The sequence below is a fragment of the Pseudonocardia sp. NPDC046786 genome (assembly GCF_040645415.1).
GTDB lineage: Bacteria > Actinomycetota > Actinomycetes > Mycobacteriales > Pseudonocardiaceae > Pseudonocardia > Pseudonocardia kongjuensis.
The window spans coordinates 57,672-115,342 of record NZ_JBEYYF010000011.1; the positions used below are offsets into that span (position 1 = coordinate 57,672).

Genomic DNA, 57,671 nt, shown 5'->3' on the forward strand with positions numbered 1-57,671 from the left:
GCCGGGACGATCGGGACGACGGCGCCGGGCACCGGGAAACCCTCGCCGTCGCGTTCCAGGCGGGCCATCACACCGGAGGCGGCGTCCAGCCCGAAGGCGCTGCCGCCGGACAGCGTGATCGCGTGCACCCGCTGCACGGTCGCGGTCGGCGCCAGCAGGTCGGTCTCCCGGGTGCCGGGCGCCGCACCGCGGACGTCGACACCCGCGACGGCACCGCCCGGCGGGGCGAGCACCACGGTGCTGCCGCTGCGGGTCCCCGGCCCGGTCAGCCCGGCGTGCCCGACCCGCAGGCCGGCGACGTCGGTCAGCCCGTTCGTCGCACCCGCCCGCAGCCGCGCTCCGTGCAGGATCAGCCCTTCTTCTTGCCGCCGCGGGCCCGCCGGACGACCAGGAAGACCAGCGCCAGCAGGCCGATGCCGCCGAGCACCGGCGCGAGCCGCTTGAGCACCGGCGCACCCGCGGAGTCGAGCAGGTCGATGGCCTCGACCGGGCTGCTCTGCGGCTGCCGGGGCGCGGCCGGCTTCGGGGCCGAGGTCGTGGCCGCGGACTCACCCGTGGCCGGCGGCACCGCCGGGATCGGGCTGGTCTCGTCGGCGGCGTGCTTCGGGCCCGCGCCGTTGGAGGTCGCGGCGCCGCCCGGACCGGTCAGCTTGTCCGCCACGCAGGAGGCGAACTGGCCGATGATCTTGTCGGCGACGTCGGAGATGACCCCCCGGCCGAACTGGGCGGGGCGCCCGGTGACGGTCATGTCGGTGACCATCGTGACCGAGGTCTTGTCCGGGCCGTCGGCGACCATCGTGCCGGTGACGACCGCCTTGGCGGTGCCGTTGCCGCGGGCGTCCCGGCCCGAGGCGTCGATGACGACCTTGTGGTTGGCGTCGTCCCGGTCGATGTAGGTGCCCTTGCCCTTGTAGGTCAGCGAGATCGGGCCCAGTTTGACCTTGACGGTGCCCTGGAACGAGTCGCCCTCGTACTCGGTCAGGGTGGCCCCGGGGAAGCACGGCGCGATGAGCTCCGGGTCGTTGAGCGCCTTCCAGGCGTCCTCGATCGGCGCCGCGATCGTGAACTTGTTCTCCAGCTGCATCTTTCGTCTGCCTCCTCGTGCGAAGGGGCGCCGGCCCGGGAGGTGCTCCCCGGCCCGGCGCCCCTTCGGCGTGCTACTGCGAACGTCAGCGGTGCTCAGCCGGCCGCGGCCAGCACGGCCCGCCCGGTGAGCACCTTCGCCAGGTGTTCACGGTAGTCGGCTGCGGCGTCCGCGTCACTCGGAGCGGAGGTCCCTTCCGTGGCGTGCTCGGCCGCCGCCTTCGCGACGTCCGGGCCTGCCGCCTGCCCCACCAGGGCCTGCTCGACCCCGGTCGCCCGGATCGGCACGTTCCCCATGTTGGTCAGACCCACCCGGGCCTGCGAGATGGTGCCGCCGTCCACCTTGAGCGCCACCGCGACGGCGACCATCGACCAGGCCTGGGCGACCCGGTTGAACTTCTCGTAGTGGGTCTTCCAGCCGGTGTACTTCGGGAACCGGACCATGGTGAGGATCTCGCCCTCGCCGATCGCGGTGGTGAAGTAGTCCTGGAAGAACTCCGCGGCGGGCACCAGGCGGGTGCCACCGGCGCCGAGGATGACGAACTCGGCGTCCAGCGCCAGCGCCGCCGCCCCGAGGTCACCGGCCGGGTCGGCGTGCGCGAGGGCGCCGCCGAGGGTGCCGCGGTGGCGGACCTGCGGGTCGGCGACCGTCTCGGTGGCCTGCGCGATCAGCTCGACGTGCTGCTTGATCAGGTCGTTGCGCATGACCTCGTGGTGGGTGGCCGTCGCGCCGACCATCACGTACTGGTCGTCCTCGCCGATCCGCTTGAGCTCGGGGATCCCACCGAGGTCGATGACGGTGCTGGGTGCGGCGAGCCGCAGCCGCAGCACCGGCAGCAGGCTCTGCCCGCCGGCGAGGATCTTGGCGTCCTCCCCGGCCGACTGCAGCGCCTGCACGGCCTCCTCGACCGAGGAGGGCCGGACGTAGTCGAACTTCGCCGGGATCACTGGGTCTCCCCCTTCGGGTTGTTCGGGTCAGCGCTGTTCGGATTCACTGAGCCCAGTCCTCCTCCGGGGCTGTGGGTGTCGCTGGGCGTCTGCTGCACGGAGTGGCCCTTGGCCACCTGCAACGCCCGCCAGACCCGCTGCGAGGTGGTCGGCATCTCGATCTCGCTGACGCCGAGGTGCCGGATCGCGTCGAGCACGCCGTTCACGATCGCCGGGGTGGAGGCGATGGTGCCCGCCTCGCCGACGCCCTTCACACCGAGCGGGTTCGTCGTCGACGGGGTCGAGACGGTCTCGGTGGTGAAGCTGGGCAGGTCGGCCGCGGACGGCAGCGTGTAGTCGACGAACGTGGCGTTCACCAGGGTGCCCTGGTCGTCGTAGTTCGCCTCCTCGAACAGCGCCTGCGCGATGCCCTGGGCGAGGCCGCCGTGCACCTGCCCCTCGACGATCAGCGGGTTGATCACGTTGCCGATGTCGTCGACACAGACGTAGTTGCGCAGGGTGACCCGGCCGGTCTCGGTGTCGACCTCCATCGCCGCGAGGTGGGTGCCGTGCGGGAAGGAGAAGTTCTCCGGGTCGAACACGGCGTCCGAGTCCAGCGAGGGTTCCATGCCCTCCGGGTAGTCGTGCGCCATGAACGCGGCGAACGCGATCTCCTGGATCGCCTTGCCCTTGTCGGTGCCCTTGACGGTGAACTGCCCGTTCGCGAACTCGAGGTCGTCCTCGGACGCCTCCAGCAGGTGCGCCGCGATCTTGCGCGCCTTCTCCACGACCTTCTCGGCCGCGTTGACGATCGCGATGCCGCCGACCACCAGCGACCGGGAGCCGTAGGTGTCGAGCCCCTTCGGCGCCACCTGGGTGTCGCCGTGCAGGATCTCGACGTCCTCGAAGGGCACGCCGAGCTTGTCCGCGACGATCTGCGAGAACGCCGTCTCGTGGCCCTGCCCGTGCGCCGAGGCTCCGGTGGTGACCTCGACCTTGCCGGTGGCGAGCATCCGGATGCTGGCGGCCTCCCAGCCGCCGGCGCCGTAGTCCAGCGAGCCGAGCACCCGGGACGGGGCGAGCCCGCACATCTCGGTGAAGGTCGAGATGCCGATGCCGAGCTGCACCGGGTCGTTGTTCTTGCGCCGCTCCTCCTGCTCGCGGCGCAGGCCGGCGTAGTCGAACAGCTCCATCGCGCGCTGCGTGGCCTGCTCGTAGTTGCCGGTGTCGTAGGTCAGGCCCACGACGGTGGTGAACGGGAACTCCTCGTGCGCGATCCAGTTCTGCTCGCGCAGCTCCATCGGGTCCCGGCCGAGCTCGACGGCGAGCTCGTCCATGATCCGCTCGATGCCGAAGGTGGCCTCCGGACGCCCCGCTCCCCGGTAGGCGTCGGTGAGCGTCTTGTTGGTGAAGACGTTCGAGCAGGTGAACTTCAGCGCCGGGATCTTGTAGATGGCGTTGAACATGAACGCGCCGAGGATCGGCACACCCGGGCCGACCAGCCCGAGGTAGGCGCCCATGTCCGCGTAGAGGTGCACGTCCAGGCCGGTGATCGTGCCGTCCCGCTTGGCGGTGATCGTGAGGTCCTGGATCTGGTCCCGGGCGTGGTGCGCGGTGAGCATGCACTCGCTGCGGGTCTCGGTCCACTTGACCGGCTTGCGAAGCTTCTGCGCGAGCAGCACGCAGAGCATCTCCTCGGGCAGCACGCCGATCTTGCCGCCGAAGCCGCCGCCGACGTCGGGGGCGATCACCCGCAGCTTGGACTCGGGGACCCCGAGGGTCACCGTGGTCATGGTGCGCAGGATGTGCGGCACCTGGGTGGCGGCCCAGATGGTCAGCTGCTCGCCGGTCGGGTCCACGACGCAGGAACGGGGCTCCATGAACGCCGGGATCAGGCGCTGCTGGCGGAACCGGCGCCTGACCACGATCTGGTCGTCGTCGGCCTCGGCGGTCTTGATCGCCTCGCCGATGTCGCCACCGGTGCCGGCCGCCGCGGAGTCGAAGATCCAGGTGGCGGAGACGTTGCTGCCCAGGTCCGGGTGCACCAGGTCGGCACCGTCCTGCGCGGCGGCCTCCATGTCCAGGACCGGGTCGAGCGGCTCGTAGTCGACCTCGACGAGCTCGGCGGCGTCCCGGGCCGCGGCGGCGGACCGCGCGACGACGACGGCGACGCCCTCACCGGAGAAGTTCACCCGGCCGACGGCGAGCACCGGGCGCTGCGGCGCCTTCTGGTCCGGCGTGATCGGCCACGCACAGGGCAGGCCGACCTCCTCGGCGCCCAGGTCGGCGGCGGTGAACACGCCGAAGACGCCGGGGGCCTTCTCGGCCTCGGACTTGTCGATCGAGGTGATCGTCGCCCGGGCCAGGGTCGAGCGGACGACCGCGATGTGCAGCGTCCCGGGCGGGGTGATCGAGTCGGTGTAGCGGGAACGACCGGTGATGAGGCGCTCGTCCTCCTTGCGGACGCGCGCCTTGCCGATCTCTGCTGTGGTGGGTTCGGCGGTCGTGGTCAACTCAGTTCCCTCCCGCGACCGGGGTGGCCGTCTGGCCGGCGGGGGCCTGGGCGCCCGGCTTCATGTTCTTCGCCGCGGACTGCACCGCCCGCACGATGTTCTGGTAGCCGGTGCAGCGGCACAGGTTGCCCTCGATGCCCTCCCGGACCTCCTGCTCGGTCGGGTCGGGATTGTCGCCGAGCAGGTCGACCGCAGCCATGATCATTCCCGGCGTGCAGTAGCCGCACTGCAGGCCGTGGCACTCCCGGAACGCCTCCTGCACCGGGTGCAGGTTCCCGTCGCGGGCGAGGCCCTCGATGGTGGTCACCTCGCCGCCGTCGGCCTGGACGGCGAGGACCGAACAGGACTTCACGCTCTGCCCGTTCAGACTCACGGTGCACGCACCGCAGTTGCTGGTGTCGCAGCCGATCAACGTCCCCGTCGTGCCCAGCGTCTCCCTCAGGTACTGCGCGAGCAACATGCGGGGCTCGACGTCGTCGGCGTAGTTCACGCCGTCGACGGTGACCCGGACCTCTGTCATGAACTCTCACTCCTCGTACGCGACCACGCACTCGGTCGCGCGGGGTCTACCGGGGACTGGTCGAGGTACACCGAGCGCGGTCGCGACCGCGTCGGCGCGCCTACCATCTGCCGTCACGCGTGTGGCGGCGCCCACATCACACTCCCGATCATGCGGGCAGGCAAGGCGGACGACCGAGGCGCCGTGACCGGTCGGACGGCGTGTCGTGGGCGTGACCGGAGCCACTCGGGTGACCCGGCCGCACCCGCGGAGACGATCTCGCGAAGAGGCCGCAGAATCGGATCCGTGACGAGGCGGGAATCACTCGTTCAGACCAACCCGGACGGAGTGGTCCGGCGGCCGTGTATCAGGTCAGCCTAACCTACCTCAGCGACGCGGTCCAGGGCCGGTCGGACGCAGCGGTGCCGTCGTCCGGTGGCGCCAGGCCCCCCACCAGAGCCCCGCGCCGTAGGCCAGGTCGTCCAGCCGGTGCGCGACGAGATGACCCACCGGGGAGATCCGCACCCGCGGGTCCCGGTCCCGGTGCAGCCACCAGTCCGCCAGCCCCTCGGCGAGCGCCGCCGCCAGCACCGTCGCACGGGCCCGCGCGGAGAACGGCAGCGCGAGCGCGGCCATCGGCCAGAAGTGCCTGGTCAGCCCGGACGCGCACTGCCACAGCGCGCCGGAGAGCCCGAGTGCGGTGAGCCGGGCCGCGCTGCGCCGCGGCCGCTCCAGGCGGGCCAGCTTGCGGGACAGCCGATCCGTCGCCACCACGGTGACGACGGCGGCGACCGCGGTCGCGCCGCGGCGCCGGGCGAGCAGTAGCAGGCAGACCGCCGCCGCCGGACCGGAGAGCACCATCGGCGGCACCGCGCCCGGATGCCGCAACGCCAGCGGGGCCGCACCGGTGCCGTAGAACGCCTTGCGGCGCAACCACTCCGCCGGATCGGTGCGATGGTCGTGGGCGACCCGGGCGGCCGGTTCGAAGCGCATCGCCCAACCGGCGGCGTGCAGCCGCAGGACCAGGTCGACGTCCTCGGCGACGTGCATCGCCGGGTCGAACGCCGCCGCCCCGACGGCCGCCACCCGGACCAGCATCGCCGCGCTGGGCACGTAGGCGACCCGGGAGCGGGGCACGATCAGCGCCGGATCGGGCCCCAGGTCCAGTGAGGACCGGACCGCCTCGTACCGGCCGACCAACCCGCGCAGGCCGGTGCCCGCGGCCGGATCGAGCGCGACGATCCGCGGCGCGACCAGCCCGACCGCCGGATCGGCGAGATGGGCGAGCAGCGGTTCCAGCCAGCCCGGCTCGGGCACCACGTCGGAGTCGAGGAACACCACGAACGGGGTGCGCGCCGCGCCCAGCCCGGCGTTGCGCGCCGCCGCCGGGCCGCGGCTGGCCGCGTGCCGCAGCAGCCGCCCGCCGGCTGCCTCGACGCTGCGGCGCAACGGTTCCGGCTCGGTCGAGCCGTCGTCGACCACGATCAGCCCGCCCAGCTCGCCGATCGGGAGCGCCGCCAGCAGCGCGTCCAGCGGCCGGTCCCGGACCGGCACCACGACGGTCACCTCGGCCGGTCCGTGCGGTCCGGCATGCGGTCGGGCATCCGGTCCGGCCCCCGGTCCGGCATCCGGCCCCGCCGGCCCGGTGTGCGGGCCCGTCGCTCCGGTGTGCGGGCCCGTCCGCGGCACCGGATGCGCCAGCCCGGCGTCGAGCAGGGTCCGGGCCAGCGCCCGGTGTGTCGGCCCCTCGACGATCAGCGTCCCGCCGGGCGGGGGCAGCAGCTCCCGGGCGCGGGCGGAGAGGTGGACCAGCCGCGGCGGGGCGCCGCCGAGCAGCGCCGCGCCGCCGTCGATCGGGCGGGCCCGCCGGTCCAGCCGCACCCGGAACCCGTCCGGCAGCCTGCGGTCGGCCGGGGCCGCCGGCGCGGCGGCGGGACGGTCGGGGCGGGTGTCGGCGGCGGTCACCGGAGGAGCGTTCCATCCGCGGGGGCCGCGGGTCGACTCCCCGGCGGGACGGGCAGCACACTCCTGCGCATGCCCGATCTCCTTCCCCGCTACGGCACCGCGACCCTCGCCGAGGTCGTGCCCGCGCTGCTGCACGCGATCGGCTCCCCGCTCGACGACCGGCCGCCCGCGTTCACACTGCCCGCCGCCAGGGCCGCCGTGCTGCTGCTGGTCGACGGGCTCGGCCACGAGCTGCTCCGCGCGCACGCCGCCGACGCACCGGTGCTGGCCGGGCTGGCCGACGCCGGGCCGCTGACCGTCGGGTTCCCCTCGACCACCCCGATCAGCCTGACCTCCCTGGGCAGCGGCCTGCCGCCGGGCGCGCACGGCACGCTGGGCCTGAGCTTCCGGGTGCAGGGCCGACTGCTCGACGCGCTGAGCTGGGCCGAGGGCCGCCGCGACCTGCGGGAGACACTCCTCCCCGAGCAGGTCCAGCCGCGACCGACGGCACTGGAACGGGCCGCCGCGGCCGGCGTCGACGTCCGGGTGGTGTCGCACCGGCAGTTCCGGACGTCCGGGCTGACCCGGTCCGGGCTGCGCGGCGGCGAGTACCGCGGGGTGGCGGCGCTGGGCGATCTGACCGCCGAGATCCTGTCCGGTGTGGACGACCGCGTGACCGGCCCCCGGCTGGTGTACGCCTACCACGCCGATCTCGACCATCTCGGGCACGTGTACGGCCCCGGCAGCCCGGCCTGGCACTGGCAGCTCCGGCAGATCGACGCCCTGGTCGGGATGCTGCTCGACGCACTGCCCGCCGGCACCCTGTTCGCCGTCACCGGCGATCACGGGATGGTCACCGTGGACCGGATCGTCGACGCCGACGTCTCCCCCGAGCTGCAGGCCGGCGTGGCGCTGCTGGGCGGCGATCCGCGGGCCCGGCACGTCTACACCGATCCCGGCGCGGCCGCCGACGTGCTGGCCGCCTGGCGGGCGTTGCTCGGCGACGACGCCGCGGTCGTCCCGCGCGAGCAGGCCGTCGCCGACGGCTGGTTCGGGCCGGTCGAGGACCGGGTGCTGGACCGGATCGGGGACGTGGTCGTCGCGCTGCGCGGCACGGCCGCGGTGGTGCGCAGCGAGGTCGAGCCGTACCTGGCGTCGTTCCCCGGGCAGCACGGGTCGTTCACCGCCGCCGAGCAGCTCGTGCCGCTGCTGATCCGCTGAACCCCGCCGATGCCCGCCGCAGCCGGCTGGGTCCGCCGATCCCCCGGACCCGGCTGACCCGCTGTGCCCGGCAGGTCGGTGGATCTGCGGACCCCGGCCGGCCGCCGGTGGGCGAGGATCCCGGCATGCGGCAGCGGTGGACGGCGGTGGCGGGTGCGGTACTCCTGGTCGCCGGGCTGGTGGTGGTCACCGCGACGGTGGCCGGCCGGTGCGCAGCCGGCGGGGACCCGGGCAGGATCGCCGGGGCGGGATCCGGTGCCGACGTCACATCGGCCCGGCAGCCCACCGCCGAGGCGGAGTCCACCGCGGTCGCGACGCTGGCCACCGCCGGGATCCCGGCCACCCCGCGCTGGGGGCTGTGGAGCGGGGTGCGCGGCGAGGACGGGACGGCGCTGCCGGAGATCACCGACGTCGCGGTGGCCGGCGACCGGGTCGTGACCGCCCAGCTCGGCAACGACGACCGGCGGCTGCTCGCCGGGTACGCCGTCGCGGACGGGACACCGCTGTGGTCGGCGGCGCTGCCCCGCGGCCGGTACGAACCGGCCCTGCTGCTCACCGCCGGACCGGCACCGGGCAGCAGCGCCGGACCGGCATCGGCGGCCGGTGACGGATCGGTGCTGGTGCTCGGCGGCGGCGCGGTCTCGGCGTTCGATCCGGCGTCGGGCGAGCTGCGGTGGTGCGTGCCGGTGTCCGGGGACGCCCGGGTGAGCATGCTGGACACCCGGCACGGTGCGCTCGTCGCCGAGCAGGACGCCGACCGGTCCCGGCTGCTGCTGCTGGACCCGGGCACCGGTGAGCAGCACTGGTCGCGCGACTACCGGGTGCACGACGGCGGGGTGGCGCCGGTGGTCGCCGCGGACGTCGTCGCGGTGTACGCGGCCGGCGACGACGGGTCCGGGGTGCACGCGTTCCGGCTCGGCACCGGGGAGCCCGCCTGGTCGCTCACCGACGAGCTGCCGCAGCCGTTCGGCGCGGCCGGCGGGGTACTGCTGGTGCGCTCGCGGACCGGTCTGCACGGCGTCGCAGCGGGATCGGGCGCGCCGCGCTGGAGCTCGGACCGGTTCACCCCGCAGCTGGGCCCGGGCGCCGGGTTCCGGGCACCGCAGCGTCCCGGGGATCCGGCGCTGCTGCTGCAGCCGCCGGCGGCCGGTGGGGTGACGGCGTTCGACCCGGCGACCGGGGCGGTCCGCTGGGAGCTGCCCGGTGCGCTGCTGCGCCCGAGCGTGCCGCACGGCGTCGCGCGCGCGGACACCGCCGGTGACCGGCTGCTGCTGCAGGGCACCCGCACCGGCCTCGTCGCCGTCGACCCGGGGACCGGCCGGATCCTCGGCGGGGCCGCCGACACGTCCCCGCTGATCCCGGCGGCGGGGACGGCCGTGGTGACCGGCCCGCTCCGGACGACCGTCCTGTCCCCGGCCGGATGATCACCGATCGGGAACCGGGACGACCGCCGGGCGACCGGTCCGGTGCCCGATCGTGGATCAGCGCGGGACGCGGAGCCTGCCGGTCGCCGGGTCCGGGTCCCAGCCCCGGATCGCCGTCGCGGCCGCCGCGGTGACGGCGGCGAGCAGCGCCCGGCCCTCGTCGGCGCTCGCCCCGGCCGGGTCGCCGAGCACGCCGTTCGGGCTGACCGCGGCCGTCCCACCGGCCCGCAGCGCGTCGATCACCTCGGTGAGCGGGCGGGTCTCGCCGGCGACGGCCCGGTCGGCCCGGACCAGGTCCGGCCGCAGGTGCAGCAGCAGCGACGTCTCGTAGCGGCCGGCGTGCGCGTCCGCCGGTACCCCGGGCACCGCCGTCACGCACGGCAGCCAGCCGGCGTCGCGCCCCTCGTGCCGCAGCAGCCGCACCGCCGACGACAGCGCCGCCACGTTGCCGCCGTGCCCGTTGAGCAGCACCAGCCGCGACGCCCACCGGCAGGCCGAGCGGCCGTACTCGACGAGCAGCGTGTGCAGCGCCTCGGTACCGATCGAGACGGTGCCGGGGAAGCCCTCGTGCTCGCCCGCCGCGCCGTAGGGGATCGCGGGGGCGAGCAGCAGCCCCGGATCGGCGTCGTGCAGCGCGCCGGCGACGGCGGTCGCGACGAGCGTGTCGGTGCCCAGCGGCAGGTGCGGCCCGTGCTGCTCGGTCGAGCCGACCGGGACCAGCACCGTCCGTGGCGGGTCTGCGGGATCGTCGAGATCGGGCCAGGTCAGCTCGTCGAGCAGCACGGGGTACAGCCTGCCCTCACCGGCCGGCGTGCCGCAGCGCGGTCAGCGCCAGCACGACGACACCGGTCAGCAACCCGGACGCGACCAGCCCGACCACGCCGAACCCGGCGGTGAAGGCCGACCGGCCGGCGTCGAGCAGGGCGGTGGCGGGCCCCGGCGGCAGCGAGCCGGCGGCGGTGACCGCACCGGCCATACCCTCCCGGGCCCGGTCGGCGGCCTCGGCGGGCAGCCCCGGCGGGAGCACCAGCCGTCCACCGTAGACGGCGGCGAGCACGCTCCCGGTGACGGCGACGCCGAGCGCCACCCCCAGCTCACCCGCCGTCTCCGAGATCGACGCCGCCGATCCGGCACGCGCCGACGGCACCGAGCCGATCACCAGGTCGGTGGCCAGCACGCCGATCGGGCTCAGCCCGAGCACCGTCCCGGAGACCAGCACCAGCACCGCCACCGTGCCGCCGCCCGCCCCGACCAGCCCGACCAGCAGCGATCCCAGCGCGGCCAGCCCGGCCGACGTCGCGACGACCGTCCGGACGCCGAACCGGCGGGCCAGCACCGGGGTCAGCAGCGACCCGGCGACGGTGCCCCCGGCGACCGGCAGCATCCACAGTCCCGCGGTGAGCGCCGAGGCGCCGCCGACCAGCTGCAGGTACTGCGGCAGCACGAAGAACAGGCCGTTCACCGCGAGCAGCGCGACCAGCAGCACCAGCACCGCGGCGGTGAACACCGGCCGGGTGAACAGCGCGATGTCGAGCAGCGGATCGGCCAGCCGCCGCTGCCGGCGGACGAACAGCACCCCCGACACCACGCCGACGACGGCCGGGACCAGCGTGATCGCCTCCGGGCCGTAGGCCGCGGTGTTCTTCACCGCGTAGACCAGCGGGAGCATCGCGGTGAGCGAGAGCACGACGCTGGTCGGGTCCAGGCGTCCGGCACGGCTGCCGTGCTCCTCGGGGAGCAGCAGCGGGCCGAGCACGAGCAGCAGCAGCATCACCGGCACGCCGAGCAGGAACACCGCCCCCCACCAGAACGCCTCGACCAGCGCCCCGCCGACCAGCGGCCCGATCGCGGCCCCGACCGAGAACGTCGTCATCCACACGGCGACCGCGAACCGGCGCTGGACCGGATCGGGGAACATCGTCGAGATCAGGCCCAGGGTGGACGGCATCAGCGTGGCCCCGGCGATGCCCAGCAACGCGCGGGAGGCGATCAGCAGCTCGGCGGTCGGGGCGAAGGCCGCGAGCACCGAGGCGACGGCGAACGCGCCGGCCCCGATCAGCAGCAGCCGCCTGCGCCCGATCCGGTCGCCGAGGGTGCCCATCGTGATCAGGAAGCCGGCGATCAGGAAGCCGTAGATGTCGAGGATCCACAGCTGCTGGGTGGCCGAGGGCTGGAGGTCCACGGCCAGCGCCGGCGCGGCGAGGTAGAGGACGCTGATGTCGAGTGCGAGCACCAGCAGGGGCAGCGCGAGGACGGCGAGGCCGATCCACTCGCGGGGGCCGGCGCGGTCGTTGCCGGTCAGGGAGGTCTCCGTGGTCATGGTCCCGACGCTAGAAAGTAGAGTTGACTTCAGGTCAAGACTGCGCCGAGGGTGGGCCCCAGGACTGCGCTGCCCTCGCGGATCGCCGCGTCGGCGCGGCGCGGTGTCAGCGCGTCGCCGATCCGGTGCATCGTCGGGCCATCCTCCCCCGGCCCGGTCCACAGCCGTGCGCAGGTCCCCGCGGACGGCACGGCGGGCACCGCCGCGACGACGGCGGCGACGTCCCGGCGCTCGATCCGGCCGGTCGGGTGGTGCAGCAGCTCCACCGCTCTGCTCTGCTCACCTGTGCGCTGCACGCCGAGCACGGCCCGGTCGGCGCTGCACCGGATGCCGGCCGCGTGCGCGCGGCGCCGGAAGCCCTCGCGGTCCAGGGTGAGGCCGAGATCCTGCCCGACGACCAGAGCCGGGGTGACGATCTCGGTGTCGTGCCCGCGGGCCGCCAGCAGCTCGGCGACCGAGGTGGCGTGGTGGAACCCCAGTTCGTCGACGACGAGCACCGGGCCGTCCGGGACCGGCGCCCCGGCCAGCACGTCGTCGACCGGCACGGTCAGCCCGTGCGGGTCCCAGGGCGGGGGCGCCGGACGGGCGCCGGTGGCCAGCACGAGTGCGTCCGGCCGGTACTCCTCGACGAACGCGCGGTCCACCTCCGCCCCGAGCCGGAGCCGCGCGCCGGACTCGTGCACGGCCTGCAGCAGGTCGTCGGTGACATGCCCGAGCTCGGCCCGGCCCGGCGCAGTGGCCGCGAGCGCGAGCCGGCCGCCGGTGCGGGTGGCCCGCTCGACCAGCAGGACGTCGTGCCCGCGCCGGGCCAGCGCGGCCGCGGCGGACAGACCGGCCGGCCCGGCGCCGGCGACCAGCACCCGGAGCACCAGTCCCGCGGGACCGGGCCGGGCCGGTGCAGGCGGCCCCTCGAGACCGGACCAGGCCGGTGCGGGCGGTCGCGCACCGACCGGCAGGACGACGGGGGCGAGCCACTCCCGGCCGGCCGCCGGATCGACCAGGCAGCCCAGCGGCAGGTTCAGCCCGACCCGCCCGATGCAGTCCTGGTTGCAGCCGACGCAGCGGCGGACCGGACGCCCGGCGAGCGCCTTCGCCGCGAACGCCGGATCGGCGATCTGCCCACGGGCGACCCCGACCAGGTCGCACTCGCCGCGGTCCAGCGCCCCGGCGGCCTGGGCGGGTGTGGTGAACCGTCCGACGCCGATCACCGGCACGTCCGCACCGGCCTCCCGGACCGCGTCGCGCAGCCGGGCGGCGAGCCGGCCGGCGTATCCGGACGGGGTGTGCATGGACGGCTCGATGAGGTGCAGCGTCGAGGTCGCGACGCCGATCGAGGTGTTGAGGGCGTCGACTGCGCCGGTCGCGACGAGCCGGCGGGCGAGCGCGGCACCGTCGTCCGGGGTGATGCCGCCGGGGATCCGCTCGTCGACCCCGATCCGCAGGCCGAGCACCGGGTCCGGGCCGATCGCCTCGCGGACCGCGGCGACGACGTCGAGCACGATCTTCGCCCGGTCCCGGCCCCAGGCGTCGGTGCGCCGGTTGGTGGCCGGGGACAGGAACAGGCGCAGCAGCGAGGCGTGCGAGCACTGCAGTTCGACGCCGTCGAACCCGCCGTCGACGCAGCGTGCGGCGACGTCGGCGAACGCGGCGACGATCTCGGCGATCCCGGCGGCGTCCAGCTCGGCCGGGACCTCCCGGTACATCGGGTCGGGCAGCGCGGAGGGCCCGACGACCGGCTCGCGGGAGTACATCCCGGAGCCCTGGGCGCCGTTGTGGTTGAGCTGGGCGAGCACGACGGCGCCGTGCCGGTGCACCGCGTCGGTGAGCGCGCGGTAGCCGGGCAGCACCGCCGGGTCGTGTCCGCGGATCAGCCGCTCGTAGGGCCGGTCGGCCGGATGGACGGCGTGTTCCTCGGTGATCACCAGTCCGGCGCCGCCCGCGGCCCGGGCCGCGTAGTAGCCGACGTGCCGGGGGGTCGGCAGGCCGCCCTCGGCGAAGCCGGTGAGATGGGCGGTGAAGACGATCCGGTTCCGCAGCTGGCGACGGCCGAGCCACAGCGGGTCGCCGAGCCGCGGCGGGTCGCCGAGCCGCGGCGGGACGACCGGCTCGGCACGGCCCGCCCCGGCCGCGCGGCCTGCGGCGCCCGTCGGGGACGCCCGACCCGCAACGCCCTGCCCGGCCGCCCGCGCCGCAGCGCCCGTCGGGGTCGCCGGGCCCACAGCGTCCGGGCCAACCGGCCGCCCGGCGGCGCCCGCCCGTCCGGCGGTGTCGTGCCCGACGGTGGACCGCGCGACGGCTGCCCGCGCGACGTGGTGGCCGTCGACGGCGGGCGCTGCGACGCGACGGGACCCGGCGGGATCCGGTGCGCGGCAGAGCCCCTCGCCGAGGGCCTGCGCGGCGCGGCGACCCTCCCGGACCGCCTCGGCGATCGTGCGCGGTGCCACCCGGTCCCCGATGCTCCGGCGACCGGGCGCGTCCGGCAGGGTCCGGTCCGGCAGCCGGGCCGCGCAGTCCACGACGGCCGCGCAGGGCACCGTGGTCACCGCCCCGGTGTGCACGTCGACCAGCTCCGCGATGCCGTCACGGACGTGACGGACCGCTGTGAACAGAGCCCGGACGACGCCGGCCCGCTCCAGCCGGGCGTTCGCCGGCGCCATGTCCCCGCACCGGCCGAGCTGGTGCCCGGCAACGGCGTCCGGGGTGGACAGCGTGACCCGGTATCCGACACCGGCCAGCAGCTCCGCCACACCCGGCCCGGTCCAGTCGCCGACCGGGTCGCGGACCAGAACCGGCGCCCCGGCGGACACCCCGGCGGCGGCGAGCAGGGTCCGGACCCGTCGCGAGCCGGCGAGGTCCGTACCGGCCGGCCCAGCGGCGGCGGCCAGTTCGGCCGCCGGCACCACCGGCACGTCCGACCCGAAGCCCGGGGCCGTCGGTCGCGATCCGGTCGCGAGGAGCACCGTCGCACCGCGGGCGCTCGCCGCGGCGACGGCGGAGCCGTCCATCTCGGAGCCGAGCTCGACCCGCACCCCGAGCCGCGCGAGCTCCCGCTCCCACCACGGGACCGCCAGGAGCAGCCGGCTGCGACCGGGCAGCGCCGCCGCCGCGTGCAGCATCCCGCCGAGCCGCGACGAGCGTTCGTGCAGCGTCACCGGATGGCCGAGCAGGACGAGCGTCCGGGCGGCCTCGCACCCCGCGGGACCGCCGCCGACCACGAGAACCGGCCGCGGGACCGGCGGCCCGGCGGCGGAGCGCGGGACCGCGGCGGGCTCGGTGCGCTCGTACCCCGACCGGGGTTCCAGCTCGTCACCGACGACCGGGTTGCGCGGGTCCCTCGCGGCGGCGAGCGCGTTGGTCAGCAGACACGGCCGCACCCGCTCCGGCGTCCCGGCCCGGACCAGCGCGACCAGCGACGGATCCGCGATCTGCGCTCTTGTCATCTCGACGATGTCTGCGTCGCCGCAGGTCAGGACGTCCTCGGCGAGCGACGGCGAGGCGACGCTGCCGGCCAGCGCGACGGCCGTCGCACCGTCCACCGCGCGGCGCACCGCGGCGCAGCGCTCCCGGAGGAACGCCTCCGGGGTGTGCAGGTCCGGACGGGTGGCCGCCACCGAGAGTGCACTGCCGGCGACCGGGACCAGCAGATCGACGTCGGCGGCGACCGCCCGGGCCCGCCCGAGGCCGACGGCGGGTGTGATCCCGGCCCACGGCGCGAGCTCGTCGATGCACAGTCGCAGCGTCAGCAGCGGCTCCGGCCCGATCTCCTCGCGGACGGCGGCGAGCACCCGGCGCAGCAGCAGCGAGCGGTCGCGGCCGTAGGCGTCGGTGCGGTGGTTGGTCAGCCCGGAACAGAACTGACGCAGCAGCGAGTGCTGTCCGGCGGAGATCTCCACACCGTCCACACCGTTGTCCACAGCCGAGCGGGCGGCCGCGGCGAAGCCGAGCACGATCTCCTCGATCTGCGCGGCGTCCATCGCGACCGGGACCTCGCGGGAGACGACGTCGGGCACCGCGGACGGCCCCCACAGCGGGTTCCCGGAGTGCGCCGTCGAGCCCTGCCCGCCGGCGTGTGCGAGCCCGGCGAGCACCAGCGTGCCGTGCGGCCGGCACGCCTGGACGACGGCGGCCCAGCCGCGCGCGGCCGGCACGTCACCGAGATGCAGCTCAGCGGGCCCGTCGGCCCGTGGGAGCCCGCTGAGCTGCATCTCGGCGTGCGGATCGGGTGCGACGAGGGCCGCGGCCGGCCCGGGCGCCGCACCGGGGCACGGAGCAGCGCCGGACCGCGGAGCAGCGCCGGGGCGGGGAGCAGCGGCGGGGCGGAACGCGGCCGGCGCGTAGGCGTACGGATGGTCCGACGGGTGCACCGACGCCGGCTCGACCACGATGATCCCGGCGCCGCCCGCGGCCCGCTCCGCGTAGTAGGCGACGTGGTCGTCGGTGATCCCGCGCCCGGCGTCCCCGAGGTTCGTCTCGTGCGGCCCGAACAGCACACGCGACGGGGCCCGCCGACCGCGCAGGTCGACGGGCCCCGTCAGCAGGTCCGTGGTCAGCTCCCGGCGACGGGAGCGGCCGGGGCCTGCGCGGGAGCGGACGCCGGGGTGAACCCGGCGAGCGGGCTCTCGTCGCAGGCCCGGTCCGGCCGGCGCGGCGGCGGGGCGAGCGACAGCATCGTGGGCTGCTTCGGGGTGCGCGAGTTCCGCGGCGCCGATCGCGAGTGGTCCACGTCGGACTTCGGGATCACCGTCCCGGAGTCCCGCGCGGCGAGCATCTGCTCGCCGTAGCCCTGCACGCACTCCGGGTCCGGCCCGTCCAGCGGCAGGCCGGTGAAGAACTTCGCGGCCATGCAGCCACCCTGGCAGGAGTCGTAGTGCTGGCAGGACGCGCACGCCCCACCGGTCTGCGGCTTGCGCAGGTCGGTGAACAGCTCGGAGTTCGTCCACACCTCCTGGAACCCGCCCGCGTCGCGGACGTTGCCGGCCAGGAAGTTCTCGTGGATCGCGAACGGGCAGGCGTAGACGTCGCCGACCGGGTCGATCAGGCAGACCACCCGGCCCGCGCCGCACAGGTTCAGCCCGGGCAGTGCCTCGCCGTAGGCGGACAGGTGGAAGAACGAGTCGCCGGTCAGCACCTGGTCGCCGTGCGCGACCAGCCAGTCGTAGAGCTGCTTCTGCTGTGCCTGGGTGGGGTGCAGCTCGTCCCACACGTCGGCGCCGCGGCCGGACGGGCGCAGCCGGGTGATCCGCAGCTGGGCGCCGTAGGAGTCGGCGATCGCCTTGAACTCGTCGAGCTGGTCGACGTTCTCCCGGGTCATCACCACCGAGATCTTCGGTGCGACGAACCCGGCCTCGGCCAGGTTCTCCAGCGCGGTGATCGCGGTGTCGAACGATCCCGGACCGCGGACGTGGTCGTTGACCTCGGCGTTCGCACCGTCCATCGAGATCTGGATGTCGACGTAGTCGGTCGCGGCCAGCTGGGCGGCGCGCGCCTTGTCCAGCTTCACGCCGTTGGTGGAGAACTTGACGCCGACGTCGTGGGAGATGGCGTAGTCCAGCAGCTCCCAGAAGTCCGGGCGCACGGTCGGCTCACCACCGCCGATGTTGACGTAGAAGACCTGCATCCGCTGCAGCTCGTCGATGACCGCCTTGGCCTCGGCGGTGGTCAGCTCGCGCGGGTCGCGCCGGCCCGACGACGACAGGCAGTGCACGCACGCGAGGTTGCAGGCGTAGGTGAGCTCCCAGGTCAGGCAGATGGGCGAGTTCAGGCCGTACTGGAAGTGGTCGACCAGCTTCACGGGCACCTCACTGTGGTGGTCGGCAGGACTGTGAACGGCGGAGCGGGACTAGCGGGCGACGATCGTTCCGGACCGCAGCAGGCCGGACAGCGCCTTCAGATAGGCCTCGTGCTGCGCGGCGGGCACACCGGCCGCCTCGACCGCGGACCGGGCATCCGGATGACGTTCCAGGCCGGTGACGACCTCGACGAGCTCCGGGGTCTTGAGGAACGACAGCTTGCGGGTCACGAAGTCGTACACCAGTGCGCCGAACGGTTCCGGGCGCAGCGACACGCTCTCGCTCACCCGGTACGGTGCCGCGGGGTCGAACGACCCCGCGGCACCGTCCGGCACCGTGGTGTCGACCGGCTTAGTAGACACCGCACATGCCGTCGATGGAGACCTCCTCGACGAGGGTCTCCTCGACCAGGACGTCCTCGTTCTGGTGCTCGCTCATGGGCAACCTCCGCAGGGATCCACTCTCGGCGAGAGCGGTGACCGACCGCCCCGCCGGCCGGCGCGGGCAGCAGATCGGACGTTATTGGCACCGGGTGCCGGAAAGCAAGAACCTGCGGGGACGCCCGTCCGTTCGGACGGGAGGGCATGCTGGCCGCATGACGGTGGACGACACGCTGCTGCACCTGTGCACCCCCGCCGAGCGGGCCGGCTACGAGCTCGCCGGACAGATCGCGCCGCCCTCGCTGGACGAGGTGGGCTTCGTCCACCTGTCCACCGCGGACCAGGTCGCGCTGCCCGCGCAACGGCTGTTCGCCGGCCGGACCGACCTGTCGCTGCTCGTCGTCGACCCGGCCGCGCTCGCCGTCGCGGGCGTCGAGGTCCGGTGGGAGCCGGGCGTGCCGGGCGATCCGGAGTCGATGCGCTTCCCGCACGCCTACGGCGCCGTGCCCGCCTCGGCGATCCGCGCGGTGCTGCCGTACCCGCCGGGGCCGGCCGGGTTCACCGCACCGGAGCTGCCTGACCTGGACTGACGCCCGCCGCCCCGTCCGGTCGGACGGGGAACCTGACCGGGCCGACGGGCAGGTGGTCAGGTACCCGTCCGTAGCTGTTGCCAGTCATCTGCAACAGCCACCGTTGTGCTCGTCCGAACGCCAACGAGGCCGCGAGGAGAGCCAATGGCCATCGAGCTCAACCAGATCTGGGACTTCCCGATCAAGGAGTTCCACCCGTTCCCGCGGGCGCTTCTGGGGGTCGGCGCGCATGACATCCTGGGCGTCGAGGCGAAGAACCTGGGCATGACGCGGGTCCTGTTCGTCACCTCGGGCCTGCGCGGCTCCGGCATCATCGAGGAGCTCAAGGGCAAGGTCGAGTACCAGGGCGTCGACGTCGTCGTCTACGACCAGGTCGAGTCCAACCCCAAGGACTACAACTGCATGGACGCCGCCGCGCTCTACACGAGCGAGCGCTGCGACGGCATCATCTCGATCGGCGGCGGCTCGTCGCACGACGCCGCGAAGGGCGCCCGCGTCGTCATCGCACACGACGGCCGCAACATCAACGAGTTCGAGGGCTTCTCGAAGTCCACGAACATGGAGAACCCGCCGCACATCGCGGTCTCCACCACGGCGGGCACCGGGTCCGAGACCTCCTGGGCCTACGTCATCACCAACACCTCCGACATGGACAACCCGCAGAAGTGGGTCGGGTTCGACGACGCCGTCGTCACCACCCTGGCGCTGGACGACCCGCTGCTCTACTACAGCTGCCCGCAGCACTTCACCGCCTACTGCGGGTTCGACGTGCTCGCGCACGGTTCCGAGCCGTTCGTGTCCCGATTGGACTTCGAGCCCTCGCTGGGCAACGCGCTGTACTCGATCGAGCTGGTCGGGCAGTACCTGCGCGAGGCCACTTACGAGCCGCGCAACCTCGAGGCCCGCTCCAAGATGATGCACGCGCAGTACATCGCGGCGCAGGCGTTCAACTCGGGCGGTCTGGGCCTGGTCCACTCGACGTCGCACGCGGTGTCGGCGTTCTTCGACACCCATCACGGCCTCAACAACGCGATCGCGCTGCCCCGGGTGTGGGAGTACAACCTGCCCTCGCGCTACCAGCGGTACGCCAAGATCGCGACCGCGCTGGGCGTCGACACCACCAACATGACCACCGTGCAGGCCGCCGACGCCGCGGTCGAGGAGGCCATCCGGCTGTCCAAGGACGTCGGCATCCCGGACAACTTCGGGGTGCTGCGATCCGACAGCTACGACAAGAACCGGATGAACACCGGCAAGTACGAGGGCCGTGGGGACTCGATCCCGACGGACGAGAAGACCGTGCACCGGATCGCCGAGCACATGATGGGCGACTACTGCACCCCGGGCAACCCCCGCGAGTGCACCGTCGAGTCGCTGGTGCCGCTGGTGGAGCACGCCTTCAACAAGTCCTACTGAGGACGTCCGACCAGGGCCACCCGGCCCCGTGCCCGTCGCGCCCGGATCAGCCCCCCGGGCGCGGCGGGCACGCACCCCTGCGTGTGAGGAGAACGGTGTTCGACAGCCCCGAGGCGCTCACCGAGTCACTGGCCGGCGAGGACTACGTCATCGATCCCGAGTTCGCCGTGGTCGTCCACCTGGCGACCGCGCTGGAACGGCCGCTGTTGCTGGAGGGACCGGCCGGCGTCGGCAAGACCGAGCTGGCCTCCTCGCTGGCCGCGGCGAGCGGCCGGCGGCTGGTGCGGCTGCAGTGCTACGAGGGGCTCGACGACGGCCGGGCCCTCTACGAGTGGGACTACGGCAAGCAGCTGATGCACGTCCAGATGCTGCGCGACCGGATCGGCGAGCTGCTGTCCGGGACGACGACGATGGCCGAGGCGTCCGCCCGGCTGCAGACGCAGGACACCGGTCTCTACACCGAGCACTTCCTGTCCACCCGCCCGCTGCTGGAGGCGGTGCTGTCCCCGGACCCGGTGGTGCTGCTGGTCGACGAGGTCGACCGCACCGAGGAGTCGATGGAGGCGCTGCTGCTGGAGGTGCTCGCCGAGCAGCAGGTGACCGTCCCGGAGATCGGCACCTTCACTGCCCGCTCCGTCCCGTGGGTGGTGCTCACCTCCAACGACACCCGCGAGCTGTCCCCGGCGCTGAAGCGCCGCTGCCTGCACTTCCAGGTCGGCTTCCCGACGCCCGAGCGGGAAGCCGAGATCGTGTCCCGGCGCGCGCCGCAGGTGGCAGTCGAGGTCGTCGCCGACGTCGTGGAGCTGGCCCGCACGCTGCGCGGGTTCCCGCTGCGCAAGTCGCCGTCGATCTCCGAGGTGATCGACGCCGCCCGGGCCGCCGCGGTGCTCGGCCTGGGCTCGGCGGGCGAGCTGGAGAAGGTGCGGCCCGCGCTGCTGTCCGCGCTGCTCAAGTACGGCTCGGACCGAGAGCTGGCGATCCGCAGGCTGGACGGCGAGGGCCCCGGTCCGCAGGCCGGCGGGCCGGTCGCCGCGGAGGGCGCGTCGACGACCGCGGGGGCCTTCGGCGCCGGGCGGGCCGCCTCCACCGGGTCCCGCGCGGCCGCCGACCGGAACCGCCGGGGCCGCCGGTGACCGCGCCGGCCCGCGATCCCGGGCCGTGGGTGCTCTCGGTGCTCTCCGCGGCGTTCACCCGGGTGCTGCGGACCCAGCGGGTCGCGGTGTCGCCGGCCGAGGCGATCGAGGTCCGGCGGGTGCTGGCGATGTTCGGCGCGTCCGACCTGGACCGGCTGCGCACCGGGCTGCGCGCCGTCACGGTCGCCTACGCGCACGAGCGTCCCGGCTTCGAGCGCGCCTTCGACGCGTTCTTCGGGCTGCTCCCCGGCACCTGTGACGGCTCCGGCGCGGACGGGCCCGGCCTGCGCGGACCGGCCGCGCAGGGACTGCCGACCGATCTGGAGCTCGCCGACGGCGACGACCCGCTCGGCCGCTACGCCGATCACGACCCGGGCACCGCCGACGTCGGCGACCTGCTCGACGCGCCGGAGCAGGAGAAGGGATTCAACCCGCACCGCGACGACGACGTCTCGCTCGGCGGGTCCGACCGGGATCTCTCGGTCTCCTCGGCCGAGGACCGCGGCCGGCGTGGGACGACCCACACGGTGGACCTGGAACGGGCCGGGGCGGCGGCCGGGAAGGAGCTGACGTCCGGCGGCGCCGACCGGGTGTCGGGGCGGATCGACCTCGACGACCCGGAGGCCGTCCTGGCCATGCTCGCCGCCTACGACCCGCACGCCGTCTACGCCGGCGGCCCGGAGGGCGAGCTGCTCTCGGCGAACCAGCTGGGCCGGCTGGTCGACGCGATCAGCCAGTTCGTCGCGCAGCTCGCCGAGCGGATCGAGACCGGCCCGGGCGCGTCCGCGGCGCCGGACACCGACCGCACCCCGGAACCCGCCGACATGCAGCGCGCCTGCCACGAGCTGCTGCACCGGATGCGCGGTGCGCCGCGCCGGGTCCCGCGCGAGCACGCCCGCGGGCCGCTCGACGTCCGGCACACCGTCCGGCGCAGCATGCGCAGCGACGGCGTGCCGTTCCACCTGCTGGTCCGCCGGAAGGTACCGGACCGGGTGCGGCTGCTCGTCGTCGCCGACGTGTCGCTGTCGGTCCGGTCGATCACCGCGTTCGTGCTGCGGCTGGCCAGGACCCTGCACCGGCAGGCGTTCCGCTGCCGGGTGCTGGCCTTCGTCGACGCCCCGGTCGACGTCACCGGCCTGCTGCTGCGCGCGCACGACGACCGGGCGCTCGCCGCGGTGCTCGCCACACCCGGCCTGGACCTGGATGCCACCAGTGACTACGGCCGCGTGCTGGGCGGGATCAACGAGCGGTTCGCCGACGCGGTGGACAACCGGACCGCGGTGCTGTTCGTCGGCGACGCCCGGTCCAACGGCCGGCCGCCGGGCACCGACGAGCTGCGCCGGCTGGCGCGCCGGGCCTACCGGGTCGGCTGGATCACGCCGGAGCCGCGCCGCTACTGGGACCAGGCGTCGTGCGCGATGGGCGAGTACGCCGGGATCGTCGATCACGTGCTGGTCGCCCGGGACGCCGACGAGCTGCTGGCCGGGGCCGGCGAGCTCGGCCACGCCCTGTCCTGATCCGGCCCCGACCCGGTGCGGGACGCGCCGACCGAACGGGCACCCTGGTGCGGTGGCCCTGACCCGTCGATCGTTCCTGCGCGTCACCGGTGCCGCGGCCGCACTGGCCGGGATCCCGGCGCTCGCCGCCTGCGGTGCCGCGGCCGACACCACCGCGCCGCCGCTCACCGTGGTGTTCGCCGGGGCCGGGCCGCTCCCGCCGCCGGACCCGCACCACGTCTGGCGGCCGGTGGACCGGGCCCGCGCCGCGGCCGTCGCGGACACGCTGCTGGTGTGGTCGCCGGAGATGCGCGTGGTGCCGCACCTGGCCGAGTCGGTGGAGCCGGACCCGACCGGCACCCGGTGGCGGGTCCGGCTGCGGGTCGCCGTCGCGCACGACGGGCGGCCGATCACCGCGGCCGACGCGCTGGCGTCGTTGCGCCGGATCGCCGACCCGGCCACCGGGGCGACCGCCGCCCCGCTGCTCTCCGGCGTCGATCTCACCGCCAGCCGGGCGGTCTCGCCGACCGAGCTGGAGATCGTCCTGGGCGCGCCGGACTTCCTGTTCCCGCTGGTACTGGGTGCGCCCGGGACCGGGATCGTGCGTGACGGCGACGGCGCCGCCCCGGTCGGCACCGGCGCCTTCCGGCCGCACCCGGTGGGCCCGGAGGTGCTGCTGCGCCACGACGGGCACTGGCTGGGCGCTGCGGCGTCGCCGGAGCTGCGGTTCCTGGTCGACGACGACGAGGAGCACCGCTTCCAGGCACTCGTCGAGGGCCGGGTCGACTACGCGCACGACCTGTTCCCGCACAGCGTGCGCCGGATCATGGGCCGGACCGGGACCCGGATCCTGTCCGCGCCCGGCTCGGCGACCCGGTTCCTGGAGGTCGGCAGCGGCCGGGCCGACCGGCTCGGCCGGGCCGATCTGGGCGGCGACGGGACCACCCCGGACGGCGGCCCGGCCGGTGCGCTGTTCGACGATCCGCGGCTGCGCGAGGCGGTGCGGCTGGGCATCGACCGGGAGGCGCTGGTCCGGCGGGTGCTGCTGGACCTCGGCGATCCCGGCGACGACCTGTTCGGTCCGGGCCTGGAGCACCACCCGGCGGACGTCCCGCCGGTCGTCCGCGACGTCGGCCGGGCCGCCGAACTGGTTGCCGCGGCGGGTGCCGCCGGGGTCACGGTCCCGCTGCTGTTCGATCCGTTCGATCCGCTGTCCCGGCCGGCAGCGGCGGTGATCGGCGAGCAGCTGGAGGAGATCGGGCTGTTCGCCGAGCCGCGCGAGCCGGACCCGGTGGGCGCGGAGCCGACTCCGGGGATCGCGTTCCGCCGGGTACCCGCGCAGCCGATCCCGCTGCACCTGCGCGCCGCGGCGCTGGGCAGCTCCCCGGTGCCGGGCCCGGACACCGGCAACGACAACGACGGCGGCGGCGACAGCGACACCGGACCGGACGGCGAGCCGCTCGGCCCGCCACCGGCGGAGCGGCCGTACGCGCCCCGAGCGGACGTCGCCCGGCTGCTGGCGGCCGCCACCGCCACCCCGGACGACACCGTCCGCGGGGACGCGCTGCGCCGGGCCCAGGTGCTGCTGCGCGACGCCGCGACCGTCTGGTCGGACGGCGACGAGCACGTCGGGATCTCCGCCGACCTGGACGGGGTGGAGGCGGCCCGGCCGGACACCGCACGCTGGGCCCGGTTCGACCGCGCCCGGCTGGGGTGAGGGCCCCTGCACCACGACCGCTCTTGAAAGGCCACCGTCGGCTGTGATCATGTTCAGCTGTTCATCCGACGGCAGTGGGGGTCCTGCGTGCTGCGCGCGTTCCGCGAGCTGACGGCGCCGGGCAGGCTGCCGGGGGTCGATCGCTTCGGCCCCGAGCTCAGCCGGCCGCCCACCGCCGCCGGGGACGGGGACACAGAACCGGGCGGCCGCCTCCTGGCCCGGTTCGACCGGGCCAGGACCGGGTGAGTGCACCGGCCGTGGCGCCGGGGCGTCCGGCGGATCGGGGTCGCCGGCGTTGCACTCGGTGTCGCGTCGGTGCTGGTCTTCGCGCTCACCGCGCTGTTGCCCGGCGAGACCGCCGAGATCGTGCTCGGTCCGGAGGCCACCGACGAGCAGGTGCAGCGGCTGCGGGCCGAGCTGGGCACCGACCGGCCTGCCGTCGAGCGGTTCGCCGACTGGGCCGCCGGGCTGGTGCGCGGCGATCTCGGGAACTCGCTGGTCACCGGCCGGCCGGTGCTCGAGGAGCTCACCCACCGGCTTGGTGCGACCGTGCTGCTGGGCGGCACGGCACTGCTGGTGACCGTGCCGCTCGCGGTCGGCATCGGGGTACTCGCCGGGCGCCGGCCCGGCCGGCCGGTGGACCGGGTGTCGACCGGCGTCGCCGCCGCGTTGCAGGCCGCGCCGGAGTTCGCGCTCGGCCTGCTGCTGGTCGGGCTGTTCTCGCTGCAGCTCGGCTGGCTGCCCGCCACCGCGGGCGGCGGATCGCTGCTCACCCCGGCGGTGCTGGTGCTCCCGGTCGCTGTGCTGGTCGTCTCCCAGCTGGGACGGCTGTCCCGGCAGGTGCGACTCGGCGTCGTCCAGGCGGACCGGTCGCCGCACGTCACGCACCTGCGCAGGCTCGGCCTGACCGAACGCGTCGTGCTGACCCGGCACGTGCTGCCCGGCGGGATCGCGCCGGCGCTGCAGCAGCTCGCCCGGGTCAGCGACGGGATGCTCAGCGGCGTCGTCGTGGTGGAGGCGTTGTTCGCGCTGCCCGGCGTCGGGGCCGGGTTCGTCCGGGCCGTCCAGCTCCGGGACGTGCCGCTCGTACAGGGCTACGCGCTGTTGTTCGCGGCGACGACGATCGTGGTCAACCTGATGGTGGACCTGGTGTCCGCACGGCTGACCCCGGTGCGGGAGGAGAACCCGTGACCGCGCTCGCCCTGCTCCTGGTGGGGGTCCCGCTGGTGCTCGCGCTGGCCGGTCCGCTGCTCGCGCCGCTGCTGGCGCCCGACGCCGAGCCGTCGCCGCTGCGGCCGCCGGGGCCCGTGCACCTGCTCGGCACCGATGCGCTCGGCCGCGACGTGCTGCAGCTCGCCCTGACCGGCGGCACGACCGTGGTGCTGCTGACCGCGGGCGCACTGGCACTGACCTACCTCGCCGGGGTGCCGCTCGGGCTCGCGCTGGCCGCGACCTCGCACCGTGGGCTCGCCGCGCTGTCCCAGCGCGCCCTGGACATGCTGCTGATCCTGCCGTCGCTGTTGCTGCTGATGGTGCTGGCCGGGACCGGGCGCCGCGGGATCGGCTGGCTGCTCGCCGCGGCCGCGGTGGTGCAACTCCCGGCGGTGGTCCGGCTGGTGCGCGGCGCGGCGGCCGCCCCGGCCCGGCGGGTGGCGCTGGAGACGATGATGCTGTCCGGCGAACCGTGGTGGCGGATCCACCTGCTGGAGACAGGCCGGTTCGTCTCCGGCGCCGTGCTGGTCGACGCCGGCACCCGCGCCGCGCTCGTGCTGACGCTGCTGGCGAGCGCGAACTTCCTCGGCATCGGGCTGCCGCCGGACGTCGTCGACTGGGCGGTGGTGATCGAGCAGAACACCGCGTCGCTGTTCCTCGCGCCGGCCGCGCTGCTCGTCCCGGCCGGGCTGCTGATCTCCCTCGCCGCCGGGACGAACCTGCTGGTGGACCGGGTGGCCGACCGGACGGGTGCCGTGACATGACAGGGGCTGCGACATGACAGAGCCTGCGCCATGACAGGAGCCTGCGCCATGACAGGAGCCGTGGCATGAACCGGCCCGGCCCGGCCGTCGTGCTCGAGATCCGCGGGCTCACCGCCACGGCGGGCGCGGCGGCCCTGCTCGACGACGTCGGGCTCACCATCGAGGCGGGCCGGGTACTGGCCGTCCTCGGCCCGTCCGGGGCCGGGAAGTCCACCCTCGGGCTGGCGCTGCTCGGCGAGTCGGACACCGGCGTCAGGCTCGGCGGCTCGGTCCGCACCAGCGGCACCGAGCTGCTCGGGCTCGGTCCGGCGGCGCTGCGGCGGGCCCGGGCCGGGCGGGTCGGGCACCTGCCGCAGCACCCGGGCGTCGTGCTCGATCCGGTCCGCCGGATCGGGCCGGTGCTCGACGAGCTGGCCGCGATCGTGCACGGCAGCGGCCGGGCCCGGCGGGCGGCCCGCACCGCCGCCGTCGACGACGCCCTGGAGCGGGCCGGTCTGGGCGCCGAGCCACGGCTGGCGCGCCGGTTCCCGCATCAGCTCTCCGGAGGACAGCAGCAGCGGATGGCGCTGGCCCAGACCCTGGTGACCGCGCCCGACGTCGTCGTGCTCGACGAGCCGACGACCGGACTGGACCCGGTCACCACCGACGCGGTGGTCGGGCGGCTCGCCGCCCTGGCCGCAGGCGGGACAGCACTGGTGCTGCTCACCCACGATCTGGACACCGCCCGCCGGCTGGCCGACGAGGTACTGCTGCTCGACGCCGGCCGGGTCGTCCGACGGGGTGACCCGGCCACCGTGCTCGGGCCGCCGGCACCACGACCGGCCCGGCCCGCTCCGCGCACGGCGGGCGCGCCGCTGCTCGTGGTGACCGGGCTGGGCGTCCGGGCGGCGGACGGCACCCCGCTGCTGTCCGGAGTGGATCTCACCCTGGAGCGGGGTGAGTGCCTCGCCGTCACCGGGTCGTCCGGTGCGGGGAAGACGACGCTCGGCCGGGCCCTCGCCGGACTCGCGCCGCACTCGGGGGACGTCGTCGTCGACGGCGGCAGCTACGGCAGTGGCAGCGGTGGCAGCGGTGGCAGAGGCGAAGGCAGCGGTGGCGGTGGCGGTGGCGGTGGCGGTGGCGGTGGAAGGTGCCGCGGCGGCGGTCGCGGCCGTCGCGCGGTGCAGTACGTGCACCAGGACTGCCGGTCGGCGTTCCTCGACCACCGGCCGGTGCTCGACCAGGTGGCCCGGCCCGCGGTGTTGCTGCGCGGGCTGCCGGTGGCCTACGCCCGGTCCGATGCCCGCGCCCTGCTGGAACGGTTGGGCCTGCCTGCGGAGACCGTTGCCCGGCGACCGGGCGGGCTGTCCGGCGGCCAGCTGCAGCGGGCGTCGGTCGCCAGGGCGCTCCTCGCCCGCCCGGCGGTGCTGATAGCCGACGAGGCGACGTCGGCGCTGGACGGCGCACACCGCAGGCTGCTGCTCGACGAGCTGGCCCGGGCCCGCCGCGACGACGGTCTGGCCGTGCTGCTGATCAGCCACGATCCGGCCACGCTCGCCGTGGCCGACCGGGTGCTGGCGCTGGCCGACGGCCGGATCGCCGGAGACGCGGCGGAGCCGGCGGGCGCCCGCTGAGAGTCGATCGCGGGGGCCGCCGAACCGCTCGGAACCCATGCGTCCGCGTTCCGCGGAACGCGGACGGCAGTGCCGGGGCCGCCCATCTCGACTCCGGGTACCCCCCGGCACAACCGGAGCCCTCCCGCCGCGTTCCGCGGAACGGACCCAGCGACACCCCGCCACCCATCTCCACTCCGGGAAACACGCCCCGGCACGGCCCGCCCCATCGCGGGCGCGATCCGCGGTGCTGCGGAACGCGTTCCGCAGCACCCGGGACAGCACGAACCACGTTCCGCGGAACGCTCGGCGAGCACGATCCGGCCTGGACCGTGCACCTGCCGACCGCGGTGAACGCCGTGAATGCGGGAACGCGGGTTCGGTCGCCGCGGCCCGGCGATTCGACCTTCGTCGGGTACGGCACACATCTGATTGGATGTTCAGGTGAGCGGGTTAAGGTCCGGTTCGTGACTCCAGACATCAGCCGGCGCGGGTTCATCGTGGGCGGCCTCGGGACGGCCGCGCTGACCCTCGCCGGCTGCGGCGGCTCCCCCGGATCCGGGACGGACCGGCTGCGGGTCGCCTTCGCCTCCGGTGGCTCCCAGGAGTCGCTGGATCCGCACGTGCTCCCGCTCTACGTCGACCAGGCACGCGCGAAGGCGTGCTTCGACACCCTCGTCGGCTGGTCCCAGGACATGACCCCGCAGCCGCGGCTCGCGGAATCCTGGGAGAGCGATCCCACGGGCAGCCGCTGGCGGATCGTGCTGCGGGACGCACGCTTCCACGACGGCGGGCCGCTGACCGCCGACGACGTCCTGCACTCGCTGCGGCGGATCGTCGATCCGGACACCACCGCGATCGCCGCCGCCCTGTTCCGCGACCTGGACCTCACCGCGTCCCGCGCGACCTCGGCCACCGAGCTGGAGCTCGTCCTGAACCGGCCGAACTTCCTGTTCCCCCTGGCCTGGGGTGCGCCGGGCACCGAGATCGTGCAGCAGGGCGCGACCGGCTTCGACTCCCCAGTGGGCACCGGGCCGTTCCGGTTCGGCTCGTTCAGCCCCGGCGGCCCCGCGCTCTACACCGCGTTCGACGACCACTGGGGCGGCAGGCCCGCGATCGGCGAGCTGGAGTTCCTGCCGGTCGACGACGAGGAGGCCCGGATCGGCGCGCTGCTGTCCGGCCAGGTCCACTACGCGCACGATCTCACCCCGGCCGGAGCCGCCCGGCTGGACGGCGACAGCCGCGCGAGCACACTGTCCGCACCGGCTGCGGCCAACCAGTTCCTGGTGATGCGGGTGGACCGTCCGCCGTTCGACGACGCCCGGCTGCGCGAGGCGGTCCGGTACGGCATCGACCGCGACGAGCTGGTCGGGGTCGCGCTGCTCGGCCGGGGCCGGCCCGGCAACGACATGTTCGGCCAGGGCCTGCAGTACTACCCGGACGTCGAGCAGGTCGTGCACGACCCGGACCGAGCCCGCGCGCTGATCACCCAGGCCGGCGCCCAGGGCCAGGCGATCGAGCTGCAGACCAGCGGCGCCGATCCGAACTTCGACGCCGCCACCACGATCGTCGCCCGGCAGCTCACAGCGATCGGGCTGCGGGTGAGCGCCCGCACGCTGCCCTCGGAGAACTACTTCAGGACCATCCGGGAGCAGGGCGTCTTCTCCCAGAACAGCACCGGATCGCTGCCGATCCCGGACTACATCGGCCGCCGGATGCTGACCAGCACCCCGACCTACGACTTCACCGGCTACCGCAGCCCGGAGATCGACCGGCTCTACTACGACGCCATCGGGACCGACGACGAGGCGGCCCGGGCCACCGGGTTCGGCCGGATCATGCAGCAGCTCCGTGCCGACTCCGGCGGCCTGGTGTGGGCGGTGCGGGACTGGAACGTCGGCGTCGCCGCGGAGGTGTCCGGTCTGGAGCCGGCCCGGCCCAACACCTTCGCCTGGGCCAACTTCGCCGGCGCCCGGCTCGGCTGAGAGCCCGGCGCCGCTCGGCCCGGCGCCGCTCGACACGGCCCGGCTCAGCGCAGCGCGACCAGCATCCGCCGGTCGAAGGTCTGGGTGAGCGTCGAGACCTCGGCGAACCCGGCCCGGCGCAGCGCGTCCTCCCAGGCCGGGAGCGAGGACCCGCCGGCGACGTGACCGGCGAACCGGCGCTCCCGCTCGGCGAACTCGGCGGCCAGCGCCGGCTCCGCCGACAGCGCGTCCCACCAGGTGCGGAAGTCCTCCCCGGTGGCTAGCCCGCGGGCCGTCCGCTCCTCGCGCAGTCGCCGGGTCAGTGCCGCGATCCTGGGTGCGGCCGGGTCGGCGAGGAGCGTGTCGACGTTCACGAACACCCCGCCGGGACGCAGCAGACCAGCCAGCCGGTCCGCGAGCGCCGGCAGCGCGGACTCCTGCAGCCAGTGCAACGCCGTCGCCGAGACGATCGCGTCGAACGGGCCGTCGAGCGGGTCGGGCCAGTCCGGGGCGGCGAGATCGGCGTCCACCCAGCGCACCCGGTCACCGGTGGTGCGCCGGGCGAGCTCGAGCATCACGGGATCGACGTCCACGCCGACGATCTCGGCGTCGGGGAACCGGGCCGCCGCCCGGGACGCCAGCGAACCGGGACCGCAGCCCAGGTCGAGCAGCCGTCCCGGAGCGGCATCGAGGCCGGCGACGGCGTCCAGCGCCAGCCCGAACAGCTCCTCGCGATCGGGGACGTAGCGCTCCTGCTGGGCGTCCCAGCGGCGCAGCCAGCCCTCGGCATCGAGATCGGCGGTAACCGGCAACTCGGTCCTCCCTCGGACGTGCCCGGCCGATCGGCCGGAACGGTGGGACAGGTGGCGCAGCGCGCCGGTCACCGCCGGACCGGTTCGGCCGGACGAGTACAGCACCGGCACCGCCGAACGGCACGAGCCGACCTCCCCGCAGCGGCGCGGACCCGGCGCCGGGACACGCTCCCGGTCGACGCGGGGCCCGGGCGTCACACATCCTTCCTTGTCGAACATGGATATCGATAGTGTTGGGCGATGACCGTTCCCGATGGGTACACGACCGCCATGCGCAGCCTCTGGAGCGGCGCGGACTATCGGCCCCTCTCCAGCCTGCTCGCCCCCGCCGCCCGCGACCTGGTCGACGCCGTCGTGCCCAGCCGCACGGAGCAGGTGCTCGACGTCGCCGCGGGCACCGGCAGTGCCGCCCTGGAGCTCCGGGGGCGGGGCGCCGCGGTGCTCGCGACCGATCTCGCACCCCGGATGGTCGAGCTCGGCCGGGAGCGGACCGCGGGGACCGGCATCGTCTGGCTGGAGGGCGACGCCGAGGACCTGCCACTGCCCGACGGCGTCGCCGACGTCGTCGTGTCGAGCTTCGGGATGATCTTCGCTCCCCGACCGGAGGTCGTGCTGGCCGAACTGCGGCGGGTACTCGTGCCCGGCGGGCGACTGGGGTTCACGGCGTGGACGCCGGACGGGTTCATGGGGCGGATGAGCGCCGTCATGCGGACACACACCGGCGCCCCGCCGGGGGTCGCGGACCCGCTGGACTGGGGGCGCCCGGAAGCCGTGGAGCGGAGGCTGTCCGGGTTCACCGGGATCCGGATCGCCGAACGCGGCCTCCCGTGGCACTTCGACTCGCCGGCGGCGATGACCACATTCCTGCGCACGCACTCCCCCGCGCACGCCGCCGCGGCGGCCGGGCTGGGCGAGCGCGCGACGGCGATGTTCGACGACATCGAGGCACTCGCCGGTGCACCGGACAGGCCGGTGCGGCTCGACGCCGGATATCTCGTCGTCGACGCGACCCTGCCGTCCCGCTGACGGTGCGCAACCCGACCACCCCGACGGAGGGATCTGCGTGCCCGGCTCCGATGCCGCCCTGCGCCGGTACCTGACCGCCCGCGTGGTGTCGGTCTCCGGCAGCCTGGTTGCCGCCGTCGCGCTGCCCGTGCTGGTCTACCGGCTGACCGGCTCGCCGGCCTGGACCGCCGCCGTCGCTGCCGTCGAGGCCCTGCCCTACCTGCTCTTCGGGCTGGTCGCGGGTGCGCTGGCGGACCGGGTGGACCGGCGCGCGGTGATGGTCGGGACCGACCTGGCGCAGGCCGTGCTGCTCGCCGGGATCCCGCTCGCCTGGTGGCTCGGCGTGCTCGGCCCGTGGCAGGTGCTCGCGACGGCGGTGCTGGCACAGACCTGCTTCGTGTTCTTCGACGCCGCCAACTTCGGCGCACTGCCCACCCTGGTCGGCGAGGCCCGGCTGACCGAGGCGTGGTCGCGGTTGTTCGGCGCCACCACGGTCGTCGAGCTGCTGGTGCCGCCGCTGGCCGGGTTGCTGGTGGCCGTACTCGCCCCGGCCGGACTGCTGGGCGTGACTGCACTGACCGCACTGACCTCGGCGCTGCTGGTCCGCTCGATCGCCGGCGCACTGTCGGTCCGGCGGCCGGGTCCGCGCACCCGGATCCGGGCCGACGTCGGTGAGGGGCTGACGATCCTGTGGCAGCACCGCACCATCCGCACGCTCACCCTGGTCGGGACCACGCAGGCGGTCGCCGGTGGCGCCTGGGCCGCGATGGCGGTGCCGTGGGCCGACACCGTCCTCGGTATCGCGCCGTCCGGCGATCCCCGGCTGGGGCTGCTGTTCGCCTGCTGGGGGATCGGCGGGCTGCTCGCGTCCCGGCTGGTCCCGCGGCTGACCGGGCGGCACGGCGGGGCCCGGCTGGCGCTCACCGCGCTGCCCGTCTCGCTGCTCTGCTCACTGCTGGTGGGCGCCGCGACGCACTGGATCCCGGCGCTGCTCGCCGCGGTCGCGTTCGGCTGCGCCTACTCGACCGTCGTGCTCAACGCCGTCACCTACCGCCAGCAGGTGTGCCCGCCGCACGCCAGGGCCCGGGTCAGCACCACCGCCCGGATGCTGTCCTGGGGTGTCGGCACCCCGGCCGGCGCGGCGCTGGCCGGCACCGTGGCCGTCGTCGGCGGGCCCCGGGCCGGGCTGCTGGCCGGTGCCGCCGTGCTCGCCGCCGGGGTGGCGCTCGCCTGGCTCAGCCCGGCGCTGCGGACCGCGGCCCGGGCGTCGTGACGTCGAGGTAGTGGCAGGTCAGCCGGCCCTCCCGACGGGAGACCCCGCCGCGGACCCCGAACACCTCGGCCAGCAGGCCGGCGTCGACGACCTCCTCCGGGGTGCCGTCGGCGTGCACCCGGCCCTCGCGCAGTGCGATCACCCGGTCCGCACAGCGCGCGGCCTGCGCCAGGTCGTGCAGCACCGCGACGACGGTCAGGCCGCGCTCGCGCTGCAGCTCGCGGACCAGGTCCAGCACCTCCAGCTGGTGACGGACGTCGAGGTAGGTGGTCGGTTCGTCGAGCAGCAGCACCGGCGCGTCCTGGGCGAGTGCCAGCGCGAGCCGGACCCGCTGCCGCTCCCCGCCGGAGAGGAGCTCGACCGGGACGTCGGCCCAGGCCAGCGTGCCGGTGGCACGCAGCGCCTCGGTGGTGACGGCGTCGGCGCCACCACCGAGCATCCCGAGCGGGCCGCGCACGGCGTAGCGGCCCTGCGCGACGAGTGCCCGCACCGTCACCCCGCCCAGCGGCGGCATCGACTGGGGCAGCACCGCGATCCGGCGCGCGGTCTCGCGGCGGGACAGCGTGGCCAGGTCCCGGCCACCGGCCGACACTGTGCCGCCGTCGGGCCGGTGCAGTCCGGCGAGCACCCGCAGCAGGGTGGTCTTGCCGCAGCCGTTGCGACCGACCAGCGACGTCCACTGTCCGCCGCGCACCCCGAGATCGACGCCGTCGAGCACGGTGCGCCCGTCGAACGCGACCCGCACGCCGCTCGCCAGCAACGGTTCGTTCACGACTCCCCTCCCAGCACCGCACGCGAGCTGCGGCGCACCAGCACGATCAACACCACCGCACCGGCGACCGCGGTGACGGCCCCGGTCGGCATCCCCAGCGGACGGTCCCCGGTGGGGGCGAGCGCGGTCACCGCCTGCGCGACGACGTCGGCGGCGGCGACGGTCGCCGCACCGGCCAGCGCGGCGCCCGGCACCAGCAGGCGCGGGTCCGCACCGGCCAGGCCGAGCACCGCCCGCGCCAGGTGCGGGGCGAGCAGCCCGACGAAGGCCAGCGCCCCGGCGACGGCCACCGCGCCGGCCGTCGCCAGCACCGCGACCAGCACGACGACGCTGCGCCACGGCCCGACCGCGAGCCCGACACCGCAGGCGTGGTCGTCGTCGACGGCGAGCAGGGCCAGTACCGGCGCGAGCAGCGCCGCCGCGACGAGCACGACCAGCGCGACCGGCCAGACCGCGCTCCAGTGCTCCCAGCCGCGGCCGTTGAGCGACCCCACCAGCCAGCGCACCAGCGACCCGGCCAGCTGCGGCCGGGCGGTGAGCAGCAGCAGCGTCCCACCGGCGAGCACCGCCGAGACGACCACGCCGGACACCGCCAGCCGCAGCGGATCGGCGGTGCCCGGACCGGCTGCCCGGCCGGCGAGCAGCCACAGCACACCGCCGCCGAGCGTCCCGCCGAGCACGGCGACGGCGAGCACCCCGATCGGGCCGGCGACCGCACCGCCGGCCAGGGTCGCCGCGACCGCGCCCAGCACCGCGCCGGAGCCGACCCCGGTGACCTCCGGCGAGGCCAGCGGATTGCGCAGCACCGACTGGAGCACCACACCGGCGACACCGAAGCAGGCGCCCGCGGCGAATCCGACCAGCACCCGGGGCATCCGGAGGCCGATGACCAGCTCGCGGGCCGACGGATCGCCGATCCCGGCGAGCGCAGACACCGCGTCCATCGGGGACACCGCGGTGCCGACCAGCAGGCCGGCCGTCCCGGCGACGGCGGCACCGGCGGTGAGCAGCAGCAGCCGCAGCAGTGCCGTCACGACGGCCCCACCTGCACCGGATCGGCGGGCCGGGGACGCCGGCGTCCGGCCAGGAGCAGCCCCCCCAGCACGACGGCGACCACCGCGGTCAGCCCGCCCACCGGCAGCTCCACCGGGTACAGCACGGTCCGGGCCGGCAGGTCCGCGGCCACGACGAGCACCGCCCCGGTTCCCGCGCAGGCGACCAGCCGGGTGAGCGGTGCGGCCGCCGGACGGAACCGGAGTACCAGCTGCGGCGCCAGGAAACCGACCCACGCCACCGGGCCGCACGGGCCGACGACCGCGGCCACCAGCAGGCATGCCACCGCCAGCACCCCGATCCGGGCGGTCGCGGTACGCAGCCCGAGCACCGATGCGGTGCCGTCGCCGAGCCGCAGCAGGCCCAGCGCCGGCAGCGCGAGCACCGCGAGCCCGAGCCCGATCGCGAGCCCGGGCAGCACCGTCGCGACCGTCGGCCAGGTGGTGCCGGTGAGCGAACCGAGCAGGTAGCGGACGAGCACCCCCTGCTCCTGCGAGCCGGTGAGCGCGACCGCGGTGAGCAGCAGCGCCTGCAACGCCGCGCTCACCCCGGCCCCGATCAGCAGCACGGCGGCCGGTCCGACGGCCCCGCGCACCGCGAGCAGGGTGAGCAGCGCCCCGGTCGCGGCACCGGCGATCGCGGGCAGCAGCGGCGAGAACGGCATCGCGGCACCGGTCACGATCGTGATCGCCACCGCGGCCGCCGCGCCGGAGGAGACCCCGAGCAGCTCGGGGACGGCGAGCGGGTTGCGCAGCGCGTCCTGCAGCAGCATCCCCGCGGTCCCGAGCGCGATCCCGGCGAGCGCGCCCAGGACGAGCCGGGGCGCGCGCAGCTCGGTGACCACGACGTGCTCGATCCCGGAACCGGACCCGAGCACCGCCGGCAACTGCCACGGCGGCACCGACGGCGTGCCCAGGCACAGCGTGGCGACCACGAGCGCGGTCCCGGCGGCCACCAGGAGCGCGATCCTCACCTGCCCGGCACCACGGCCAGCGACTGCTCGACGATCGCGCCCAGGCTGCGGGTGCCGCGCCCGCTGCCCCACAGTCGCGGGTCCATCTCGTGCACCGCACCCTGCTGCACGGCCGGGACCTGCTGCCAGACCGGGTTGTCGGCGAGCTGGTCGGTCAGCGTGCGGTCCTCGGCGGAGAACAGCAGTGAGAAGGCCAGTACGACGTCGGGCTGCCCGGCCAGGATCTCCTCGACGTTGTAGGCCGACCCGGACTCGACGTCCGCGCTGCGCGGTGCGAACGGGTAGTCGTAGAGCTGGGCGAGCAGGTCGCCGTTGACCGATGCGGTGGTGTCGACGCCGATCGTGTCGGCGCTGCCGTACATCAGCACGACCGTCCGGTCGGCCTGCCCGGTCTCCCGGGTGGTGTCGACCGCGTCGGCGAGGATGCCGCGGAACCGCTCCTCGGCCGCCACCGCCTCCGCGGTCCGGCCGGTCAGCGCCCCGAGCGCCCGCAGGTAGCCGACCGAGTCCTGCCAGGTCGACGGCTCGACCGTCCACAGCGGCGCGAACTGCTCGATCGCGGAGCGCAGCGGATCGTGCACCCCGCCGAGCCCGATCACCAGGTCCGGATCCAGGGCGGCGATCGACTCGACGTCCTCGCTGCCGAAGCTGCCCGCGACGGTCGGAACCTGCGCGGCCGCCGCCTCGCCGAGCAGCACCGGGTTCGCGAGCAGCGCGGGCGTCGAGGTACCGGCCGGGGCGATGCCGAGCTCGACGAGCATGTCGTCGCACAGCCCGGTGATGCAGACGATCCGCTCCGGCGGGGTGGGCAGCGACAGCTCGGTGCCGTTCGGGTCGGTGACGGTGCCGGCGGGCTCCAGCGGTGCCGCGGCGCGCTCGATCCGCGGCGCGGGCCGCTCCCCGGCGGCCGGATCGGTACCCGGCCCGGCGGCTCCGCATCCGGCGAGCACCGCGAGCAGCGCGAGCGCCGGGACGAGCGGGAGGATCCGTCGAATTCTCATGTCAGAAACAGTAGTCATTTTCATCTAGCCCCCGAAAGGGGGACGATCATCACCGGTCCGAGTGGCCGGCACGAGCCTCTCGCGGCGACCCGCCGGGGCCGACCTGCACCGTTCACCGGCGGTGACGATTCGTCGCACACACCGACTCCTTGGGGTCTCGAACGGCGGCGGCCCCAAGATGTAGTGTCCGGTTCGCTGGTGGTTCACCGGCCCGCCTGGGCCGGTGAGACAACAGGGAACCCGGTGCGAATCCGGGACTGCCCCGCAGCGGTGAACGGGAACGACCGCCGTCAACGAGCACTGGGAGCGATCCCGGGAAGCGACGGCCAGTAGGAGCGTGCACGACGCCCGTGAGTCCGAAGACCTGCCACCGGTGCGCCCGCCGCCGGCGTGCGCAGCTCCGGGCCTCGCGGGAGGGCGCCAGGGTGCGGCGGTCCCGGACCGTCGTCGCCTCCTCGCGCGGGTCACGGACCGACGGCGACTCGCGAGGAGAGAGACCCGTGACCGCAAGCACCGCTCCCCCTGCATCCGCGCACGGCACAGCCCCGCCCGGCCTGCGGGTGATCCGGCGTGACGGCTCCGAGACCACGTTCGACGCCGGCAAGATCTCGGTGGCGATGACCAAGGCGTTCCTGGCCGTCGAGGGCGGGTCCGCGTCGGCGTCGTCACGGCTGCACCATCTCGTCGGCGAGCTGACCGATCAGGTCGTCGCGGCACTGGCCCGGCATCCCGTGCCCGGCGTGCACGTCGAACAGATCCAGGACCAGGTCGAGCTGGCCCTGATGCGCGGCGAGCACCACAAGGTCGCCCGCTCCTACGTGCTCTACCGTGAGCAGCACGCGCAGGCCCGGGACACCGGACCCGAGACCGCCACCACCGATCTGCCGACCGTGCACGTCACCCAGCCCGACGGCAGCCGGGTCCCGCTGGACCGCGACCGCGTCGAGACCGTGCTCGCCGAGGCGCTGGCCGGGATCGAGGACGTGAGCCGGGAGCCGGTGCTCGCCGAGCTGGACCGCACCGTCTACGACGGCATCACCGCCGACGAACTGGCCCAGGCGCTCGTCATGGCCGCCCGCACGCTGGTCGAGCGGGAGCCGGACTACTCGCTGGTGGCGTCCCGGCTGCTGCTCGACCGGCTGCGCGCCGAGGCCGTCTCGCACCTGTCCGGCACCCGGGAGACGCCCGACCAGGCCACGATGGCGCAGCGCTACGCCACGTACACCAAGGACTACCTGAGCCGCGCGATCGACATCGGGCTGGTCGATCCGGAGCTCGCCACGTTCGACCTGGACCGGGTCACCGCCGCGATCCGTCCCGAGCGGGACACCGAGATCGGCTTCCTCGGCCTGCAGACCCTCTACGACCGCTACTTCCTGCACGAGCGCGGCACCCGGTTCGAGCTGCCGCAGGCGTTCTTCCTGCGGGTCGCGATGGGCCTGGCGATCCGGGAGGTCGACCGCGAGGCGCGCGCGATCGAGTTCTACGAGCTGCTGTCCAGCTTCGACTTCATGGCGTCCACCCCGACGCTGTTCAACTCGGGCACCACCAGGGCGCAGCTGTCGTCGTGCTTCCTCACCACCGTCGACGACGACCTGGACTCGATCTTCGGCGGCTACCGGAACAACGCGCTGCTCGCGAAGTACTCCGGCGGCCTGGGCAACGACTGGACCCCGGTCCGCGGCCTCGGCGCGCACATCCGGGGCACCAACGGTGTCTCGCAGGGTGTCGTGCCGTTCCTCAAGATCGCCGGGGACACCGCCGTCGCGGTCAACCAGGGCGGCAAGCGCAAGGGCGCGGCGTGCGCCTACCTGGAGACCTGGCACGTCGACATCGAGGAGTTCCTCGACCTGCGCAAGAACACCGGCGACGACCGGCGCCGCACGCACGACATGAACACCGCGAACTGGGTGCCCGACGAGTTCCTGCGCCGGGTGCAGGCCGACGGTTCCTGGACGCTGTTCTCCCCGGACGAGGTCCCCGACCTGCACGATCTCTACGGCACCGCGTTCCCCCTGCGCTACCGCGAGTACGAGCAGGCCGCCGAGCGCGGCGAGATCCGGGTGCACCGCACGGTGCGCGCGGTCGACCTGTGGCGCCGGATGCTGACCATGCTGTTCGAGACCGGGCACCCGTGGATCACCTTCAAGGACCCGTGCAACCTGCGCAGCCCGCAGCAGCACGCCGGCGTGGTGCACTCGTCGAACCTGTGCACCGAGATCACCCTGAACACCCAGGCCGGAGCCGACGGCGAGGTCGCGGTCTGCAACCTCGGCTCGGTCAACCTGGCCGCGCACATCGGGCCCGACGGGCTCGACACGGACAAGCTGCAGCGCACGGTGACCACGGCGGTCCGCATGCTGGACAACGTCGTGGACATCAACTTCTACACGATCCCGGAGGCCCGCCGGTCCAACCTGCGGCACCGCCCGGTCGGCCTGGGGATGATGGGCTTCTCCGACGCGCTGTTCCTCCAGCGGATCGCGCCGGGCAGCGACGCCGCCGTCGAGTTCGCCGATCGCAGCGCCGAGGCGCTCAGCTTCCACGCGATCGCGGCGTCGTCGGATCTGGCCGCCGAGCGTGGCCGCTACGCCTCCTTCGACGGCTCGCTGTGGAGCCGGGGGATCCTGCCGATCGACTCGCTGGAGCTGCTCGCCGCCGCCCGCGAGGAGGGCGAGTTCGACGTCGACCGCTCCACCACCCTCGACTGGGACACGCTGCGCGAGACGGTCCGTACCCAGGGCATGCGCAACTCCAACGTGCTGGCGATCGCCCCGACCGCGACGATCTCGAACATCTGCGGGGTCGCCCAGTCGATCGAGCCGATCCACCTGAACCTGTACGTGAAGTCCAACATGTCCGGCGACTTCACCGTGGTGAACCCGCACCTGGTCCGTGACCTCAAGCAGCGTGGCCTGTGGGACGAGGTGATGGTCGCCGACCTCAAGTACTTCGACGGCTCGCTGGCCGAGATCGACCGGGTGCCGGCCGACCTCAAGGAGCTGTACGCCACCGCGTTCGAGATCGAGCCGCGCTGGCTGATCGCGGCCGCGTCGCGCCGGCAGAAGTGGCTCGACCAGGCGCAGTCGCTGAACCTGTACCTGGCCGGTCCGAGCGGGCGCAAGCTCGACGAGCTGTACCGGCTGGCCTGGCGCAGCGGCTGCAAGACCACCTACTACCTGCGGACCCGGGCCGCGACGTCGGTGGAGAAGTCCACCCTCAAGGGCACCGACGGGCGGCTCACCGGGGTGCCGACCGGCAGTGGCGGGAACCCGGCGGGCAGCGGCCCGGCGGCCAGCGGCACCCCGGCCGGCTCCGGCATCGCCGGGATGGAGCTCGATCTCGATCCCGCCGCCGCCTGCTCGATCGACGACCCCGACTGCGAGGCCTGCCAGTGACCGTCCCGACGACCGATGCGACCGGCCTCGGCGAGATCGAGCGCGGCGCCGCTCCGGTGCACGCCGACGACAAGCGCATGATCAACGCCCGGACCGACGTCAACCAGCTGCTCCCGATGAAATACCACTGGGCGTGGGAGAAGTACCTGGCCGGCTGCGCCAACCACTGGATGCCGACCGAGGTGGCCATGCAGGCCGACATCGCGCTGTGGCGCACCCCGGGCGGCCTGACCGACGACGAGCGCCTGATGCTGACCCGCAACCTCGGCTTCTTCGCCACCGCCGAGTCGCTGGTCGCGAACAACATCGTGCTCGCCGTCTACCGGCACCTGACCAACCCGGAGTGCCGGCAGTACCTGCTGCGCCAGTCGTTCGAGGAGGCCGTGCACACGCACACCTTCCAGTACGTCTGCGAGTCGCTCGGGCTCGACGAGGGCACGCTGTTCAACGCCTACCGCGAGATCCCCTCGATCACCGACAAGGACACCTGGGCGCTGCGCTACACCCAGGCGTTGTCCGATCCGGAATTCCGCACCGGCACCCCGGAGAACGACCGGGCGTTCCTGCGCGACCTGATCGCCTTCTACGTGGTGTTCGAGGGCATGTGGTTCTACACCGGCTTCGCCCAGATCCTGGCCCTCGGGCGGCGCAACAAGATGGTCGGGATCGCCGAGCAGTACCAGTACATCCTGCGCGACGAGTCCATCCACCTGAACTTCGGCATCGACTGCATCAACCAGATCAAGATCGAGAACCCGCACCTGTGGACGCCGGAGTTCGCCCGGGAGATCCGCGGCATGCTGCACGAGGCGTGCGAGCTGGAGGTCGCCTACGCCCGCGACACCATGCCGCGCGGGATGCTCGGCCTGACCGCCGAGTCCTGCGAGCAGTACCTGCGGTTCATCACCGACCGGCGGGCCGAGCAGATCGGGATCGCGCCGCTGTTCGGGCAGGCGGACAACCCGTTCCCGTGGATGAGCGAGGCGATGGACCTGCGGAAGGAGAAGAACTTCTTCGAGACGCGGGTGACGGAGTACCGCACCGGCGGCTCCCTGGAGTGGGACTGATCCGCCCGACCCGCCCGGCCACGGGCCCGGCGTTCGACAGCGCGGTCAGGTCCGTGTGAAGACCCTGTGACGGATCGGCCCGGCCGCACCACGCGGCCGGGCCGTTCTGTTCGACTGGGTGCCGTGACCGCAGCAACCGCCCTGCTCCCGCACGACGCGCACCGCCACCTCGGGGTGCTCCCCGCCTACCCGTTCTACGGCGGGCCGCCGGTCAATCCGGACGTCTCGGCCAGGGCGACGATCGACGAGCTGCGCCGCGACCTCGACGCCGAGGGCACCGAGCTGGCCGTGGTGATGCCGAACTACGGGGTGCCGGATCCGGCGCCGTCGTTCGCGCTGAACGGGCTGTGCCTGGAGGCCGCCGCGACCGACGACCGGGTCCGGGCCGGGATCTGGGCGTCCCCACGCCAGCAGGACGCCGCCGGCACCGCCGCCGCGCTCGCGCTCGCCGGGGAGCCGGGCGTGCGCATCATCAAGATCAGTTTCCTGCTCGGCGGGAGCCCCACCGACCCCGCCTGTGCCCCACAGCTGGACGCGATCTTCGCCGCCGCCCGCACCCACGACCTCACCGTGCACGTGCACACCTCGCCGGGCGGTGCCTCCGACATCGACCAGGTCGGCGAGCTCGTGGAACGCTATGCCGACGACGTCCGGCTGCACCTGGTGCATCTCGGCGGCGGGATGAGCGGGCACATCAAGCTCGTCGGGGGCCGATTCTTCGACTGGATCGAGCGCGGCAAGCAGGTCTATACCGACACCAGTTGGGCGATCGGTTTCGCGCCGCGCTGGCTCGCCGCCGAGATCGAGAAGCGCGGGCTCGGGGCCGATCGGGTGCTGTTCGCCTCGGACGAGCCGTGGGGCGACCGCGAGGGCGAGTACGCCCGCCTGGTCGCCGCCACCGGGGACGGCGAGCTGGCCCGCGCGGTCCTGCGCGGCAACGCGGAGCGCCTCTACGCCTGATCGTTCGCAGGATTCGCAGAACCGTCCCGGAAGTACGCACGGATTCGCCTCCTTGGTTCCCTCGCCACCGGCTCCCCCGCTGGTCCAGGCTCCTGACACAGCAGGAGCGGGAGGAGTCGGGGCGTGCCGGGAATCGAGCGGGTCGGCGTCATCGGCGCGGGAACGATGGGCGCGGCCGTGGCCGAGGCCTGCGCCCGGGCCGAGCGCGACGTGCTCGTGGTGGAGCGCTGCCCGGCGACCGCGGCCGCCGGCCGCGAGCGGGTGCTGCGCTCCCTCGATCGCGCCGTCCGCGCCGGGCGGCTGTCCTCCCCGGAGCGCGAGCGCGCCGCCTGCCGGCTGCGCTGGTCCACCGACACCGGTGAACTCGCCGATCGCGATCTCGTCATCGAGGCAGTACCCGAGGACCGGACGGTCAAGTCGAGCGTGCTCGGCGCGGTCTGCGGAGTACTGAAGGACGACGACGCGATCGTCGCCTCGACCACCGCAGCGCTCCCGCTCACCGCGCTGGCCGCCGCGACGAACGGCCCCGCACCGTCGTCGGGCTGCACTTCCTGCCGCCCGCACCGCTACTGCCGCTGGTCGAGATCGTGCCGGCGCTGACCACCAGCCCGCGCACCCGCGACCGTGCCGAACTGTTCGTCACCCGGGTGCTCGGCCGGCGCACGCTGCGCGTCCCGGACCGCGCCGGGTACGTGGTCAACACCCTGCTGGTGCCCTATCTGCTGTCCGCGATCCGGCTGGTCGAGAGCGGTGTCGCGACCGCCGAGGAGATCGACGCCGGCATGCGGGGCGGGTGTGCGCACCCGATGGGACCGCTCGAGCTCGCCGATCTGGTGGGGCTCGACACCGTCCGCACCGTCGCCGAGGCGATGCACGCGGAATGCCGGGAACCCCAGTTCGTCCCACCTGCCCTGCTGAACCGGATGGGGCTCCACCGCTACCCCTCGAAGACCTACCCGATCATGAGTGAGGAGATCGCATGACCGTCGACCACAAGGTCCGGGTGCACCGCAGCGAGGAGAACCTCGCCCGGGCCGACCAGCTGGCCTGGAAGATCGCCGAGGTCGCCGCGGACGGCGTCGAGCCGCCCACCGAGGTGGCCGACATGGTGGTCAACCGGCTGATCGACAACGCCGGCGTGGCGACCGCATCGGTGAACCGCGGACCGGTCGTCGCGGCCCGCGCGCAGGCGCTGCGGCACGCCGCGGCGCAGGACCGGACGGGCGCGGTCGTCTTCGGTACCCGCGAGCGGGTCTCCCCGGAGTGGGCGGCCTGGGCCAACGGCGTCGCCGTGCGCGAGCTGGACTACCACGACACCTTCCTGGCGGCCGACTACTCGCACCCGGGCGACAACATCCCGCCGCTGCTGGCGGTGGCCCAGCACACCGGCGCCGACGGGGCCGCGCTGACCAGGGCGATCGCTGTCGCCTACGAGGTGCAGGTCGCCCTGGTCACCGGGATCTGCCTGCACTCGCACAAGATCGACCACGTGGCGCACCTCGGCCCGTCGGTGGCCGCGGGCATCGGCGCGCTGCTCGACCTGCCGACCGAGGTCACCTACCAGGCGGTGCAGCAGGCCCTGCACACCACGACCGCGACCCGGCAGTCGCGCAAGGGCGAGATCTCGTCCTGGAAAGCATTCGCCCCGGCGTTCGCGGGCAAGGTCGGGATCGAGGCCGTGGACCGGGCGATGCTCGGCGAGGGTGCGCCGTCGCCGATCTACGAGGGCGAGGACGGCGTGATCGCCTGGATGCTGGACGGGCCGGACGCCGGGTACACCGTCGCGCTCCCGGTCCGCGGCGAGGCGCCGCAGGCGATCCTGCAGACCTACACCAAGGAGCACTCGGCGGAGTACCAGAGTCAGGCGCTGATCGACCTGGCCCGCCGCCTCGGCCCGCGGATCCGCGAGGCGGGTGGCCCCGGACAGGTGCGCAGCATCGTCATCCACACCAGCCACCACACGCACTACGTGATCGGCTCCGGATCCGGCGACCCGCAGAAGTACGACCCGAAGGCCTCCCGGGAGACCCTGGACCACTCGATCCCCTACATCGTCGCGGTCGCACTGCTCGACGGCGGTTTCCATCACGAGCGCTCCTACCCGCCGCACCGGGCGGCCGACGACGAGCTGGTCGGGCTCTGGCACGCGATCTCCACCGTCGAGGACCCGGAGTGGACCCGGCGCTACCACTCGCACGACCCGGCGGAGAAGGCGTTCGGCGGCCGGGTCGAGGTCACCTTCACCGACGGTTCCACGCTGACCGACGAGATCGCCGTCGCCGACGCGCACCCGCTCGGCGCCCGCCCGTTCGGCCGGGACGCCTACGTCGGCAAGTTCCGGGACCTGTCCCGCGACGTCGTCGACCGGGTCGAGCAGGATCGCTTCCTGGACCACGCGCTGCGCCTGCCGGAGCTGTCGGCCGCGGACCTGGGCGAGCTGACGGTGGTGCTCCCCGATCTGGCCGTGGCCCCCGGGCGCGGGGTGTTCTGAGCATGCTCGGATCGAGCAGCACCGCGCACCAGCGGCGGGTCGCGTTCCGCGAGGCACTGGCCGATGGCAGGCTGCTGCAGTTCCCCGGCGCCTTCAACGCGCTGTCGGCGATGCTGATCGCCGAGCAGGGCTTCGACGGCGTGTACGTGTCCGGGGCGGTGCTGTCCGCCGAGCTGGGGCTGCCCGACGTCGGCCTGACCACGGCCACCGAGGTCGCCGCGCGGGCCGCCACGATCACCCGCAGCACCGATCTGCCGACCCTGGTCGACGCCGACACCGGCTGGGGCGGCCCGGCGAACGTGGCCAGGACGATCCGGGCCTTCGAGGACGCAGGCATCTCGGGATGCCACCTGGAGGACCAGGTCGAGCCGAAGCGGTGCGGGCACCTGGAGGGCAAGGAGCTGGTGTCCACCTCGGACATGTGCACCCGGATCCGGGCCGCCGTCCGCGGCCGCCGGGACGACGCGTTCGTGCTCTGCGCCCGCACCGACGCCCGCGCCGTCGAGGGCCTCGACGCCGCGATCGACCGGGCGAGGGCCTACGTGGACTCGGGCGCGGACATGGTCTTCGCGGAGGCGCTGACCGACGAGCGCGAGTACGCCGCGTTCCGGCACGCGCTCGACGTCCCGCTGTTGGCCAACATGACCGAGTTCGGCAAGAGCCCGATGCTGTCCGCGCAGACCCTGGAGAAGCTCGGCATCAACATCGTCATCTACCCGGTGACCCTGCTCCGGCTGGCGATGGGCGCCGCCGAGACCGGGCTCGCCGAGATCCGCCGCAGCGGCTCCCAGCAGGGCGTCGTCGAGCGGATGCAGACCCGGAGCAGGCTCTACGAGCTGCTCGGATACGACGAGTACGCGGCATTCGACGCGCGGCTCGCCGGATATCTGGAGGAGGACCCGTCATGACCGTCACCGACGCACCGCCGGAGGTGCACAAGGGACTGGCCGGCGTCGTCGCCGACACCACGGCGATCTCGAAGGTCGATTCCGAGACCAACTCGCTGCTCTACCGCGGCTACCCGGTGCAGGACCTGTGCGCGCACCGCGGTTTCCTCGAGGTCGCGCACCTGCTCTGGACCGGCGAGCTCCCGGACGCCACCGCGCTGGCCGCGCTGACCGAGCGCGAGCGGGCGCTGCGCCCGATCGACCGCAGCCTCCGAGCCCTGCTGATGTCCACACCGACCACCTGCCATCCGATGGACACCCTGCGTACCGCGGTGAGCTGGCTCGGTGCGGAGGACGTCCGGGAGGACGACGCCGGGGCGAACGCCACGAAGTCGCTGCGGCTGCTCGCGGCGCTGCCCACGGTGGTCGCGATCGACCAGCGCCGCCGCCGTGGCCAGGACCCGATCGCGCCGGACCCGTCGCTGGGGTACTCGGAGAACTTCTTCCACATGACGTTCGGCGAGGTCCCGGCTCGTGAGGTGGTGCGGGCGTTCGAGATTTCGATGATCCTCTACGCGGAACACAGCTTCAACGCGTCCACCTTCACCGCGCGCGTCGTGACCTCGACGCTGTCCGACCTGTACAGCGCCGTCGTCGCCGGGATCGGCGCGCTGAAGGGGCCGCTGCACGGCGGCGCGAACGAGGCCGTCATGCACATGCTCGCCGAGATCGACGGCCCGGAGTCGGCGCAGGACTGGCTGGCCGGGGCGCTCGCCGGGAAGCGGAAGATCATGGGCTTCGGGCACCGGGTCTACAAGCGCGGCGACTCCCGGGTCCCGACCCTGCAGTGCTCGCTGGAGGAGGTCGTCGAGCTCACCGGGGCGCACGGCCTGCTCGCCACGCACACCGCGCTGGCCACCGCGATGCACCGGGAGAAGGGCCTGTACCCCAACCTGGACTATCCCGCCGGTCCGCTCTACCACCTGATGGGTTTCGACATCCCGATGTTCACCCCGCTGTTCGTGATGGCCCGGATCACCGGCTGGACGGCGCACATCACCGAGCAGCTGGCCGCGAACTCGTTGATCCGCCCGCTGGCGAGCTACGAGGGGCCGGCCCGCCGTGAGGTACCCGCCCGGTGACCACCACCGGTGTCCCGGCCGGCGTCCGGCTGCGGCTCGACGGCCCGCACGTCGCGGTGCTGTCCCTCGGCGGCCGCCCGGCCGGGTTGCTGTCCGGCCAGGACCGGCGGACCGCTCGCGCCGAGCTGGTGGCCCGGTGCGCGGAACTGATCCGCAGCCGGGACCACCGGGAGGCGGTGCGGGCGTTCCGGGAGCGACGCGCCCCGCGGTTCCGCCGGGCCTGAACCGGCCCGGCGGCAGGCGTCACCGGGCCGCGGGCCGGTCGGCGACGATCGCCGACCACACCCCGCGGACCGGGACGAACCCCAGGCCCAGCCAGAACGGCTCGGCGGTCGGGTTGCCCGGCAGGAAGCCCAGCCCGAAGCGGGTGGCCCCGGCGCCGGCGAGCACCGTGCAGGCGGCGTGCACCAGCGCGGTACCGGTGCCCCGGCCGCGCCCGGCGGCGGTGACCCCGACCGAGCGCAGGTGCCCGGTCCGGCCCGGCGGGAGCGGGTGCACCAGGCCGTCGTCCGGGGTGTCGACCAGCTCGCAGGCCGCGTAGCCGACGACCCGGCCGTCCCGCTCGGCGACGAACACCGGACGGGCCGGGTCGGCGGCCAGCACCGCGCCGGAGGTCCAGCCGCGGACCGCGTCGACGTCCCGGGTGAACGGGGAGATCGCCACGTGATAGCGGGTCTCCTCGACCGCGAGATCGACCACGGCCGGCACGTCGGCGGGGGCGGCGATCCGGACCGTCACGCCCGCCACCGGGTGGCCGGGCAGCGGCTCGGCCGCCCGCTCCCCCATCAGCGCGTCCAGCCGCAGCCCGGCCGCGGCGAACGCGGCGGCGGTGCCGGTGTCCCCGGACGGCCAGCGCACGACCAGCTGGGTCCGGCCGGGCAGCCGGTCCGCGTCGGTGTAGCGGGTGGCGAGCCGGACCAGCTCGGCCACCGATGCCGCCGCCCCCGGCGTCGACGGATCGGGCAGCACCACCCGGTCCAGGGTCCCGGTGTGGTCGCCGAGGACGGCCCGCTGCAACGCGTCCGGCGCCCAGGTGTCCTGGCGCAGCAGCGCGAACGCCCGTCCCACCCGCAGCAGCCTGCCCCCGGTCCACGGCGCGGACGCCGGTGTCGGCGGCAGCAGGTAGCGGCCGTCCGGGCCGCGCAGCCGTTCGGCCTGCGCTCGCATCTGGTCGGACGGTTCAGGCGGTGGATGCACGGCGGTGGTCCTCTCTCGGGTCGGGCCCGTCACGGAAGCCCCGGGCCAGCCGGGCGACGCGGCGCAGGATGGGATCGAGCTCGGCGAAGGTCAGCCGGGCGGGTTGGACGTGACACAGCAGCCGGGTGGCGTACGGCAGGCACGGGTCCGCGGCGAGGCCGGTGGCCACCTCGTCCTCGGTGCCCGCGTAGACGTTGCCGGCCGCCAGATGGGCCACCGGGTCCCGGCCGGAGCGCGCGATGTGCGGCGCGAGCAGGTCGCGGACCTCCTCCCGGGAGGCCCCGGGGACCAGCGGCCGGGACAGGCCCACCCGGCGCCCGCCGGCCGCCCGGAACCGGGCGAGCAGGCCCGCGGACCGCGCGTCGTCCGGGCCGGCGGGGCCGGAGCGGCGCCCGGACAGCAGGCCGGTGCCGCGCTCCGCGGCGGTCCGCACCCCCGTCTCCGACGAGGTGGCCAGCCAGAGCCGGTCCCGCAGCCCACCCGCCGCGGGGACCACGTCCGCCCCGGCGAGCGCGTCCAGCGCCGTGTCCAGCCGCGCGTGCCGGTCCTGCGGCCGGATCCCGAACACCTCCGCCACCCCGGGATCCGATCCCGCGCCGAGCCCCAGCTGCAGCCGCCCGCCGCTCAGCGCGTCCACCGTCGCCGCGTCCTCCACCAGCCGCAGCGGATGCTCCAGCGCGCCGACGACGACCGCGGTCCCCAGCCCGATCCGCTCGGTGCGCGCGGCGACCGCCGCCAGCACCACCAGCGGCGACGACGCGTGGCCCTGCTGGACACCGAGATGGTGCTGGGCGACCCAGAACGAGCCGAATCCCAGTTCCTCGGCGCGCACCGCCAGCCGCACGGTGTCGGCCAGCTCGGTCGCCGAGTCGCGCGGCCCGGCGGCGTGGGTCAGAACACCCCATTCCAAGCTGGACACCTGATCAATCTTTCATAGGTTGGCCAGGTGTTCCTATCCCGACCGTCACCGGGCGCCGCGCTCGCCGCCGCCTCGCTGCTGTTCCTCGCCGGCTGCGGCGCCGCCGTGCAGGACTCCCCCACCACCGAGGGCATCGCCGACGGCTTCCGGGTCGTCGACGACAACTGCGGTGTCGAGACCGTCTACGACGCGCCCCCGGCCCGGGCCGTCACACTCACCTCCAACGCGACCGAGCTGATGCTGGAGCTCGGCCTGCAGGACTCGATGGTGGGGACCGCGTACCTGAAGAACCGGCCGATCGGCGAGCAGTACGCCGAGGCCTACGGCTCGGTCCCGGTGATCGCCCCCGGGCAGCCGTCGCTGGAGCAGCTGCTCGCCGTGGAGCCGGACTTCGTCTACGCCGGTTACCCGGACGGATTCTCCGAGTCGTCGGGGCACACCAGGGAGCGGCTCGGCGAGCTCGGTGTCCGGACCCACCTCAATCCCGAGTCCTGTCGCGACGGCCGCTCCGGTTTCGACGACCTGTTCGGCGAGATCGACCGGATCGGCGCCGTCTTCGGGGTACCGGACCGGGCCGCCGAGTCGGTGTCCGGGTTGCGCGACCGGCTGGACGCCGTCACCGAGCAGCTCGGGACCGTCGAGCCGGTCCCGGTGTTCGTCTACAACAGCGGCGCCGACGCGCCGCGCACGGCGGGCGGCAAGGCCATCCTCACCGAGATCATCGAGCGGGCCGGCGGCCGGAACGTGTTCGACGACGTCGACGAGCGGTGGCCGCAGGTGTCCTGGGAGCAGGTCGCGCAGCGCCACCCCGCGGTGATCCTGATCTACGACTACCTGGAGCCGAGCGTCGAGTCGAAGATCGAGACGCTGCGGGCCACCCCGGCGCTCGCCGACGTCCCCGCGCTGGCCACGAACGCGTTCCCGACCGTCGGGCTCTCCCTCGCCCAGCCCGGCCCGCGCTCGGTGGACGCCGTCGAGCAGCTCGCCCGCGACCTGCATCCCGACCGGTTCCGGTGAGCCGGCGCGCCGAGCTGGTCGCCGTGCTGCGGCGCGACGGCCCGCTCCCGGCGCCCGGTCCCGGTTCCCGGCCCGGCGCCGCGAGCGGCCGCTTCGGGCTGCCGGTCGTGCTGGCCGGGCTGGTCGTGCTGCTCGTCGCGGCGGTCGGGTTCGCGCTGGCCACCGGCTCGGTGGCGGTGCCGTGGTCGCAGACGTGGCGGATCCTCGCGCACCGGCTCGGCGGCCCGGCGCTGGTCGCCGAGCCGGACTGGACCAGGGCGCAGGACCTGATCGTCGCCGACACCCGATTGCCCCGGGTGCTGCTCGCCGCGCTGGTCGGCGCGACGCTGACGGTCGCCGGGATGGTCCTGCAGGCCGTGGTGCGCAACCCGCTGGCCGGGCCCGGGATCATCGGGGTCTCGGCCGGCGCGGCCACCGGCGCGGTGGTCGTCATGCGGTTCGGGCTGCTCGGCGCCGGGGCGCTCACGCTGAACGTGGCGGCCTTCGGCGGCGCGCTCGTCACCCTCGCCGTGGTGCTGACGATCGCCCGCTCGGCGGGCCGGATCACCGTGCTCCGGCTGATCCTGGGCGGCGTCGCCGTCGGATCGGTGCTGTCCGCGCTGACCAGCCTGCTGGTGCTCACCGCGCCGAACCCGATGCTCGCCTCGCAGGTGCTGTTCTGGACGCTCGGCGGCTTCGGCTCCGCCCGCTGGGACCTGCTCGTCGTCCCGGCGGTGGTGCTGGTGGCCGGGCTGTTCCTGCTGGTGGCCAGGGCCCGCGAGCTGGATCTGCTGCTGGCCGGCGACGAGAGCGCCGGCGCGCTGGGGGTGGACGTGCACCGGTTCCGCAGGCGGGTGTTCGTCGTGGTCGCGGTGCTGGTCGGGGTGACGGTCGCGGTGTCCGGGGTGATCGGCTTCGTCGGGCTGATGCTGCCGCACGTGGTGCGGTTCCTGGTCGGCTCGGCGCACCGCCGGGCGCTGCCGGTCGCGGTGCTGGTCGGCGCGGTGTTCACGGTGCTGGCCGACCTGGTCGCACGGACCGTGATCAGCCCGGAGGAGATCCCGGTGGGGATCGTGACGGCGCTGGTCGGCGGGCCGTTCTTCGTCTGGCTGCTGCGCCGCGACGGCCGCCGGGAGGTGGCCCGGTGACCCCGCTGGTCGTCGAGGACGTCGTGGTCACGGCGGGCACCGCCACCCTGGTCGACGGCGTGTCGCTGACCGTCGGCCCCGGCGAGGTGGTCGGCCTGCTCGGCCCGAACGGCAGCGGCAAGTCGTCGCTGCTGCGCACCGTCTACCGGGTGGGCAGGCCGGCGTCGGGCCGGGTGCTGGTGGACGGCACCGACGTGCGCCGGGCGCCCGCCCGCGAGGTGGCCCGCCGGGTCGGCGTGGTGCTGCAGGACGTGCCCACCGACTTCCCGCTCACCGTCCGGGAGATCGTCGCCACCGGCCGCTCGCCGCACAAGCGCGCGCTGCAGGCCGACGACGATCTCGATCACGCGCTGGTCGACGCCGCGCTGGAGCTGCTCGATCTGACCCGGCTCGCCGGGCGCAGGCTGGACACGCTCTCCGGCGGCGAACGGCAGCGGGCGCTGGTCGCGCGGGCACTGGTCGGGCGGCCGGCGCTGCTGGTGATGGACGAGCCGACCAACCACCTCGACATCGCGCACCAGCTGGCGCTGCTCGAGCTCGTCGGCGAGCTCGGCCTGCCCACCCTGGTCGCGCTGCACGACCTGAACCTGGCCGCCCGCTACTGCCACCGGCTGGTGCTGCTCGACGGCGGCCGGGCCGTCGCCTCCGGCACGCCGGCCGAGGTGCTGACGGTCGAGCGGATCCGGGAGGTCTACGGGGTGACGGCGACGGTCCTGCAGCACCCGACCGCCACCTGCCCGCTCGTCGTGCTGTGACCCGGAAGGGTGGCCCCGGCCGGAACCGGGGCCACCCACGGCGGCTCACCGACCGTAGTCGGGCGCGCGCTTCTCCAGGAACGCCGCCATGCCCTCCTTCTGGTCCGGCGTCGCGAACAGCGCGTGGAAGGTGCGCCGCTCGAACCGGATCCCCTCGGCCAGGGTGGACTCGAAGACCACGTCGACGGCCTCCTTCGCGGCGGCGGCCGCGGTCCGGGACATCCCGGCGATCGTCGCCGCCACCTCGACGGCGGTGTCCACCAGCTCGGCGGCCGGGACGATCCGGCTGACCAGCCCGGCCCGCTCGGCCTCCTCGGCGTCCATGGTGCGCCCGGTCAGGCACAGGTCCATCGCCTTGGCCTTGCCGACGGCCCTGGTCAGCCGCTGTGATCCGCCCATCCCGGGGATCACCCCGAGCTTGATCTCCGGCTGGCCGAACCGGGCGGTGTCCGCGGCGATCAGCAGGTCGCACATCATCGCCAGCTCGCAGCCGCCGCCCAGGGCGTGCCCGGCGACCGCGGCGACGACCGGGGTGCGCAGTCCGCGCAGGCCGTCCCAGCCCGCGAACAGGTCCTGCTCGGTCACCTCCCGGTGCGAGAGCCCGGCCATCTCGGAGATGTCCGCGCCGGCGGCGAACGCCCGCTCCGATCCGGTGATCACCACCGCGCCGATCACCGGGTCGGCGTCGAACGCCCGTACCGCGTCGACCACCTCGGTCATCACCTGGTGGTTCAGCGCGTTGAGCGCCTCGGGCCGGTCCAGCCGGACCAGGCCGACCCCCTCGGCGGCGGTGCTCACCACGATCGTCGAGTACTCGCCCATCTCAGCCGCCCTTCCGGATGTCGGTGATGATCGCCGAGAAGTCCTGCACGCGGTCGTCGCGGTCGGTGAACTCGGTGTAGCGCTCGGTCGCCCGCCGGCCCATCGCCAGCTCGATCCCTGCCTCGGCGGCGGCGTCCTGGGCCAGCCGCAGGTCCTTGAGCATGAGCTGGGCGGCGAACCCGCCGGTGAAGTCCCGGTTGGCGGGGCTGGCCGGGACCGGCCCGGGGACCGGGCAGTTGGTGCTGACCGCCCAGCACTGCCCGGACGAGGTGGAGACGACGTCGAACAGGGCCTGCGGTTCCAGGCCCAGCCGCTCGGCCAGCACGAACGCCTCGGCCACCGCGATCATGGACGCGCCGAGCACCATGTTGTTGCACATCTTCGCGACCTGGCCGGCGCCCGGGTCCCCGCAGTGCACGGTGCGCTTGCCGAGCACCGCCAGCACCGGCTCGGCCGCGGCGAGGGCACCGGGCTCGCCGCCCGCCATGAAGGTGAGGGTCCCGGCCTCCGCGCCGACCACCCCGCCGGAGACGGGCGCGTCGACCGAGCGGTGCCCGGCCGCGGCCGCGGCGGCATGCGCGGCCCGGGACGAGCCGACGTCGATCGTCGAGCAGTCCACGAACAGCGCCCCGGCCGGTGCCGCGGGCAGCAGCTCGGCGTAGACGTCGGTGACGTGCCTGCCGCTGGGCAGCATGGTGATCACCACCTCGGCCCCGGTGACGGCGTCCGGGCCGCTGCCCGCGACCTCCACCCCGGTCCCGGCCGCGGTCTCCCGGGCGGCCGGCACCGGGTCGTACCCGGTGACGGCGTGTCCCGCGGCGACCAGGTTGGCGGCCATCGGCCCGCCCATGTTCCCCAGCCCGACGACGGCGATGCGGCTCATCGTTCACCTTCCAGTCCCAGCTCGGCGACGTCGGTCAGCGGGGCCAGGTAGCCCTCGACCGTGACGTCGTCCACCTGTTCGAGCACCGCGGGGTTCCAGCGCGGTGTGCGGTCCTTGTCGATCACCTGGGCCCGGATGCCCTCCACCAGATCCGGCGCGGCGAGGCAGCGCAGCGAGACCCGGTACTCCTGGTTCAGCGACTCCTCCAGGCAGCGGTGCGACCGGGCCCTGCGGATCGCGGCCAGCGCGACCTTCACGCAGGACGGCGACTTCTGACCGATCGTCTTGGCGGCGTCCTCCGCCTCCGACACCCCGGACGTGGCGAGCCGGTGCACGATCTCCTCCGCCGTGCGGGCCTCGAAGCACCGGTCGATCCACCACCGGTACGCCGACAGCTCCGGCTCCGGCTCGGGCTCGGCCAGGTCCTGCAGCAGACCGCCGAGCGCCTCGGGCAGCTCCGCGGCCGGGACCCGCAGGTCGGCCAGCGCGGACATCAGCGCGGGGAGCGTGTCGGTCGGCAGGTACCAGTCGGCGAAACCCATGGCGAGCGCGTCGCCGGCCCCGAGCACGGCCCCGGTCAGCGCGGCGTGGAGCCCCAGCTCACCGGACGCCCGTGACAGCAGCCAGGTGCCGCCGACGTCGGGAACCAGCCCGATCCCGACCTCGGGCATGCCGAGCCGGGTCCGCTCGGTGACGATCCGGTGGCTCGCGTGCCCGGAGACACCGACGCCGCCGCCCATCACCAGGCCGTCCATCACCGCCACGTACGGCTTCGGGTAGCGCCCGATCAGCGCGTTGAGGTGGTACTCGTCGCGCCAGAAGTCGCGGGTGGCGGCGCCGCCCACCTGCGCGTCGGCGTGGATGCCACGGATGTCACCGCCCGCGCACAGTCCGCGCTCGCCGGCCCCGGTCAGGACCACCGCGCCGACGCCGTCGTCGGTGGCCCACGCGCGCAGGGTGGAGTCGATGGTCAGCACCATCTCGTGGGTGAGGGCGTTGATCGCCTTCGGCCGGTCCAGCACGATCCGGCCGATCCCGCCGGTGCGCTCGACCCGCACGTCGTTCGTGGGCCCGCTGCTCATGACTCCGCTCCCATCAGTCCGCGGGAGACGATCACGCGCATGACCTCGTTGGTCCCCTCGAGGATCCGGTGCACGCGCAGGTCCCGCACGATCTTCTCGATGCCGTACTCGGCCAGGTAGCCGTAGCCGCCGTGCAACTGCAGCGCCGCGTCGGCGACCTCGTGACCGGTGTCGGTGGCCAGCCGCTTCGCCATCGCGCAGAGCCGGGTGGCGTCCGGCTCACCCGCGTCGGCGGCCCGCGCCGCCCGGTGCAGCAGCAGCCGGGCGGCGGCCAGCTCGGTGTGCGCGTCGGCCACCCGGAACCGCAGGCCCTGCCTGCCGGACAGCGGCTCTCCGAACGCGCGGCGGTCGGCGAGGTGTGCGATCGCCCGGTCCAGCGCGGACCTGGCTCCGCCGAGCGAGCAGGCGGCGATGTTCAGCCGCCCGCCGTCCAGCCCGCCCATCGCGATCCGGAACCCGCCGCCCTCGTCGCCGAGCCGGTCGGTGTCGGGCACCCGGACCCCCCGCAGCACCACCTGCCGGGTGGGCTGGGCGTTCCAGCCCATCTTGGCCTCGTTCGGCCCGAACTCCAGGGCGTGGCGGTGCACCAGGAACGCGGTGATCCCGCCGGCGCCCGGCCCGCCGGTGCGGGCGAACACCAGGTAGCGCTCGGACGTCCCGGCCCCGGAGATGAACTGCTTGACGCCGTCCAGCACCCAGTGCTCGCCGTCGCGCACGGCGCTGGTGCGCAGCGCCGCCGCGTCCGATCCGGCGTCCGGCTCGGTGAGGCAGTAGCTGGCCGGCTCGTCCATCGTGCACAGCGCGGGCAGGTACCGGGCCCGCTGCTCGGCGGTGCCGTGCCGGTCGATCATGCCGGCGACCATGTTGTGGATGGACAGATAGCCGGCCAGCGAGGGGCAGCCGGTCGCCAGCGCCTCGAACACCAGCACCGCGTCGTAGCGGCTCAGCCCGGTCCCGCCGTGTTCCTCGGCGACGTAGAGCCCGGCCATTCCCAGCTTGGCCGCCTCGCGCAGCACGCTGAGCGGGAAGTGCTTGTCCCGGTCCCACTCCACCGCGTGCGGGGCGATCCACTCGGCGGCGAAGGCCTCGGCGGTCTCGACCAGTGCCCGCTGCTCCTCGGTCAGCTCGGCCAGGTCGGCGGGTGCGGCACTCATGACATGGTCGGGATCACGAAGGAGGCACCGTCCGCGAGCGGGCGCAGAGGCGCATCGGGACCGTCCTTGATCCCGGAGGGCCAGCGCGAGGTGACGGTCTTGGTGCGGGTGTAGAACTTGAACGAATCCGGTCCGTGCTGGTTGAGATCGCCGAATCCGGAGGCCTTCCACCCGCCGAATGTGTGGTGTGCGATCGGCACCGGGATCGGTACGTTCACCCCGACCATCCCGGTGTTCACCCGCGCGGCGAAGTCCCGGGCCGCGTCGCCGTCCCGGGTGAAGATCGAGACGCCGTTGCCGTAGATGTTCTCGTTGGGCAGCCGCAGGGCCTGTTCGTAGTCCGCGGCCCTGACCACCGACAGCACCGGACCGAAGATCTCGTCCCGGTAGAGCGACATGTCGGTGGTGACCCGGTCGAACAGCGTGCCGCCGACGAACCAGCCACCCTCGCCGCCCTCGGGCGGGGTGATCCCGCGGCCGTCGACGACCAGCTCGGCGCCCTCCTCGGCGCCGGTCGCGATCGCCGCGGTCACCCGCTGCGCCGCATCCGCCCCGACCAGCGGACCCAGGTCGGCGGTCTCCGAGTCGGAGCGGCCGATCGTCAGGTTCCGGGCCCGCTCGGCGAGCTTGGCGACCAGCGCGTCCGCCGTCTCCTCGCCGACCGGGACGGCGACCGACACGGCCATGCAACGCTGGCCCGCGGAACCGAACGCGGCGCCCGAGATCGCGTCGGCGGCCTGGTCGAGATCGGCGTCCGGCATGACGATCAGGTGGTTCTTCGCCCCGCCGAAGCACTGGGCGCGCTTGCCGTGCGCGGTGGCGGTCGCATAGACGTACTGCGCGATCGGGGTGGAGCCGACGAAGCCGACCGCCTGGATGTCCGGGTGCACGAGCAGCGCGTCCACCGCCACCTTGTCGCCGTGCAGCACGGCCAGCACACCGGGCGGCAGGCCCGCCTCGTCGAACAGCTCGGCGATCCGGATCGGGACCGAGGGGTCCCGCTCGGAAGGCTTGAGCACGACGGCATTACCGCAGGCCAGCGCCGGTCCGAGCTTCCAGAGCGGGATCATCGCCGGGAAGTTGAACGGGGTGATCGCGGCGACCACGCCGAGCGGCTGACGCATCGAGTAGACGTCGATCCCGCCGCCGGCGTCGGTGGAGTACTCGCCCTTGAGCAGGTGCGGGGCACCGGCGGCGAACTCGATCACCTCCAGGCCGCGCTGGATGTCACCGCGGGCGTCCGGCAGCGTCTTGCCATGCTCGGCGGAGAGCAGCGCGGCCAGCTCGTCGTGGTGCTGGTTCGCCAGCTGCAGGAACCGCAGCAGCACCCGGGCCCGGCGCTGCGGGTTCCAGGTGGCCCACTCCCGCTGGGCCTCGACGGCGACCCGCACAGCGACATCCACATCGGATTCATCGGCGAGCCGGACGCGCGCCCGGACCGTTCCTCGATTGGGGTCGTACACATCGGAGAACCGCTCGGACGACCCCGGCCAGGGCTTTCCCGACAGGCGGTGTTCGAACACATCTATCCCGGCCACAACAGCTCCTTCGCACAGCAGCAGTGAACGACGTCGACCATAAAGTTGGACGTCCATCTATGTCTACTACCAGTGAATACGTGACCAGCGACACGCCAATCAATGCGAAAATTGGCATGCCGAAAACCGGAAGGGCGACCACCCTCCCGGTTCTCGGAGTATCTCCGGACAGAACTCAGGAAATGACCGGCACCTCCCGCTTTCCCTTACCGTCGTAGGTGGCGACGGGGCGGATCAGGATGTTGTCGCCGGCCTGTTCGACGGCGTGCGCGGCCCAACCGCTGATCCGCGACATCGCGAACAGCGCGGCGAACATGGGCGGGTCGAAACCGATGAGGTGGTAGAGCGGGCCGGCCGCG

Annotated in this window: 49 protein-coding genes, 1 pseudogene and 1 riboswitch (2 of these 51 cut by a window edge); of the genes and pseudogenes, 25 read left to right on the forward strand and 25 right to left on the reverse strand. The window is 74.4% G+C overall.

What is annotated here, in order from left to right; all coding sequences use genetic code 11:
* The 6 genes from ABZ881_RS15720 to mftF form a co-directional block, all read right to left on the reverse strand.
* On the reverse strand, positions 1-353 hold the start of the coding sequence (locus tag ABZ881_RS15720; protein ID WP_358485334.1) for a P1 family peptidase. The gene continues 673 nt to the left of window position 1, outside the view; 353 of the gene's 1,026 nt are visible here — the first part of the coding sequence; its start codon is at positions 351-353; the stop codon falls past the left edge of the window.
* A complete protein-coding gene (locus tag ABZ881_RS15725) occupies positions 350-1,084 on the reverse strand; it encodes an SRPBCC domain-containing protein (RefSeq protein WP_358485143.1) in 735 nt (244 codons plus the stop codon). Before ABZ881_RS15725 ends, ABZ881_RS15720 begins: the two co-directional genes overlap by 4 nt.
* Positions 1,085-1,179: 95 nt before the next feature.
* A complete protein-coding gene (locus tag ABZ881_RS15730) occupies positions 1,180-2,031 on the reverse strand; it encodes a xanthine dehydrogenase family protein subunit M (protein WP_358485145.1) in 852 nt (283 codons plus the stop codon).
* Positions 2,028-4,523 (reverse strand): xanthine dehydrogenase family protein molybdopterin-binding subunit, encoded by a 2,496-nt coding sequence (locus ABZ881_RS15735; RefSeq protein ID WP_358485147.1) that lies wholly within the window; start codon positions 4,521-4,523, stop codon positions 2,028-2,030. The genes ABZ881_RS15730 and ABZ881_RS15735 overlap by 4 nt, the downstream gene beginning before the upstream one ends.
* A 1-nt stretch (position 4,524) precedes the next feature.
* A complete protein-coding gene (locus tag ABZ881_RS15740) occupies positions 4,525-5,043 on the reverse strand; it encodes a (2Fe-2S)-binding protein (protein ID WP_358485149.1) in 519 nt (172 codons plus the stop codon).
* A gap of 366 nt (positions 5,044-5,409) precedes the next feature.
* Positions 5,410-6,987 (reverse strand): mycofactocin biosynthesis glycosyltransferase MftF, encoded by a 1,578-nt coding sequence (gene mftF, locus ABZ881_RS15745; RefSeq protein WP_358485150.1) that lies wholly within the window; start codon positions 6,985-6,987, stop codon positions 5,410-5,412.
* 69 nt (positions 6,988-7,056) lie between these two features.
* Between mftF and ABZ881_RS15750 the strand changes: the two genes are divergently transcribed.
* Together ABZ881_RS15750 and ABZ881_RS15755 are read left to right on the forward strand one after the other, a co-directional pair.
* Positions 7,057-8,187, forward strand: coding sequence for a nucleotide pyrophosphatase/phosphodiesterase family protein (locus ABZ881_RS15750; protein WP_358485152.1), 1,131 nt, complete (start codon positions 7,057-7,059; stop codon positions 8,185-8,187).
* A gap of 125 nt (positions 8,188-8,312) precedes the next feature.
* Positions 8,313-9,611 (forward strand): PQQ-binding-like beta-propeller repeat protein, encoded by a 1,299-nt coding sequence (locus ABZ881_RS15755; RefSeq protein ID WP_358485154.1) that lies wholly within the window; start codon positions 8,313-8,315, stop codon positions 9,609-9,611.
* Positions 9,612-9,668: 57 nt separating this feature from the next.
* On the opposite strand, the gene mftE is transcribed toward ABZ881_RS15755, so the two are convergent.
* Genes mftE through mftA form a run of 6 tightly spaced genes read right to left on the reverse strand, consistent with a single transcriptional unit; the run spans position 9,669 to position 18,158 of the window.
* Positions 9,669-10,394, reverse strand: coding sequence for a mycofactocin biosynthesis peptidyl-dipeptidase MftE (gene mftE, locus ABZ881_RS15760; RefSeq protein WP_358485156.1), 726 nt, complete (start codon positions 10,392-10,394; stop codon positions 9,669-9,671).
* Positions 10,395-10,410: 16 nt separating this feature from the next.
* Positions 10,411-11,931, reverse strand: coding sequence for an MFS transporter (locus ABZ881_RS15765; RefSeq protein WP_358485159.1), 1,521 nt, complete (start codon positions 11,929-11,931; stop codon positions 10,411-10,413).
* Positions 11,932-11,960: 29 nt separating this feature from the next.
* Positions 11,961-16,421: an FAD-dependent oxidoreductase gene (locus ABZ881_RS15770; protein ID WP_358485161.1), complete on the reverse strand. Its 4,461-nt coding sequence runs from the start codon at positions 16,419-16,421 to the stop codon at positions 11,961-11,963.
* Between the two features lie 56 nt (positions 16,422-16,477).
* Positions 16,478-17,722, reverse strand: coding sequence for a mycofactocin radical SAM maturase (mftC, locus tag ABZ881_RS15775; RefSeq protein WP_358485163.1), 1,245 nt, complete (start codon positions 17,720-17,722; stop codon positions 16,478-16,480).
* 48 nt (positions 17,723-17,770) lie between these two features.
* Positions 17,771-18,082 carry a mycofactocin biosynthesis chaperone MftB gene (gene mftB / locus ABZ881_RS15780; protein ID WP_358485164.1) on the reverse strand — a complete coding sequence of 104 codons (312 nt, stop codon included), beginning with the start codon at positions 18,080-18,082 and terminating at the stop codon, positions 17,771-17,773.
* Complete coding sequence (gene mftA, locus ABZ881_RS15785) at positions 18,072-18,158, reverse strand: mycofactocin precursor MftA (RefSeq protein ID WP_358485335.1); 87 nt, start codon at positions 18,156-18,158, stop codon at positions 18,072-18,074. Before mftA ends, mftB begins: the two co-directional genes overlap by 11 nt.
* A 157-nt stretch (positions 18,159-18,315) precedes the next feature.
* On the opposite strand from mftA, the gene ABZ881_RS15790 reads away from it, so the two are divergent.
* The 9 genes from ABZ881_RS15790 (at position 18,316) to ABZ881_RS15830 (ending at position 30,005) form a co-directional block, all read left to right on the forward strand.
* Positions 18,316-18,690, forward strand: a complete 375-nt coding sequence (locus tag ABZ881_RS15790) for a DUF952 domain-containing protein (RefSeq protein WP_358485166.1) — start codon at positions 18,316-18,318, stop codon at positions 18,688-18,690.
* A 150-nt stretch (positions 18,691-18,840) separates the two neighbouring features.
* Positions 18,841-20,106 carry an NDMA-dependent methanol dehydrogenase gene (mdo, locus tag ABZ881_RS15795; RefSeq protein ID WP_358485337.1) on the forward strand — a complete coding sequence of 422 codons (1,266 nt, stop codon included), beginning with the start codon at positions 18,841-18,843 and terminating at the stop codon, positions 20,104-20,106.
* A gap of 95 nt (positions 20,107-20,201) precedes the next feature.
* Positions 20,202-21,239, forward strand: a complete 1,038-nt coding sequence (locus ABZ881_RS15800) for a MoxR family ATPase (protein ID WP_358485168.1) — start codon at positions 20,202-20,204, stop codon at positions 21,237-21,239.
* On the forward strand, positions 21,236-22,756 hold the full coding sequence (locus ABZ881_RS15805) for a VWA domain-containing protein (protein ID WP_358485171.1): 1,521 nt from the start codon (positions 21,236-21,238) through the stop codon (positions 22,754-22,756). Before ABZ881_RS15800 ends, ABZ881_RS15805 begins: the two co-directional genes overlap by 4 nt.
* 52 nt (positions 22,757-22,808) lie before the next feature.
* Positions 22,809-24,452: an ABC transporter substrate-binding protein gene (locus ABZ881_RS15810; RefSeq protein ID WP_358485173.1), complete on the forward strand. Its 1,644-nt coding sequence runs from the start codon at positions 22,809-22,811 to the stop codon at positions 24,450-24,452.
* Between the two features lie 246 nt (positions 24,453-24,698).
* Positions 24,699-25,643, forward strand: coding sequence for an ABC transporter permease (locus ABZ881_RS15815; RefSeq protein WP_358485174.1), 945 nt, complete (start codon positions 24,699-24,701; stop codon positions 25,641-25,643).
* Positions 25,640-26,428, forward strand: coding sequence for an ABC transporter permease subunit (locus ABZ881_RS15820; protein WP_358485177.1), 789 nt, complete (start codon positions 25,640-25,642; stop codon positions 26,426-26,428). The genes ABZ881_RS15815 and ABZ881_RS15820 overlap by 4 nt, the downstream gene beginning before the upstream one ends.
* Before the next feature lie 65 nt (positions 26,429-26,493).
* On the forward strand, positions 26,494-28,041 hold the full coding sequence (locus tag ABZ881_RS15825) for an ATP-binding cassette domain-containing protein (RefSeq protein WP_358485179.1): 1,548 nt from the start codon (positions 26,494-26,496) through the stop codon (positions 28,039-28,041).
* 446 nt (positions 28,042-28,487) lie between these two features.
* Positions 28,488-30,005 carry an ABC transporter substrate-binding protein gene (locus ABZ881_RS15830; protein ID WP_358485180.1) on the forward strand — a complete coding sequence of 506 codons (1,518 nt, stop codon included), beginning with the start codon at positions 28,488-28,490 and terminating at the stop codon, positions 30,003-30,005.
* A gap of 44 nt (positions 30,006-30,049) precedes the next feature.
* Here ABZ881_RS15830 and ABZ881_RS15835 read toward each other — a convergent pair whose 3' ends face one another.
* Positions 30,050-30,796, reverse strand: a complete 747-nt coding sequence (locus ABZ881_RS15835) for a class I SAM-dependent methyltransferase (RefSeq protein WP_358485182.1) — start codon at positions 30,794-30,796, stop codon at positions 30,050-30,052.
* A gap of 240 nt (positions 30,797-31,036) precedes the next feature.
* Between ABZ881_RS15835 and ABZ881_RS15840 the strand changes: the two genes are divergently transcribed.
* Together ABZ881_RS15840 and ABZ881_RS15845 are read left to right on the forward strand one after the other, a co-directional pair.
* A complete protein-coding gene (locus ABZ881_RS15840; protein ID WP_358485183.1) occupies positions 31,037-31,822 on the forward strand; it encodes a class I SAM-dependent methyltransferase in 786 nt (261 codons plus the stop codon).
* 37 nt (positions 31,823-31,859) lie between these two features.
* On the forward strand, positions 31,860-33,074 hold the full coding sequence (locus ABZ881_RS15845) for an MFS transporter (RefSeq protein ID WP_358485185.1): 1,215 nt from the start codon (positions 31,860-31,862) through the stop codon (positions 33,072-33,074).
* On the opposite strand, the gene ABZ881_RS15850 is transcribed toward ABZ881_RS15845, so the two are convergent.
* Genes ABZ881_RS15850 through ABZ881_RS15865 form a run of 4 tightly spaced genes read right to left on the reverse strand, consistent with a single transcriptional unit; the run spans position 33,037 to position 36,873 of the window.
* On the reverse strand, positions 33,037-33,846 hold the full coding sequence (locus tag ABZ881_RS15850; RefSeq protein WP_358485186.1) for an ABC transporter ATP-binding protein: 810 nt from the start codon (positions 33,844-33,846) through the stop codon (positions 33,037-33,039). The genes ABZ881_RS15845 and ABZ881_RS15850 overlap by 38 nt on opposite strands.
* Positions 33,843-34,880, reverse strand: a complete 1,038-nt coding sequence (locus tag ABZ881_RS15855; protein ID WP_358485188.1) for an iron chelate uptake ABC transporter family permease subunit — start codon at positions 34,878-34,880, stop codon at positions 33,843-33,845. Before ABZ881_RS15855 ends, ABZ881_RS15850 begins: the two co-directional genes overlap by 4 nt.
* Positions 34,877-35,872: an iron ABC transporter permease gene (locus ABZ881_RS15860; RefSeq protein WP_358485190.1), complete on the reverse strand. Its 996-nt coding sequence runs from the start codon at positions 35,870-35,872 to the stop codon at positions 34,877-34,879. Before ABZ881_RS15860 ends, ABZ881_RS15855 begins: the two co-directional genes overlap by 4 nt.
* Positions 35,869-36,873: an ABC transporter substrate-binding protein gene (locus ABZ881_RS15865; RefSeq protein WP_358485192.1), complete on the reverse strand. Its 1,005-nt coding sequence runs from the start codon at positions 36,871-36,873 to the stop codon at positions 35,869-35,871. Before ABZ881_RS15865 ends, ABZ881_RS15860 begins: the two co-directional genes overlap by 4 nt.
* Positions 36,874-37,055: 182 nt before the next feature.
* A riboswitch (cobalamin riboswitch) is annotated at positions 37,056-37,260 on the forward strand.
* Positions 37,261-37,373: 113 nt separating this feature from the next.
* Here ABZ881_RS15865 and ABZ881_RS15870 point away from each other — a divergent pair.
* From ABZ881_RS15870 to ABZ881_RS15910, 9 genes and pseudogenes are all read left to right on the forward strand, one after another.
* Positions 37,374-40,271 carry a ribonucleoside-diphosphate reductase subunit alpha gene (locus tag ABZ881_RS15870; protein WP_358485195.1) on the forward strand — a complete coding sequence of 966 codons (2,898 nt, stop codon included), beginning with the start codon at positions 37,374-37,376 and terminating at the stop codon, positions 40,269-40,271.
* Positions 40,268-41,338, forward strand: coding sequence for a ribonucleotide-diphosphate reductase subunit beta (locus ABZ881_RS15875; RefSeq protein WP_358485197.1), 1,071 nt, complete (start codon positions 40,268-40,270; stop codon positions 41,336-41,338). Before ABZ881_RS15870 ends, ABZ881_RS15875 begins: the two co-directional genes overlap by 4 nt.
* A 123-nt stretch (positions 41,339-41,461) precedes the next feature.
* A complete protein-coding gene (locus ABZ881_RS15880; protein ID WP_358485198.1) occupies positions 41,462-42,298 on the forward strand; it encodes an amidohydrolase family protein in 837 nt (278 codons plus the stop codon).
* 165 nt (positions 42,299-42,463) lie between these two features.
* Positions 42,464-42,915, forward strand: a pseudogene (locus tag ABZ881_RS15885) (3-hydroxyacyl-CoA dehydrogenase NAD-binding domain-containing protein); the annotation flags it as partial.
* Between the two features lie 93 nt (positions 42,916-43,008).
* On the forward strand, positions 43,009-43,281 hold the full coding sequence (locus ABZ881_RS15890) for a 3-hydroxyacyl-CoA dehydrogenase family protein (protein ID WP_358485339.1): 273 nt from the start codon (positions 43,009-43,011) through the stop codon (positions 43,279-43,281).
* Complete coding sequence (locus tag ABZ881_RS15895; RefSeq protein WP_358485199.1) at positions 43,278-44,789, forward strand: MmgE/PrpD family protein; 1,512 nt, start codon at positions 43,278-43,280, stop codon at positions 44,787-44,789. Before ABZ881_RS15890 ends, ABZ881_RS15895 begins: the two co-directional genes overlap by 4 nt.
* A gap of 2 nt (positions 44,790-44,791) precedes the next feature.
* Positions 44,792-45,697: a methylisocitrate lyase gene (gene prpB, locus ABZ881_RS15900; RefSeq protein ID WP_358485200.1), complete on the forward strand. Its 906-nt coding sequence runs from the start codon at positions 44,792-44,794 to the stop codon at positions 45,695-45,697.
* A complete protein-coding gene (locus tag ABZ881_RS15905; RefSeq protein WP_358485203.1) occupies positions 45,694-46,818 on the forward strand; it encodes a bifunctional 2-methylcitrate synthase/citrate synthase in 1,125 nt (374 codons plus the stop codon). The genes prpB and ABZ881_RS15905 overlap by 4 nt, the downstream gene beginning before the upstream one ends.
* Complete coding sequence (locus tag ABZ881_RS15910; RefSeq protein ID WP_358485205.1) at positions 46,815-47,042, forward strand: hypothetical protein; 228 nt, start codon at positions 46,815-46,817, stop codon at positions 47,040-47,042. The genes ABZ881_RS15905 and ABZ881_RS15910 overlap by 4 nt, the downstream gene beginning before the upstream one ends.
* A 19-nt stretch (positions 47,043-47,061) precedes the next feature.
* On the opposite strand, the gene ABZ881_RS15915 is transcribed toward ABZ881_RS15910, so the two are convergent.
* A complete protein-coding gene (locus ABZ881_RS15915; protein WP_358485207.1) occupies positions 47,062-47,985 on the reverse strand; it encodes a GNAT family N-acetyltransferase in 924 nt (307 codons plus the stop codon).
* A 13-nt stretch (positions 47,986-47,998) separates the two neighbouring features.
* Entirely contained in the window at positions 47,999-48,925 is a 927-nt protein-coding gene (locus ABZ881_RS15920; protein ID WP_358485209.1) for an LLM class flavin-dependent oxidoreductase, read from the reverse strand.
* A gap of 36 nt (positions 48,926-48,961) precedes the next feature.
* On the opposite strand from ABZ881_RS15920, the gene ABZ881_RS15925 reads away from it, so the two are divergent.
* From ABZ881_RS15925 to ABZ881_RS15935, 3 genes are read left to right on the forward strand one after another with little or no spacing between them, the layout of a single operon-like run.
* Positions 48,962-49,951, forward strand: coding sequence for an ABC transporter substrate-binding protein (locus ABZ881_RS15925; protein WP_358485210.1), 990 nt, complete (start codon positions 48,962-48,964; stop codon positions 49,949-49,951).
* Positions 49,948-51,078 carry an iron ABC transporter permease gene (locus tag ABZ881_RS15930; protein WP_358485213.1) on the forward strand — a complete coding sequence of 377 codons (1,131 nt, stop codon included), beginning with the start codon at positions 49,948-49,950 and terminating at the stop codon, positions 51,076-51,078. The genes ABZ881_RS15925 and ABZ881_RS15930 overlap by 4 nt, the downstream gene beginning before the upstream one ends.
* A complete protein-coding gene (locus tag ABZ881_RS15935) occupies positions 51,075-51,833 on the forward strand; it encodes an ABC transporter ATP-binding protein (protein WP_358485214.1) in 759 nt (252 codons plus the stop codon). The genes ABZ881_RS15930 and ABZ881_RS15935 overlap by 4 nt, the downstream gene beginning before the upstream one ends.
* A gap of 45 nt (positions 51,834-51,878) precedes the next feature.
* Here ABZ881_RS15935 and ABZ881_RS15940 read toward each other — a convergent pair whose 3' ends face one another.
* From ABZ881_RS15940 to ABZ881_RS15965, 6 genes are all read right to left on the reverse strand, one after another.
* The gene (locus ABZ881_RS15940; protein WP_358485216.1) at positions 51,879-52,655 is read right to left on the reverse strand and encodes an enoyl-CoA hydratase; all 777 of its coding nucleotides are present in this window, start codon (positions 52,653-52,655) and stop codon (positions 51,879-51,881) included.
* 1 nt (position 52,656) lies between these two features.
* Positions 52,657-53,538: a 3-hydroxyisobutyrate dehydrogenase gene (mmsB, locus tag ABZ881_RS15945; protein WP_358485217.1), complete on the reverse strand. Its 882-nt coding sequence runs from the start codon at positions 53,536-53,538 to the stop codon at positions 52,657-52,659.
* On the reverse strand, positions 53,535-54,620 hold the full coding sequence (locus ABZ881_RS15950; protein WP_358485220.1) for an enoyl-CoA hydratase/isomerase family protein: 1,086 nt from the start codon (positions 54,618-54,620) through the stop codon (positions 53,535-53,537). Before ABZ881_RS15950 ends, mmsB begins: the two co-directional genes overlap by 4 nt.
* Positions 54,617-55,774: an acyl-CoA dehydrogenase family protein gene (locus ABZ881_RS15955; protein WP_358485222.1), complete on the reverse strand. Its 1,158-nt coding sequence runs from the start codon at positions 55,772-55,774 to the stop codon at positions 54,617-54,619. Before ABZ881_RS15955 ends, ABZ881_RS15950 begins: the two co-directional genes overlap by 4 nt.
* Positions 55,771-57,297 (reverse strand): CoA-acylating methylmalonate-semialdehyde dehydrogenase, encoded by a 1,527-nt coding sequence (locus ABZ881_RS15960; protein WP_358485340.1) that lies wholly within the window; start codon positions 57,295-57,297, stop codon positions 55,771-55,773. The genes ABZ881_RS15955 and ABZ881_RS15960 overlap by 4 nt, the downstream gene beginning before the upstream one ends.
* 190 nt (positions 57,298-57,487) lie before the next feature.
* A protein-coding gene (locus ABZ881_RS15965; protein ID WP_358485224.1) for a bifunctional 2-methylcitrate synthase/citrate synthase crosses the window boundary here: on the reverse strand, positions 57,488-57,671 show its end. The gene runs 935 nt beyond the window's last position; only the last 184 of its 1,119 coding nucleotides appear in the window; the start codon falls outside the window, past its right edge; the stop codon is at positions 57,488-57,490.

Excerpts from the sequence above, each read along its gene's own strand:
- ABZ881_RS15895 (WP_358485199.1), top strand. The coding sequence starts at position 43,278 with ATGACCGTCGACCACAAGGTCCGGGTGCACCGCAGCGAGGAGAACCTC.
- ABZ881_RS15790 (WP_358485166.1), top strand. The coding sequence starts at position 18,316 with ATGACGGTGGACGACACGCTGCTGCACCTGTGCACCCCCGCCGAGCGG.
- ABZ881_RS15825 (WP_358485179.1), top strand. The coding sequence starts at position 26,494 with ATGAACCGGCCCGGCCCGGCCGTCGTGCTCGAGATCCGCGGGCTCACC.
- ABZ881_RS15940 (WP_358485216.1), bottom strand. The coding sequence starts at position 52,655 with ATGGGCGAGTACTCGACGATCGTGGTGAGCACCGCCGCCGAGGGGGTC.
- ABZ881_RS15950 (WP_358485220.1), bottom strand. The coding sequence starts at position 54,620 with ATGAGCAGCGGGCCCACGAACGACGTGCGGGTCGAGCGCACCGGCGGG.
- ABZ881_RS15865 (WP_358485192.1), bottom strand. The coding sequence starts at position 36,873 with ATGAGAATTCGACGGATCCTCCCGCTCGTCCCGGCGCTCGCGCTGCTC.
- ABZ881_RS15905 (WP_358485203.1), top strand. The coding sequence starts at position 45,694 with ATGACCGTCACCGACGCACCGCCGGAGGTGCACAAGGGACTGGCCGGC.
- mftA (WP_358485335.1), bottom strand. The coding sequence starts at position 18,158 with ATGAGCGAGCACCAGAACGAGGACGTCCTGGTCGAGGAGACCCTCGTC.
- ABZ881_RS15740 (WP_358485149.1), bottom strand. The coding sequence starts at position 5,043 with ATGACAGAGGTCCGGGTCACCGTCGACGGCGTGAACTACGCCGACGAC.
- ABZ881_RS15755 (WP_358485154.1), top strand. The coding sequence starts at position 8,313 with ATGCGGCAGCGGTGGACGGCGGTGGCGGGTGCGGTACTCCTGGTCGCC.
- prpB (WP_358485200.1), top strand. The coding sequence starts at position 44,792 with ATGCTCGGATCGAGCAGCACCGCGCACCAGCGGCGGGTCGCGTTCCGC.
- ABZ881_RS15765 (WP_358485159.1), bottom strand. The coding sequence starts at position 11,931 with ATGACCACGGAGACCTCCCTGACCGGCAACGACCGCGCCGGCCCCCGC.
- ABZ881_RS15955 (WP_358485222.1), bottom strand. The coding sequence starts at position 55,774 with ATGAGTGCCGCACCCGCCGACCTGGCCGAGCTGACCGAGGAGCAGCGG.
- ABZ881_RS15840 (WP_358485183.1), top strand. The coding sequence starts at position 31,037 with ATGACCGTTCCCGATGGGTACACGACCGCCATGCGCAGCCTCTGGAGC.
- ABZ881_RS15915 (WP_358485207.1), bottom strand. The coding sequence starts at position 47,985 with ATGCGAGCGCAGGCCGAACGGCTGCGCGGCCCGGACGGCCGCTACCTG.
- mmsB (WP_358485217.1), bottom strand. The coding sequence starts at position 53,538 with ATGAGCCGCATCGCCGTCGTCGGGCTGGGGAACATGGGCGGGCCGATG.
- ABZ881_RS15750 (WP_358485152.1), top strand. The coding sequence starts at position 7,057 with ATGCCCGATCTCCTTCCCCGCTACGGCACCGCGACCCTCGCCGAGGTC.
- ABZ881_RS15725 (WP_358485143.1), bottom strand. The coding sequence starts at position 1,084 with ATGCAGCTGGAGAACAAGTTCACGATCGCGGCGCCGATCGAGGACGCC.